A 57,671-nucleotide genomic window follows, 5' to 3' on the forward strand; every position below is an offset into this window, starting at 1 on the left:
TGTGGTTATTAACATCTTACAATAGAGTGCCGTTTATGGGCATTTTTTTTATGAAATTTTAAGAGTGTTGCACTTAATATTACAATCCGTCTTATGTAAAAAACTAATTCACTGTAAATTTTACCCTTATTTATCTGAAATTTTTCAAAATGCAAGTAAACCATAAAAAAGAAAACACTCCCTGGAATGCTTTCTACTTATTAAAGGTAAATTAAATTTCTAAACGTATTGCAATGTTCAATAATCGCCTTCTGTTTTTTTGTACCATTAAATAATTTATTACGCATTTGCCAATTCATGGAAATACTTCCACGTTTATGTTTTGATTAATCAGTTTAATTTAAACTAATATTATCGACTTAGATTCTCCTAATTTATATAATATATTTATGATTGATGATAAAAAGTCTATTAAAGTGAAAAATCATATTTATTTTTAGTGCTTGAAGTATTGCTTTATAGCCATATATTAGATATAATAATTCTTGTGTTGAAAAAATGTCCTGGTAGCTCAGCTGGATAGAGCAATGGCCTTCTAAGCCATCGGTCGGGGGTTCGAATCCCTCCCAGGACGCTAAGCGCGTATAATTACATATTATACTCAAAGAATCTCATATAAATGAGGTTCTTTTTTTATGTTATTTCACAATATGCCGTATATTTAAATAGATTTCCTGATTTCACATGTAAAATAAAGTTATCATGTCAATTCTTACTAACTAGTTCAATATTTTTCTTTGATAGTCACTTTTTTAACCTATTAATATAAAAAGCCTGCTTAAAATTATATGAGTAATTTTAAGTAGGCTTTTGTCATAACTTATGTAATTAAATACATTATTTTAATTAACTTCGTTCATCATATTTTCCCAATGTTTTCAAAATCTATAACCCAAATTTTTCACTATCTATAATATGATGATCGCGACTATAGAAATTCAATACTACTTGTTTAGTAGTTTCATCAACTATTAGCTCGGCATATGTTTCTTCAATATTACTTCTAGATTGTGAAATGCTTCCTGGATTAATCACGTGCACGCCATTGATTTCTTCGTGTTTCGCAACATGCGTATGCCCATAAAATGCAAATTGGCACCCTGACTCGATTGCTTGTTCAGCAAGATGCATGCGCGTACGATTCACATTATATAAATGGCCATGCGTATAGAATGCTTTTACACCATTAGCTTCTATCACTGCTTCATTTGGAAACTCCGGATAAAAATCTGTATTTCCTTTTACTCTATGATAATGGCTTAGTTCACTATCATCATATGCGAATTCAGAATCACCTAAATGAATTGCAACGTCGATATCTTCATGATGGTTAATAACATCAAATAACACACCTTGTTCTGTATGATTGTCGCTTACTATAATCCATTTCGTCATTATTTATTCACCCTCTAGATATTGTTGTAATTTTTCAATCGCTTTACCTCTATGGCTAATTTCACTTTTTTCTTCTGCTGTTAATTGCGCCATTGTTTTATTTTTATCATCTAAGTAAAATACTGGATCATAACCAAATCCGTGTTCTCCGATTTTGCTTAATGTAATTTCACCTTGGACAGTACCTTTAAATTGTACTGTTTCTTCACCTGGTGCACTCATACTAATGACACAGACAAATTGTGCACTTCTATCTGTCTCGGCACCTAAGTTTTCTAATAGCTTTTCAATATTCGCATCATCATCTTTGTCTAGTCCTGCGTAACGTGCAGAATAAATACCAGGCTCTCCATTTAATGCAAAGACTTCGAGACCACTATCGTCAGCAATAACACGTTTATTTAATGCTTGTGCTGCAGCTTCTGATTTTAATTTCGCATTGGCTTCAAATGTATCTCCCGTTTCTTCCACATCAAAACCTTCAATAATTTCTGAAATACCGATAACATTAAAATCTGGAAAAATCACTTTAAAATCATTTATTTTGCCTTTATTGTTCGACGCAATAACGATATCTTCCATTTATTATATCTCCTATTCTGATAAGTCTATTTTTTCAACTGTAGCTTTCATATTAAGCCATTCTGCTATAATCCGTTCGATATATTCCGTTTTGCCTGTTACAAAAAAGCGATGCTCTGGTTGACGTTTATATCCTGCGTGTTCGTGGCTAAATGTCAGTAATGCACTAACTTCACGCGCTGTTTCCAAACCAGATGAAATGACTATTTTCTCTCCACCAAAATAATCATTAATCGGTTGATACAATAATGGATAATGTGTACAACCTAGAATCACAGTATCTGCTGTACTATTACGCCAATGCTTTAATGTTTGATGTATGATAATACTCGTAATTGTAGGGTCTTTATATCTCATTTGCTCAACTTTTGGCGCAAAGCTTGGACAGGCAATCCCCGTAACTTCAACATTCGGGTTAATCATTTTGATATGTTTTCTATATGCTTCTGATTTTATAGTACCTTCTGTACCTAAAATTAAAACATCGTTATTTTTGGTAGTCATAATTGCTGTTCTTGCACCTGGTTCAATCACACCAATGACAGGAATAGGCAGTAAATCTTGTAAATGCTTTAAAGCGACTGCCGTTGCTGTATTACAAGCAATAACTAACATTTTAATATCAAATTCCATCAATTTAAGCGCAAGTTCAGTCGTGAACGCTTTAACTTCTGATCCTTCACGTGGACCATATGGGCATCTTTCAATATCGCCTAAATAATATATTGTTTCGTTAGGGAGTTGGCGCATAATTTCTTTGGCAACAGTTAGTCCACCAACACCTGAGTCAATCACACCAATTGGTTTATCCATGTTCGATTTCATCCTTACTTATTTTCATATACTTTATTTTAGCATAAAAAGGATTTCAAATTCATTGCACAACCTTGTAAAAACGTATTGAACGAAAAACAGAGTTCAAGACAATACATGTCTCGAACTCTGTTTGTTATTCACTATAAACGCTTTTATTGAACTTGGTGATCTGAACCAAAGAATGATTTAAACATATGGAATGATGTTTCTCTATTCAATGCAGCAATTGATGTTGTTAAAGGAATACCTTTAGGACAAGCGTTTACACAGTTTTGTGAGTTACCACATGCTTGTAAACCACCTGCACCCATCAATGCTTCAAGTCGCTCATCTTTAGTCATAGAACCTGTTGGGTGTAAGTTAAATAATCTAACTTGAGAAATTGCTTGTGCACCAACGAAATCATTTTTCTTGGTTACATTAGGACAAACTTCTAAACAAACACCACAAGTCATACATTTAGATAATTCGTATGCTGTTTGACGTTTTTTCTCTGGCATACGTGGTCCAGGACCTAAATCGTAAGTACCATCAATTGGCACCCATGCTTTCATACGTTTCAAGTTATCAAACATTCTTGTACGATCAACTTGTAAGTCACGAATAACTGGGAATGTACTCATTGGTTCCAATTTAATTGGTTGCTCTAACTGATCCACGATTGCTGAACATGATTGTCTCGCTTGTCCATTAATCACCATAGAACAAGCACCACAAACTTCTTCTAAACAGTTCATATCCCAAATAACAGGTGTTGTTTTTTCACCTTTACTATTCACTGGGTTACGTCTAATCTCCATTAAACATGCAATTACGTTTAAGTTCTCTCTATATGGAATTTCAAATTCTTCCATATAAGGTGTTGATTTATCATTATCTTGACGTTTAATGATTAATTTAATAGTTTTTTGGCTTGGTTGTTGACCTTGTTCGTTTTGTGCAGGAGTATCATGTACTTCTTTAGTTTCTACCATAATTATTTACCTCCTTTTTTCGAAGTTGAGTAATCACGTTTACGTGGCGGAATCAAGCTAATATCAACTGGCTCATAAGTAAACTTAGGCGCTTCAGTCTTACCTTGATAAGTCGCTAATGTTGTTTTCAACCATTCCTCATCGTTTCTTTCTGGGAATTCTGGTTTATAATGTGCACCACGAGATTCATTTCTGTTATATGCTCCAATTGTAATTACACGCGCAAGTACAAGCATATTCCATAATTGACGAGTAAAGAATACCGCTTGGTTACTCCAAGTTTGAGTATCTTCAATATCAATATTTTGATAACGTTCCATCAATTCGACAATTTTCTTGTCTGTCTCTAATAATGATTTATTTTCACGTACAACCGTAACATTTGCTGTCATAATTTCTCCAAGTTCTCTGTGGAGTTTATAAGCATTTTCTGATCCCTTCATATTAAGTAAGTGATCAAATTTTTCTTGTTCTTCTTGTACACGTTTTTCATATAAACTTGGATCTAAATCAGTATATGAATCTTCAATATTCGCAACATAGTCAACAGCATTTGGTCCAGCTACAGTACCACCATAAATTGCTGATAATAATGAGTTAGCACCTAAACGGTTACCACCATGTTGTGAATAGTCACATTCACCTGCTGCAAATAATCCTTTAACATTCGTCATTTGATCATAATCTACGTATAATCCACCCATTGAGTAATGGACGGCTGGGAAGATTTTCATCGGTACTTTACGTGGATCATCACCTGTAAATTTCTCATAAATTTCGATGATACCGCCTAATTTAATATCTAATTCATGTGGATCTTTATGAGATAAGTCAAGGTAAACCATGTTTTCACCATTGATACCTAATTTTTGATTCACACAAACATCAAAGATTTCACGTGTTGCAATATCACGAGGTACAAGGTTACCGTAGTCAGGATATTTCTCTTCTAAGAAATACCAAGGTTTACCATCTTTATATGTCCAGATACGACCACCTTCACCACGCGCTGACTCACTCATTAATCTTAACTTGTCATCTCCAGGAATTGCTGTTGGGTGTATTTGGATAAATTCACCATTCGCATACATTGCACCTTGTTGATAAACGATAGATGCAGCTGAACCTGTATTAATCATTGAGTTGGTAGTCTTACCAAAGATAATACCTGGGCCACCAGTTGCCATGATAACTGCGTCTGAACCGAACGATTCAATTTCAGAAGTTGTCATATTTTGAGCGACAATACCTCTAGCCATATTGTCATCATCTTTAACTATACCTAGGAATTCCCAACCTTCATATTTCGTTACTAAACCATCGACTTCATAGCTACGTACTTGCTCATCTAAGGCATATAGTAATTGTTGTCCAGTTGTTGCACCTGCATAAGCTGTTCTATGATACATTGTTCCACCAAAACGTCGGAAGTCTAATAAACCTTCTTTAGTTCTATTAAACATAACGCCCATACGGTCAAGTAAATGTATGATCTTAGGCGCAGCTTCTGTCATTGCTTGAACAGGTGGTTGATTTGCTAAGAAGTCCCCACCGTAAACAGTGTCATCTAAATGAACTGCTGGTGAATCTCCTTCACCTTTCGTATTCACAGCTCCGTTAATGCCACCTTGTGCACAAACAGAGTGTGATCTTTTAACAGGAACAAGTGAGAACAAGTCTACGTGTGCACCTTGTTCAGCCGCTTTAATTGTTGACATCAGACCGGCAAGTCCTCCACCGACAACAATAATTTTCTTCTCTGCCATATATTGTCACTCCCTCAAATATATCTGAAACTTAATTTTTAAATTTTATAAGAACGCTAAGATTGCACTAATACCGATATAAGAAACAACTAGGAATACAATGAGTGAAACCCATGTGAAAATTTGTTGAGATCTTTTAGATTGTAGAACACCCCATGTTACTAAGAATGACCAAAGACCATTCGCAAAGTGGAATGTTACAGCTAATAAACAGACAATGTAAAAAATAAGCCAAAATGGGTTAGTTACAATGTCATGAACCATGTCAAAATTCACTTCATGTCCTAGTGCACGTTGAATACGTGTCTGCCATAAATGTATTGCTACAAAGATAAACGTTAATACGCCAGTAACACGTTGTAACAAGAACATCCAGTTTCTAAATGCAGAATAGTGACCGACATTTTCCTTTGCTGTAAAAGCAATATGTACACCATAAACTGCATGGTACAGAATTGGAATATAAATAACGATAAATTCCACTGCAATTAAAAAAGGTATAGATTCCATAAATCCAGCTGCCTTGTTAAACGCGGCCTCGCCTTGCGTTGCTTGATGGTTAACAAGTAAATGAACTAATAAGAATCCACCTATTGGAATTACGCCTAGCAATGAGTGTAAGCGTCTTAAATAAAATTGATTTTTCGAGTATGCCAAAAGGAAGTCCCCCCTGTGAAACAGTTAATTTTTTTAGATTTCTTTTTTGGTACATGTCGTTGCCATTTCCAATCGTACTTTAATCACAAGTTTTGTCGTGGTGTATGTTTAATACAACATAAAAACATTGCAACATTTTTAAACATCGATTTATGCCCATGCTGTTAAATGCATTCAGTTTAAAAAATAGTAGCAATGAGAATGTTCTCATTTAGAAAACGCTTCCACATGTACGTAAAAAAAGAATTCCTGTTATTTGCTATTGTAACACTAATTAAATAAAAATTGGGCATGAGAATGATTCTCATGCCGCAAACTTTTATTACTTTTTACTGTATAAGGCTTGATGTAGATTCTCAGCAACATTTTGTGGTAATCCTGAATTTTTTAATTCTTCCACACTTGCTTCTTTCATACGTTTAATTGAGCCAAATGTCCGTAATAATTTCGTCTTTCGTTTTGAACCAATACCATCCACTGTATCCAATACGGATTGCAATCCTGTTTTTTGTCGAGTTTGTCTGTGGAATGTAATCGCAAACCTATGTACTTCATCTTGAATGCGTTGTAGTAAATAGAAAGGTTGACTATTTTTTTTCATTGGCACAATTTCTGCATTTTCACCATATAAAATCTCTGATGTTTGGTGTTTATCGTTCTTTCTTAATCCCGCAACTGGTATATCGAGGCCGAGTTCATTCTCCAGAACATCAATAACACCGCTCATATGACCTTTACCACCATCCACAATAATCAAGTCTGGTAATGGACTTCCTTCATTCAATACACGTGTATAGCGTCTACGCACCACTTCACGCATTGATTTATAGTCGTCTGGTCCATCAACGGTCTTAATCTTATATTTTCGATAACCTTTTTTATTGGGTTTACCATCGATAAATGAAACCATAGCTGAGACAGGATTGACACCTTGAATATTAGAATTATCAAATGCTTCAATGCGAATCGGAGTTTGGATACCCATTACATCACCAAGCTCTTCAATTGCTTTGACAGTTCGTGATTCGTCCTTAGCAATTAATTCAAATTTATTTTCAAGGGTAACTTCAGCATTGTGATTGGCTAAATCAATCATGTCTTTCTTTTTACCTTTAAGTGGTTGTACGATTTTGGTATCAACCACAGATTGAATGATTGCTTTGTCTAAATGTTTTGGTATATGAACCTCTTTAGGCAAAATATGTTGATTCAAGTCGTAAAACTGACCGATAAAAGTATAGAATTCTTCCTCTTCGGTTTGTTGTAAAGGAATCATCGTAGCGTCTCGTTTAATCATATTACCTTGTCTGATAAAGAATACTTGAATACACATCCAACCTTTAGAAACACTATAGCCAAATACATCTCTAATCGTATTATCTGAAGAGGTAATTTTTTGTTTTTTATTTAGGTTATGGATATGTTGGATTAAATCTCTATATTCTTTCGCACGTTCAAAATCTAAGGTTTCACTCGCTTCTTGCATCTTCTGCTCTAAATTATGCAAAATTGTTTTATCTTCACCATTTAAAAAATCTGTGATTTCTTTGGTCATTTCAGCATATTTATTTAAATCAACAGGATAAACACATGGACCCAAACATTGACCGATGTGATAATAAAGACATAGTTTGTCCGGCATTTTATCGCATTTCCTAAATGGATAAATTCGATCTAGTAATTTCTTAGTTTCTTGTGCAGAATAAGCATTGGGATATGGACCAAAGTATTTGCCACTCCCTTTTTTTACTGTTCGTGTAACTATAAGTCTTGGATATTTCTCTTTTGTAATTTTGATAAACGGGTAGCTTTTGTCATCTTTTAAGAGAATGTTGTATCTTGGTTGATATTGTTTAATTAAATTCAATTCTAGTAATAGAGATTCGGTTTCACTCGATGTCACGATAAACTCAAAATTTCTAATTTCACTTACTAATCGGGTTGTCTTTGCATCATGTGCACCTGTAAAATAAGATCTTAATCTATTTCTTAGTTTTTTAGCTTTTCCTACGTATATAATTTGGTCATTACGATCTTTCATCAAATAACAACCAGGTTCTGTTGGTACCACAGTAAGTTTTTGCTTGATGTGCGTTTGATAATCTTCCATAAAATCCCAACCTCCCTTCTAGATTTTTTACGATTAATGGTTGTAATCATATTTTATTGATGATTTAGGGACACTTTTTGCTATTTAGATACTTTGATATTTTTGATGTGCAAAGTATCTATAGTATCTATTGACCCTTATGTTATAAATAATATTTATTTGACTTAATATTATTATTGTTATTTCTGTGAAAAATTGGCATTTAATCATTTCGTATGTACAATATTTGAGGCTGAGACATACATAGATGTCCCAGCCTCGTCATTTCAAATATATTATAAGTGTTTTTCGATTACTTCAGCTAAGTTTTCTTTAGGTTGGAAACCTACAACTTTGTCGACTGGTTCGCCATCTTTAAATACGATTAAAGTTGGGATACTCATAACTTCAAATTTAGCAGCTGTTGATGGATTTTCATCTACATCAAGTTTTAAAATATTAGCTTTACCTTCAAAATCACCAGCTAATTCTTCTAATACTGGAGCAATCATCTTACATGGGCCACACCAAGTTGCCCAAAAATCTACTAAATTGACCCCTGATTGAATATTTTCATCAAAGTTTGAATCTGTTACTTTTACGATTGCCATAACTGCCAATCCTCCTTAATTTTTCAAATGATGAGGAAATTATAACAGACTTTATATAAATCTGCATACCTCTTGCTCATGTTTATTTTAATTCTACAACGGTAACACCAAATCCACCTTCACTTGGCATTCCGTTTCTATATGATGCCACACTTTTATGTCTTTTCAAATGATTTTGCACACCTTTTTGTAAAGCGCCTGTACCTTTACCATGAATAATATAAACTTGTTCGTAGTTACTGAGCACAGCCTGGTCTAAATATTGATCTACGGCTACCATCGCTTCATCATAGCGATAGCCACGTAAATCTAACTCCATTTTAATGCTCTGACGATTTTCACGTTTAATCATTTTTGTTGGTTCTGATTTAGTCTTTTTAGTTTTCTCTAAATCTTCTAAAGGTAATTTCATCTTAATAATACCCATCTGTACGACTGCTTCATTGTTGTCAATTAATTCTAAAACTTCACCTTTTTGGCCATAAGTAAGCACTTTTACTTCATCGCCTGCTTTGATTTCATCCCACTTTTTCTTTTGAACATTTTGTTTGAGCGACTTCGCTTCATATTGATCGTCCAGTTGTTTTTTCTTATCAATCAATTCATGTTCTTTAACATCTGCACCTTTTTTATCTCTTAATTCTCGCAGCTCTTTTAGGATATCGTCTGCTTCTTTAGTGGCTGATTTCACACGTTGATTTGCTTTTTCTTTAGCCTCATCAAGCAATTGCTTTTCATGATGTTGATATTGTGCGTATTGTTTTGCTAATGCATCATGTGTTTCCTGAGCATCTCTAAGCAAATGATCAAGTTCAATTCGCTGTTCATCCACACGTTTGGAATTAGTTTCTAATGATGCAATCATTTCATTAATTTCTTGTTCATCTTGACCAATCATCGATTTGGCTTTTTGAATAACTTTTAAATTTAAGCCAAGTTTTTTCGAAATATCAAACGCATTGGAACGACCAGGCACACCCATCAGTAATTTGTAAGTAGGACTTAACGTATTAACATCAAATTCAACACTGGTATTCATAACACCCTCGCGATTATAACTATATGCTTTTAATTCTGGATAGTGTGTTGTTGCCATAACTAAAGATCCAATTTCATGAACATGATCTAAAATACTCATAGCTAAGGCTGCACCCTCACTTGGATCTGTACCTGCACCTAGTTCATCAAAGAGTATCAAACTGTTTTTAGTCGTATGATGTAAAATTTCGACAATGTTTTTCATATGTGATGAAAATGTCGATAACGATTGTTCAATAGATTGTTCGTCTCCAATATCACAGTACACATTTTCAAAAACGCTAAGTTTACTACCATCAAGCGTCGGAATCAGAATACCTGACTGTGCCATAACAATAATCAAGCCTAACGTTTTAAGCGTTACAGTTTTACCACCTGTATTTGGCCCAGTGATAATAACTGTTTCAATATCATCTGCAAATTCAATAGTGTTTGCCACAACTGTTTGCTTATCAAGTAACGGGTGAAATGCTTTTGGTAAATATACCGTACGATCAGTAGTAAACTCAGGTTTCGTGCCTTTAATTGTTCGTGCATAGCGTGCCTTTGCCGTTAAAAAGTCTATTTGGCCCATAATCGATTCCGAAAGCAAACAAGATTCCGCTTCTTCGGCTACATATCCAGTTAATTCTGACAAGATACGCTCTCTTTCAATTGCCTCATCATTGCGTAAACGGCTAATTTGGTTACTCATTTCAACTATAGATGAAGGTTCGATATACAATGTTTGACCCGAAGCTGATTGATCATGAACAATCCCATTAAAATCTTGGCGGTATTCTGCTTTAACTGGTATAACATTGCGCTCATTTCGCACAGTGACAATCGCATCAGATAGTTTTTTTTGATTGCCTTGGCTTTTAACAATCTTGTCTAAATTTTGTTTTATTCTTTGATTGGTACTAGAAATTTTACTTCTAATTCCTTGTAACTCATAACTCGCATTGTCATATAAATCATATACATCACACTTTTGATGAATGCTTTGATACAAATCAGTCAATATAGGTAATTGTTCCATTCTATCGTTCAGAATTGGGTAATTAATTGTTTCTTCTTCGTTAATAAGATTATTATAAAAAGTTTTATACTGATTTTGAATTTGAATCAATCGTTTAATGACATTTAATTCATTAACACTTAGTACGCCACCTATCGTTGCTCTATGAATAAACGTCGATATTTTAGCAAGTCCACTTAAACTTGGCAAACGATGCTTGTTATAAATTTGTGAAATTTCATCTGTTTCATTCATTTGAAATTCAACCGTATTCAAATCGGTTGCCGGAGACATTTCTACAACTTTTTCTCTCCCTAAATCACTAATTGTTTCTTGCTCTATTAATGATTTTATTTTATCGAATTCTAAGACATTTAATGATTTCTGTCTCATATAATCCCTCTATTTCTTCAATTTTATATTATTTTCTATGAGCTTTTTGAATTCATCTCGCGACATAGTATTAATGACTCTATCTTTAGAAACAAATCCTTTTTGCGCAGTTGCCACACCATATTTCATAAATGATAAATGATCTACATGATGCGCATCTGTATTGATTGTAAGTTTTACATTTGGATACTTCTTAAGTGTTTCAGCATTCAAATCTAAACGTTTAGGGTTGGCATTTATTTCTAAAATAGTATTCGTTTCTTCTGCAAGCTGGCATAATTTTTCAATATCAGGTTCATATCCAGGGCGTTTACCAATAATTCTGCCTGTAGGATGTGCAATATGTCGAACATAAGGATTACGACATGCATTTTCCAAACGTTGCATAATCGTCTCTTGTGATTGATTAAAACTTTGATGAATTGCAGCAATGACGTAGTCTAATTGTGCTAGAACTTCATCATCATAATCTAATTGACCATCAGGCAATATATCCATTTCTATACCAGAGTATATATCTATTTCATCATATTTTTCATTTAATTTTTTTATTTCTTCATTCTGGCGCAACAGTTGTTCCACAGATAAACCATTTGCTACTTTTAAGCTTTGTGAATGATCCGTTATAACCATAAACTGATGTCCTTTGGCAATATTTGCCTTTACCATGTCTTCTATACTGAAAGCTCCATCACTGTAAGTTGTGTGCATATGAATGTCACCTTGTATATCTTCTAATTGAATGATATTAGATAAATCCTTATCAAATTCAGTGCCATCTTCTCTTAATGGAGGTGCAATCCAATTGACGCCAAAATGTTCATAAATTTCAGTTTCACTTTGATATTGTAATGTCTCACCATTAGGTTGTTCTATACCATATTCACTTACCTTCTCACCATTAGCTTTTGCAAGCTGACGTATTCTAATATTATGATCTTTCGAACCTGTAAAATGCTGTAATGTATGATAAAACGCTGAGGGTTCAATCAATCTAAAATCAACACCAATTGTTTCATCATCATACGTCAACTCGAGCGAAACCTTAGTTTGGCCAACAGCTACTTCTTTGACTTTATGAGGTATATCTAACAATGCTTGTTGTAAAGCATCAGGGTTATCTGTACTAATAATGTAATCCAAATCTTTACTCATTTCTTTAAATCTTCTGAAACTACCTGCAACTTCAAATTTATCAATGCCCTCTATTTTTTCCAAATATGCGTCTATATCTTTGCTCAATCCACGCATTTGGTCAATTGGATACTTTTCTTTTTTAGCGCCTAATGCTTTAACCGCTTCAAGAATATTTTGTTCTGTCTTTTTAGCAAAACCACTTAATTCACTTACTTTTCCTTGCTCACAAGCACTCTGTAATGCTTCTTTACTATCTATATTGAGTTCTTTATATAATTTGGCAATTTTTTTGCTACCTAGTCCTTGAATCTTTAGTAATGGAATTAATCCTTCAGGTACTTCTTGTTGTAATGATTCTAATGCCGATGATTGTCCAGTTTGACGATATTCATCAATAACCTCTCCTACACCCTTACCGATACCTTTTAACTCTGTAACATCTTCTATATCTTCTATAGGTCGTTCATCCGTTTCCAGACTTTGTGCCGCTTTCCTATATGCTGAAACTTTAAATGTGTTTTCCCCTTTTAACTCCATATAAGTCGCTATTTTTTCTAATAATTGAATAATATCTTTTTTAGTCATTGTTTACACTCCATAAAAAGAGGCCAAGACAGATTACTGTTAAAAATATATCAGTAAATAAATGATGTCCTGACCTCCTATATTTTATAAAATCAATATACTCGCTATAACTGTAATATAAATGTTGATACATAAGGCACATGAAGCAGTAACTTTGCTGCTATGTTCCCATTTGCCAATTGCTGTTGTACGATTTCATGTGGGTATAACGCAATTGCATATAATAAAGTGCTACAAATAATTGTCGCTGATACCATACCCATAAGCACACCAACTACACGGCTTATTGTTTTAGGTCCATTAGATTTTATTATATTATCAAAAATTACTATAACACCGTAACAAATAAGCTTAGTAATAATTGCAATAATTAAAAACGCAATAATATGATCAAAACGTTGCTGTATATTATCAAAATGTATTGCATAATTCAAATCGTAGGCATGTGTCTTTGGAAATGGTACAAATAAAACTAAACGCTGTGAAATTTGCAAATATAGTTTAAAAGCTACCCATAAAGAAAAAAGCGTTGAAGATAAATGTAATACACTCAACCATGCGCCTCTTCTAAAGCCAATCATGCCTATGTATAAAAACATGATAACCACTAATAAATCTAGAATCATATATCTTCACTGTTTTTCAATTGTTGTAATTCTAATTTCAAACGATCATTTTCTTCTTCTAATTGGACTTTTTCATGCATGATATTTACAGCCGTTAATATCGCTTTTCTAGTTGTATCTAAACCTGCACTTTTACTCGCTAACATTTTGAGTCTCTCATCTACCAAATGCGCAACATAACGGATATGCTCAGGATTATCCTCTCCAACAATTGTATAATGTTGATCATTGATAGTTACATTGATTCGATTTTTAAATTCACCCATATTCATAACTCCTGACCTTAAATATATTTCCGAACTTATATTCTTATTGTTTCAATTAAATTTGTATTTTAGTTTTTATAATAATTATCACGAACCATTATACACGACATAATATTATTATGTAAGAGGTCAGAAATGTTATGTTAGAAATAATTATGAATTCATATATTTTTATTTATATTCATAAAATTCAGAATGCAATATTTCATCTTAAACATCTAACTTCTAGCACCTTATTTTCCACATGTGATATGATGTTCAATGTCTAAAAATACGTAATCCAAATAAAGTGAGGTCACGCACATGGCAAATGTGGTTCATAAATTAACAAATCACGACATACAACAATTAATGTCAAACATCCCTTTCAGTACATCTGGTTTATCACAAGGTATGAAAGCAAAAACAAAATATAAAGGGACATCTATCTCAATTTATAACTCGAATAAAGTAATGTTCCAGGGCAAAGACGCTGAAAATATCGCTGCACAACTATTACCTAATATAACGCCTCAAACTAAGCCAGCATCAAAGTCAACTTCAACACCTCAGACGATTTTTTATAATCAATTTCAATGTATAGGTAGTGATGAAGCTGGTAGTGGTGATTACTTTGGGCCTTTAACAGTATGTGCCGCTTATGTATCCAAAAAAAATGTTCAAGTGCTAAAGGCACTCGGTGTCGATGATTCCAAAAAATTAACAGATGCAAAAATTATTGAGCTCGCTGAACAGCTTGTCACTTTTATTCCTCACTCATTATTGACTATGGATAATGTGAAATATAATGAAAAACAAAAAGCAGGATGGTCACAAGTCAAAATGAAAGCTGTCTTACATAACGAGGCAATCAAAAATGTCACTCAAAAAATTGATACTGATGAATTAGATTATATCGTCATTGATCAGTTTGCAGTAGCTGGGGTCTATAAACGTTACGCTTTAAGTGAGCTCCCTTTTAGCAACAAAACTAAATTTGAAACAAAAGGTGAATCTAAATCTATCGCTATTGCGGCAGCAAGTATCATTTCCAGATACGCATTTGTAAAACATATGGATCATTTATCTCATTCTGCAAAAATGCAAATTCCTAAAGGCGCAAGTAATAAAGTGGATCTAATAGCAGCTAAAATTATCGAGCGTCATGGTATCGATTATCTTGATTCAATTTCAAAGAAACATTTTGCAAATCGTGCCAAAGCTGAAAAATTAGTAAAGAAAAAATATCAGTAACTATTAAAGACAGCTATGTGACATCAATACGATGCCACATAGCTGTCTTTATTTATTTCATAAACCCAAGATAATATTCAATTCATATTAACATTATTCAATTTAACGAATCGTTGCACCCTCAGCTTGTAACGCTGACAAGATTGACTCATGAACTGTATTAACTTTATCATCCGTCAATGTTTGTTCTGTGTCTAAATAAGCTAATCGTATAGCAATCGATTTTTCATCTTCAGCCATATGTTCACCTTCATATACATCAAACACTTCAGCATCTTGTAAGATATTTCCACCGTGTTGGTGAATGACATCGACTAATTTAGCTGATGGCATATCACGATTAACAACTAACGCAATATCTCTAGAAACACCAGGGAACCTTGGAATTGGTTGATAGTTGATATATCCAACAGATACGGACATTAATTGATCATAATTCAATTCAAATACATAAGTACGTTTCAAGTCGTTATCCTTTTCAATTTGCGGATGTAATTCTCCAACAAATCCAACCACTTCACCATTCAATTTAACAAGTGCCGTTCTACCTGGATGTAATCCGTTAATGTTACCAGCTTCGTATTCAAAATGAATATCTAACTTTTCAGCAATTCTATCTACAATACCTTTTGCAACGAAGAAATCTATTTCTTCTTTTTTACCTTGCCATGTATTCACAGTATAGTCTCCTGTTAAAATACCACTTAAATACTCAACTTCATCTGGCAGTTCACCTTGACCGTTACCAAAGAATACGCGGCCTAATTCGTATAAGCGTACATCATGGTTTCTACGAGCTACATTGTAGGACACAGCATCGATTAAATGAGGTATTAAACTTTGACGTAATGTCGAATATGCTTCACTCATTGGCATTAGTAAATCAATTGTTGAACGGTCTTGTAATGCGAAATCACGCGCACGTGCTTTATCTACGAGCGAATAGTTGCTAGCCTGATTCAGACCTGCACCCTCTAATGTTGCCTTTATAATTCTTGATTTGGATTGTCTATCCGTCAATGCACCATGCGTCACATTATCAAAAACAGGTAATGTAGATGGAATTTCATCATAACCATAAATACGTGCAATTTCTTCAATCAAATCTTCTTTAATTGTTATATCTTTACGACGTGAAGGCACCATAACTGTTAATACATCATCTTGTTTTGTCGTTTCAAAACCTAGTTGTACAAAGATAGCTTCAATTTCAGCTGCTGACAACTCGAACCCTACTGTTTGATTTACTTTTGAAACGGATATATCGATTGGTGTTACAAAATCTCCAAGATGTCCTTGTGAAACACGACCTTGTGATACGGAACCACCTGCATACATTTGTAATAAATAGCAAGCTCTATCTACCGCTTCATCTACAAATTCAGTTGCAATGCCTTTTTCAAATCGACTAGAAGCTTCACTTCTCAAGTTTAAACGACGTGAAGTATGACGGATTGATACAGGATCAAAAATAGCACCTTCAATGACAACGTTCTTCGTAGCTTCAGTTACTTCAGAAAAATCTCCACCCATGACACCTGCAATAGCTATAGGTGCTGTACCATTTGTAATGACAATATCAGAATCGATTAATTTACGCGCTTGATCATCTAATGTCGTTATAACTTCATCTTTCTTAGCTTGTCTAACTTCAATTTGTTTCGAACCAATTTGATCCTGATCAAACATATGCAATGGCTGTCCATATTCAATCAGCACATAGTTAGATATATCTACGACATTATTAATCGGGCGAATTCCTGCTTTAATCAAACGCATTTGCATCCATTCTGGAGATGGAGCAATCTTGACATCTTTCACGATACGCGTACTATAATAAGGTACTTTATCTTCATTTTGAATGTTCACAGTAATTTCTTCACTAGCGTGATTATCAACTTCTTCACTTTGTGTTTCTGGCTTTGTCATAGGTACATTATATAATGCGGCCGTTTCATAGGCTGTACCAATCATGCTTAAAGCATCTGCTCTATTTGGTGTTAAATCAAATTCCATTACTTGGTCGTTCAAATATAATGCACTTAATGCATCCGAACCAGGTGTAATTTCTGTTGAAAATACATAGATACCTTCTTCAAACGCTTTAGGTACTAAAGCACTAGGAATACCGATTTCTTGAAGTGAACAAATCATACCTTCTGAAACTTCTCCACGTAACTTAGCGCGTTTAATTTTCACACCACCAGGCAATCTACCACCAACTGTTGCCACAATCACTGTTTGTCCAGCTTCAACATTCGGTGCACCACAAACGATTTGGACAGGTTCAGCTTCACCAATATCTACTTTACAAATATTAAGTTTATCTGCGTCTGGATGAGACGATTTTGATTCAATATAACCTACCACTAAGTTCTTTATATCCTTTGTATAATCAACGATGTCGTCAACTTCAATACCCGTACGTGTAATACGTTCCGCTAGTACATTTACTGGTTGATTAATTTCTACATATGATTCTAACCATTCTTTAGATATAAACATTACTTTTCACCTCTATCTTCTACAGCTTTAAATTGATTTAAGAAACGCACATCATTTGTATAGAAATGACGGATATCTTCAATACCGTATTTCAGCATTGCAATTCTATCAGGCCCCATACCAAATGCAAAACCAGTGTATTTGTTTGAATCGAAGCCAGCCATTTCTAGTACATTAGGATGCACCATGCCTGCTCCTAAAATCTCAATCCAACCAGTGTGTTTACACACATTACACCCTTCTCCTTTACATTTGAAACATGACACATCTACTTCAACAGACGGTTCTGTAAATTGGAAATAACTTGGACGCAGACGTATTTCTCTTTCTTCGCCAAATAATTGTTTTGCTAATAATTCTAAAGTACCTTTGAGGTCACTCATTTTAATATTTTCATCAACAACTAAGCCTTCTATTTGTGTGAATTGATGACTGTGTGTTGCATCATCAGAATCACGTCGATACACCTTACCTGGACATAAAATTTTGACCGGACCTTCACCGTTACGTTGCTCCATTGTTCTAGCTTGTACAGGTGACGTGTGTGTACGCATTAATATTTCATCTGTGATGTAAAAGCTATCTTGCATATCACGCGCAGGATGTGATTTTGGTAGATTTAATGCTTCAAAGTTATAATAATCTTGTTCAACTTCAAAACCGTCTACAATCTCGTAACCTAAACCTAAAAATAGATCTTCAATTTCTTCTATTGTTCTCGTTAATGGATGTTTCGCACCGATAGCTATTTTACGACTTGGTAATGTAACATCAATTTGTTCTTCTCTCAATTGTTGCTCTAATTGTTCATTTGCTAACAATTCACGACGTGCATCGATTTCTTTTTCAATCGTTTGTCTCACTTCGTTCACTTGTTGACCATAGGCAGGTTTTTCTTCATTCGGTAAATCTTTCATATGTTTCATTAAACCTGTAACTGAACCCTTTTTCCCTAGATATTTAACTTTTACTTCCTGTAATGCTTTTTCATCTTGTGCTTCGTTGATATCGACTAATGCTTGTTGCTTTATCTCTGACATAGCTTCTGTTTGTGCCATTCTTAGCCCTCCTAATAATCATTCACTTATTTTTTAAAACTATTTGGATTAAAATTATTGATAAAACAAAAAAAGACTTTCATCCCTTGAAACTGGGACGAAAGCCTTCCGTGGTACCACCCAAATTTATGCTATTGCATACACTTGTTGTCATTGATAACGGTAATGATTTCCGACTTAAATTGCTTTAAGTAACCAAAAAGGTGAAAAAAACTAAATATAGTGGATTATCTTTCAGTCAAGGACAATCTCCCTTTTACAACTATCGCGCTTTAGTTTACGTCTTTTTATAGGTTAATATTTATCATGTAATTAACTTTATTATATACGATTTTTTACGAAAGGGTCAACCTTTCAAATGATACATTACTATACTACCTGCAATTGCTACATTGAGACTTTCAGCCTTACCATAAATCGGTATAGTCAAATTCTGAGTCGTTTGACTCAATAAGTCTGAATTAACGCCTTCACCTTCGTTGCCCAATAATAATGCAAATGAAGTTTGACTCGGGACTTGATGATATACAACAGCGTTATCTAATGCTGTACCATATACGTTACCTTCAAACGTATTAATAAAATCGCTCAATTCTGTAGTTATAATTGGTATATGGAACACACTTCCCTGGCTTGCACGCATAACTTTGTCTTGATAAGGATCAGCTGTCCCCTTTTCAAGCACGATTAAATCTAGACCAGCTGCATCCGCAGTACGTATTAACGTTCCTAAGTTGCCCGGATCTTGAATTCGATCAATTAATAACACTTGTTGTGCATGCTTTGATTCATAGGTTGGCTTTTCTATAACTGCAAAAAAACCTTGGGGCATTACTGTACCCGACAATACTTCTGCAACTTTCAAATTAATTTCAAATGCTTCTTCTGCATAATCTATTAATGTGGCGTCAATTCTTTCAACATCCACAATATATAATTGTTTAATTTTTAAATTACTTTTAAATGCTTCTTCTATAAGATGATAACCTTCAATTAATGCAAGTCCAGTTTTATCTCTTTCACGTTTTTTCTTTAATTTATTAGCAATTTTAATTTTATTGTTTTGTGCCGAAGTTATTGATTCCATAGCTTAGCCTCTTTATCTGTTTATTCTCACCCTTTAAATAAGTGAGTAAAATCTGAACGCAAACTTTTTATGAAACTAGCGATTGCGTGTTCCTTTATGAAAATTTGATCACCGGTATAATTTACAATATCACCTTTAACTGGTGCAATTTTATTTTGAAACCTAATCTTAAGTGTCTGTGTGGATTGTGAATATTTATCATTCATCACCTGAAAATGTATATGTGGTTCTGGCGTATTACCTGAATTGCCCACATTTGCAATATGTTGACCACGAAACACTGTATCTCCCTGTTCTATTTTAAATGAAGCAGGCTTTATATGTGCAATCATACTATATTCATGACGTCCATGTTTAATTATAATATAATTCCCCTCCGGATGTACTGTATCCTGTTCGCCTGGCACACAATCTGGAATACCATCAACAATTTTCTCAACAACGCCATTAGCTGGTGCCACAATTTCTTTATTATAACTATAATAACTTTCACAATGGTTTGGATCACCTGAGTAAGTACATCCCTCTTTGACTTGTACTAAGTCTATCGCATGACGCTGTTGTTTATAACGATAATGATAATTAATCAGTTCATTATCTCCACCACAATACACGAGACAACTACTTTTAATAGGTATCGTATACGACTGTTTAGAAACTTTGGACTTTTTACTATTTTTAATAGGCAACAATGCCATACCTACAATTTCTTGGTATTTATTTAAAGTTATACTTACACCTGTAGTCTTTTGTCGATCAAACCAAATGTACTCGTCATGGAGGTTAATATGAAGATGTCGATACAAATCATTTATGCCTCGTATCGCATTATAATTCTCTAGCAAGTCCTCAAGCTGCTTAAAAGAAGTTATCTCTTGAAATGCCTCACTAAAGTGTTCATAAATCCATGTTGCATCGCCTTGTTCTATTTTATGAATAATTTTTTGTGCATTTATTGATTCCATTTTTTACACAACCTATCAGTTGGAAGTATATTATCGCTACTTCTAAAATAAAAAATCATTTACAAATTATCAAGTGAATTATTAATGAACGTAATTCTAATGAAATGTTTATTTAGTTAAATTAACACTCATTCTTTCATTTTCACAAATTTTTATCAAAACTATAATTTAGCTATGTATCAGAATTTTAATTATTTCCTAAAAGTTTTGTTGTTAAACCAATAAACTCAAGGTAAAGATGGCACCTATAAAAAGATAGAGGCTGAAACATTGTATATGTCTCAGCCTCTCATTAAATAAATTATTTTGATACTACGTCTTCGCCTTTGTATGAACCACAGTTCTTACATACACGGTGAGATAATTTGTATTCTCCACAGTTTGGGCATTCAGTCATACCAGGTACTGAAATTTTAAAATGCGTACGACGTTTATTTTTTCTTGTTTTAGACGTTCTTCTTTTTGGTACTGCCATGATAATCCTCCTTATATTCAAACACTAAATAGATATTTTCAAATTCAATAATCCATTATACTACAGATTATGTGAATCCGCTATTGCTCTTCGTCATATAATTGTTGTAGTTTTTGAAGCCTTGGATCGATTTGCTCAGATTCAGGTGTTTCCTTCTCTTTAGCAAGCTCAACCGCTTGTTCCTCGTCAATAACTTCCCAACCATTACCTTCTCGTAACATCTGATCGCTTTCATTTGAAAAAACACGCATTGGTTTTTCAATAATAACAAGTTCTTCAGCAATATCCTTAAGATTTATCATACCATCTGTAGCATCATGATAATGCTCATCATCTTCTACTTCATTACTATATTGCTCATATCCCTCTAAATCAAAAATCTCTTGAGACTTGATATCAATAGGGACTTCAACCGGAACCAAAGTACGTGCACACGCCATTGTATACGTTCCAGTCAAATGCATATCTGCAATGACTTCATTTGATCTAACAGTGAGTTCACCGTCGACATCAATATCAGATAGATTTATTAAATCTAATGATTTTACTAAATGATCAAAATTAACCGTTTGATGAAATTCAAATGGTTTATCTTGGAATTTTCTTAATTGTGTTATTGACCATTTCATATGGCTTCACCTCTAACAAGCACAAAATTTATTTTAACTTTATAGACATAAGTTGTCAAGATTTTTTCTTAACACTATTACATCTGTTACAATATCTATAATGAATTCTGAAAGGAAGAATTGCAAATGAAAAGCGTTGCACTAGTCACAGAATATAATCCTTTCCACAATGGTCACTTATACCATGCTCAGCAATCAAAGTCAATAACTGACGCTGAAATTTCCATTGCAATCATGAGTGGTCATTTCGTTATGAGAGGACAACCCGCAATTTATAATAAATTTACACGTACGCACATGGCCTTGAGCGCTGTAGACCTTGTTGTTGAATTACCAGCCTTAGCATCCCTATCTGCTGGACCATATTTTGCTGAAACAGCCGTGAAAGTCGCGAATTATTTAGGTGTATCTCATCTTTGTTTTGGAAGTGAGTCAGGTGAGATAAATGAATTCTTAAATCTTGCAGATAAGCTCCAAAGTTTAGAAAATTCACCTACTTTCCTTGAAAAAAGTAAAGAAGGTAAAAGTTACCCAAGAATTTTAAGTGAGATGATACCTGATAATGATTTATTAGCATCACCCAATAATACACTGGGGTTATCCTACGTACGTGCAATAAAGCAACATGCACCCACCATCCAACCTTGGACAATATCACGTAAAAATAGCAAGCATCACGATGCTAAAATTTCACATGACGCATTTGCAAGTGGTACTTCGATTAGAAAATCATTAGAACATGGAAACAATGCATGGCAAAATGTTGTACCACAGTCCATACTCGAGCATTATGGGCAACCACACATCTCGCTTGAAGATACATTCAATTTTCTCAAGTATGCAATTTTAAGTAATGATGCAAAGTCATTAGCTAATATTTATACAATGAGCGAAGGTTTAGAACATCGTATACTACAAAAAATTGAACAAGCAACTAACTTTAGTCAATTGATGACATTATTGAAAACAAAGCGCTATACCTATACACATATTCAAAGAATATTAATGAACATCTTATTAAATTTTAAACAGCAAGACATTATTAATGACATCCAAGGTGTTCGTATTTTGGGAATGACAAGCAACGGCCAACAATACTTAAAGCAAATTAAAAAAACTTATCCTAATAGATCATATATCACTCAAGTGAATAAACAAAATGCGCACTTATTTAAAGATGAAATTCACGCAACTAAAATTTATAATTTTATTTCTGAACAAACGGCAACAGATTTCAATACTCCCGTCATACGTGTTTAAATAATTATAGGCACACTAAGTCAAAGTCAATAATCACTGCATCCTTAAATAAGATAATGATTGGCTCAAATTTTGTCTAATTGATTAAAATTATCTGCCATCATTTAATTTAGCGACAATGTTACCTACTTTGTTTATTGAAATCTGCTAATAATAAAACGAAGACAGGAGAGAACAAAATTTTGTTCTCTCCTGTCTTCGTTACAAAATAACGCACTTGTGCGACTTAAGTGTTGTTCAAATTACACTTTTGCCACTCACTTTTATCATTTTTTAAATTTTTCATTCAATGCTTTTTCAACATGCACTGGTACAAAATCAGAAACATTTGCTTTGTATGCCGCCACTTCTTTGACAACACTTGAACTTATGAACGAATAATTTGTACTTGTCATCATATACATTGTTTCAACATTACTATTTAACTTTTTGTTCATAGAAGTTAGTCTCAATTCATATTCAAAGTCACTGACCGCACGTAACCCACGAATAATTGTTTCTGCCCCAATTTCATCACAGAAATCTACGAGTAAACCGTTGAAATGATGTACAGTCACATTATTTAAATGTTTCACTGATTCCTCAATTAATGCAATGCGTTCCTCAATTGAAAACGTCCCCGACTTACTACTGTTTCTCAACACGCATATGTGTAGTTCATCAAAACGGTCCGCACTTCTATCAATGATATCGATATGACCATATGTAATTGGATCAAAACTTCCTGGAATGACTGCTTTAGTTGTAGACATGTTAATCTCCCTTTTCTAATAACAAAGTATCTGTTATTCCATAATGATAACGCTTTATCTCATGGAATGGCTCGGTATTGATTTTTTCATGTTGTTTGAACTCACAAACGATAATACCACTTTCTTTTAATAAATTAAACTTTGCAATTCCTTCGAGTGCTTCATCGATTAATCCTTTTTCATATGGTGGATCTAAAAAAATAACGTCAAATTGAATTTCTCGTTTTGACAAAGCTTTTAGGGCACGGCTCGCATTATTTTTATATACTTCTGCTTGTGCTTCAATATCTAAATTTGCCAAATTGGATTTTATGACTTTTACTGCCTTAAAATTCTGATCAACAAAAATCACCTTATCCATCCCACGCGACAATGCTTCGATACCTAAAGCACCACTCCCGGCAAACAAGTCCAAACCGATACCAGAAACTTCATGCAAACTATTAAAGATACCTTCTTTAACTTTATCCATTGTAGGTCTCGTAGTACGTCCATCCATACTTTCAAGCGCTTTACTTTTATGTACTCCAGAAATCACTCTCATCAGATTAACACTTCCATTCTCAAAATAATTTATATATAATGCAAACTGCATGACAAGGAGGCATATTATTTATGAAACAGTCATTTATTAAATTAGGTGAAGGACTCACTGACTTATTCGAATTTAATACACTCATTGAATACAATCGTAAGCGTATTCAACATATTGTATTTTTTCATTCCCCAAAATTTGAAAACCAACGCTCATCAGTAGCAATTATCATGCAACCAACAAGTGAACAACATTTTCAAGCTATGTATATTATGGTCAATGCGATTCAATACCCTTATCCTGCTTCAAATAAAAAATTCGACTTAATTCTTAATCAAGCAACTCAATATCAAGTAGACGTAAAAGAAGTAGATGTTCAACCACCTCATACCTTTCACGATACTGAACTCTACTTCAATTACTTGATTAGCGTCCTAAGATTACAAAGATGGATTCCGCCCTTACAATAATGAAAACAAGCCACCGTAGTCCTATAAATGTACTAATGTGGCTTGTTCATTTTTAAATATGCTTAAAATAAGTTCACTATAATACTTCATGTTGTTCTTTTTCATAAGTTTTCTTTAAGTATTTATATGGAGAACCTTCTACTTGCTTCACATATTTCAATCTCATTAGTTTGTCTACGATTTGATCAGCCTCATCTTCATTGATGTACATAACAACATATCGCTCTTGTCTATTAACACTGACAATATGTCCAAATTTTCTCACTTGTCTTTCATGTTTCATATGTTTCAAATATATAATTAAACTTGTTCTTGCAACAATATTCATTGTATAATCACTCCATTTATTAGCCACTTTATAATATCATGACTCTAACATTTTATAAATAACAATTATTTTGAAGTAACTTAAACTTTTGCTATATTACTTTATATACACCAAATTTGAGGAGGATTGCTCGTGTCAAAATTCAATAAAATAATGAAAACAAGCTTTTTAGGTACTGTTGGTTTGGTGGGGAGCCTGTTTTTTATTACAAAATACAAAACACAAACTCATAATCAAACTATACCACCCTTTTTCGCCAAACCTGCACCATATATATTCGCTCATAGAGGTGGAATGGCAGTTAGACCTGAACAAACAAAATTAGCTTTCGATAATGCTGTTTTACACAACATAGATGGATTCGAAACTGATGTCAGATTATCCAAAGATCATCAGCTCATTGTTTTTCACGATGCAACAGTTGATCGCACTACAAACGGTTCCGGAAAAGTTGCGGAACATACTTTAGCAGAATTGAAAGCTTTAGACGCAGGTTATCGCTTTACAGACATCAATGGTGAAACACCATACAGAGGAAATACAGACGCATGCATCCTAACTTTTGACGATTTATTATCATTATATCCAAATTTACTTATCAATGTGGATTTAAAGGATGACCCAGATACAGAACAAGGGCAATTGGCACCTGAAATCATCTACGAGATTATTGTAAAACACCATGCGCAACATCGTGTCTTAGTCACAAGTTTCCACAGTCAACAAATAGAACGATTCAACAATGTTAGCAATGGTACGGTAGCCATTGGTGCGAGTCAGAAAGAAGTCACAGAAGGTGTAGTGAAGTTCCACACAGGTCTCGGAAATACGTTCCAACCACGTGCACATACCTTCCAAATGCCAGTTTCTTACAAAGGTGTTCGACTAACATCACCTAAATTTATACAATGGCTAATTACACGAAATATTGTTCCAGGTTATTATGGTGTAAACAACCTAGATTTAATGCATGACTTAACATCTCAGGGCGTGCATACATTAGTCACAGATAGACCTGACCTAGCAGAACGTTTTAAAAATACTTATCACAGTGCATCATTATAATAATTATTCATCATCCAATATATTAAAATACCATTAAGAAATTGTATATATTCACGAAAAAGCTCCTTCGAAAGTTAGCATGTTTGTTTGCGTACTTTTAAAGGAGCTTTTTAAATTTATCATAACATTAATTTAGTGAGAGACAGTGCTATAATGAACAACTGCAAGAGCCGCCAGTAGCACAACCTCCTGTATCTTTTTGGAAAAATGGGTTACCCGCTTCAATTTTCACATTTTCAGATACTGAATATGCAATTTTAGCAATTACCTGGTCAATAAGTCCCTGTAGTGCAACTTCTTTTTGTTTAAAGTCCATCACAACTGGTAACATTTCGTATGCACGTTTACGCTTGCGCGTATCTAACATTACTTTTTGATACTCAGGATGGTATTTGCCAAAACGCATTATTTCATCATATTGTGCTTTAGCTTTTAAAAATGCCTGGTACAGTAAGTGCGCTTCGTCATTTTGTTCAAGGGCAAGTTCCGCTTGCTTATAATCATAATATAAACGTGAATTTAAGATTTTCTCACTTAACAGTTCGATATCATCAAGAATGGATAGCGTTTCTTCTGTAATCATTTTGCTTCCTCCTTCTTACTAATTCTCTACAAAAATAAGTGTGTAATAACCATTTGTTACTTCTCCACCCATTTCATCATATTTTGAATTTAACATTCTCGACCTATGAATATCTGAATTTAACCAACTATGTATTAAAGTAGGTACTTCATTAAAATCATAACCCACGTTCTGGCTTGTCGCTACGAATGGTATTTTTTGTTCATTGAGTTGTTGCGTTAATGCATCTTCTGTAAATTCTACACTATCTGTACCTGTTGCCTCATATAAATTAAAGGCTGCAATGTGCGCAACATCATTATTTATTTTTAACGGCTTAGCATCTTTCAATTTCCTCATTTCATTAGTAATTTCATATAAGGTCATCAATTGATTAGCATTTTGTTCATAAGGTACATCATCATATTGGCTCTTCACTTCTTCATCCTTTTCAGAGCTAAGCATTTGATAAGGTTTAAAAGCTGCCAACGCTTCGCTATCTAAATATCTCACTGCTACAATTTTATTGGATTGTTGATCGATATATATTTGTGCATAAATATTTTTGAATTTTATCAGTGTCTGGGTCTTAATATCTGAATCAGATAATTCTAAATCATACTGTTTACCCTTTACTTTAATTGTAGGTTCTGGGTTAATACTGTATTTTTCATAAACTTCAGAGGCATTATCTGAAATTTTGACGGGATTCACATTTGCATCTTTACCTGTCGCATACACTGATTTGATAATATTATGCTTGGTTGTTACTAGATAATATTGATTGCGCGTTTTAAATACATAATTTTTAAAATTGCCTTTATACGCGTACACTCTATCCGCTTGCCCATATGTATCTGTCAGTTTATTGAAATTTTTACCTATCCATGTACCGACACCATCTTTAGGCATGGGATTCTCTACAGACTTATCCGTAGTTTTAAAATCTTTATTTTGCGTTGTTTTAGTTGTATTTTTGTTTGGATTTTCCAATACATCAAATTTCAAACGTGGCGAGTAAAATAAATAAATTAAAAAACAAATCAATAATAACACACCAATAACTTTAATTATTAGTTTCCTCATCGCTCACCCACCTATAGTTCTCTTTCATTTATTGTACATGTTTCAATATATCACAAGCAAGGCATGTCACCTGATATTTCTATATAGTTCAGTCAAATACCTCTTCACATTCATATTTAATTCATCACATATACACGTCATACACCACATGATTTCGGGTATAGTATGAAATAGAGGTGAAATTTTATGTCAATGATACGTATACATGGCGCAAAACAAAACAATTTAAAAAATATTTCAGTTGATATTCCTAAGCATCAAATCACTGTATTCACAGGTCGCTCTGGTTCTGGCAAATCTTCTTTAGTCTTTAATACAATAGCCGCTGAATCAGAACGCCTTTTAAACGAAACCTACTCTACATATATTCAACATCAATTAAGTCAATTCTCCAAACCAAATGTTGATTTAATTGAACATTTACCTGTTGCAATGATAATTAATCAAAAGCGATTAGGTGGTAACTCTCGTTCAACTGTAGGCACAATTTCAGATATTTATGCCTCAGTCAGATTATTATGGTCACGCATAGGTGAACCATTTGTTGGTTATTCAGATATTTTTTCTTTCAACAATCCTAAAGGTATGTGTGAAACATGTTCTGGATTAGGTTACGTTGAGGATATCGACTTAAATGAATTATTAGATTTTGATAAATCTTTAAATGAGGATGCGATTCGCTTCCCTTCGTTTAGACCTGATAGTTGGAGAGGTAAACGGTACCTATATACTGGTTTGTTTGATAACGATAAAAAATTAAAAGATTATACTAAAGAGGAATTAGATACATTTTTATATACGAAACCAACTAAACTAAAAAATCCGCCAGCAAATTGGCCTAGGACTGCAAAATTCGAGGGTCTCATACATAGATTCAGACGATCATTCTTATTAAATGATAATTTCGAAAAGCAAAAATTTAGAAATGATATAGAACGTGTTGTGACATCTAAACAATGTCCCAATTGTAACGGCAAACGTCTAAGTCCCAAAGTCTTAGAATGTAAAATCAATGATTATGATATAGCTGATTTTACAAATTTATCTATTGATGAAGCATTAAAATTTGTTAAAACAATTGATTCAGCTAAGGCAAGTGTCATCATCGAGCCCCTTCAACAACAATTAGAATCTTTAAGTTATATAGGTTTAAACTATCTTACCTTGTCTAGAGAAACCACAACGCTATCTGGTGGTGAATCACAGCGTATTAAATTAATCCGCCACCTTAATAGTGCGTTAAGTGACCTTGTTTATATCATTGATGAGCCAAGTATCGGTTTGCACCCTGAAGACATACAACGTATTAATGAAATCATTCAATCCCTCAAAGAAAAAGGAAACACTGTATTAGTTGTCGAACATGATCCCGATGTCATCAAGATTGCTGATCATATTGTTGATTTAGGGCCACTAGCAGGAAAAAATGGTGGTGAAATTACTTTTACTGGTAGTTATCATGATCTATTACAATCCCATACGCATACTGGTCAAGCATTGCGAAGAGAACATCAACTCAAATCGAAACAACGTGATTACTCTGATTTTATATACTTATCAAACATTTCGCGCAACAATTTAAAAGATGTGTCTGTACAGATACCAAAAGAAGCTATGACTGTCGTGACAGGCGTCGCAGGATCTGGAAAAAGTTCTTTAATACACGCCGGTTTGGAAAATGTGCCTGATACTATTTTCATTGATCAAAAGCCGGCACATGCATCTAATCGTTCTAATTTATTGACTTATCTTAATATTTTTGACGAAGTACGTTCATACTATAGTGAAGAAACCGGTATGAAGAAATCCATGTTCAGCTATAATTCAGAAGGTGCTTGTGTTGAATGTCACGGTAAAGGCATTATTAAAACAGAACTTGCATTTATGCCTGACTTTACTCAAATTTGTGATGTTTGTCATGGCAAGCGTTATAAACCAGAGGTGTTAGATGAGAAAGTACATGGTTATAGCATTGCAGATATTCTAGCCCTCACTGTCGACGAAGCGATTTCATTTTTTAACAAAAAGCCCGAAATTGCCCAACCATTAGCAGCATTAAAATCAACAGGACTAAATTATATGACTTTAGGACAGTCACTTGATACATTATCTGGTGGTGAAATACAGCGTGTTAAATTAAGCAAATATTTAACTAAATCTGTACAACAACATATATTTGTGTTTGATGAACCAACTACTGGATTACATGAAGACGATATCCCTATTCTCTTGGAATGCTTTGAACAATTAATCAAATCTTCAAATACGGTTATTATCATAGAACACAATTTAACTATGATGACGCATGCTGATTGGTTTATCGATATCGGTCCATATGCTGGAGAACAAGGTGGACAATTGCTTTATCAAGGCGATGCACATGGACTCTTAGATATTGAACAATCTGTAACCGCAAAGCATTTAAGAAACTATCTAAATGAATGATTATTTTTACAATGAACGACTATTCGCAAGATTAACTATAAAAAGAGGGATAACCATCGTAATGACGGTCACCCCTCTTTTTAATTACATTGCTTATTATTAATTTATTATGTTGGGGTAAATTATTTTATTAAACTAGTTAACACACGAATTATCCCCTGCATATATGCCATAAAAGCTAACTACTCACATTTATTTAAAGTGTCGTATTATAATCCGAATGTCGCTTTAATAAGTGAAGTCGTCTCTCCACCGGGATAAAGCACATACAGTAACACATAGACAGCTACACCAGTAATTGCGGTAAAGAACCAAATGATTGAAGCGATTGGTCCAACAAATCTGTGTACTTTAAATTTGTTTTTAAAAGCAGTTATTATTTGTAAAATGCCTAAAACGCCACCGATTGTTGCTAAATTAATATGGAATACTAAGAAAATTGTATAATAAATTTTAATTGAGTCTGGACCACCAAAAGCAGTATTACCAATAAAAATCGTTCTTGAAGCATAAATGATAAAGAACGCAAGAGCAAAAAATGCCGCACATAACATTACTTTTTTATGACTTTCTATTTTCTTTTTCCATATTTGGCGCCAACCTATTGCAACTAGAATAGCACTAATAACAATAAAGCTCGTACTAATTGTAGGTAAAATTGGTAAATTCATATAATAACATCCTCATTCTTAATTATTAGAACATTTGAATTAACGAAACGACAACAACGAGTACAAAAAATACTACTAAATAGTTTAATGAATATACAAACATTTTTGTTGCCCATTTTGTTTGGTCTGAATCCTTTTTGAAACTAGTTAAACCTAAATAAATCCATCCTAAATTTAATAATGTAGCTAATACTATAAATGTTGTACCTAAACTACTTAATAAGAATGGTAACGGTAGTAAGAATACTAACCAAATAAACATGCTCACTCTCGTACGACTGAATCCTTTGACTGATGGTAGCATTGGAATATGTGCTAACGCATATTCATCTTTACGTTTGATTGCTAACGCATAGAAATGAACAGGTTGCCAGCAGAATACTACTAAGAATAATGCAACTGCCACTAGACTTAAATTGCCTTCAATTGCTGTCCATCCAATAAGTGGCGGTACTGCTCCTGGAAAGCTTCCAATAACAGTATTCCAAACTGTATGGCGTTTTGACCAAATAGAATAAAACGATACATATCCAACAATACCTAATAAACCAATTACACCTGATGGTATATTCAATGCGAAAAGTAAAGCTTCCCCTATTAGCATCATCCCAAAACTAAGCATTAATAAATTTCTGTTTGAAATTCTGTCATTAACTGTTGGTCTCTGTTGTTTACTTGGCATGATACTGTCAATATCTTGATCATAGTAATTATTTAAAGCACATGCGCCCCCCATAATTAACGTAGAGCCCACCAACATCATTAAGATTTGTGGTATTGACGAGAGGAAGGAATGATTTGCCAACACAATTGCCAGCCACGATCCAGCAAAAGCAGGGATTAAATTGCCTTGTACTAATCCCATTTTAATAATCTGCTGTAACTCTTTAAAAGTTACGCGACTAGAATTATGCGACAAAGTTTGTTCTTTGTTCATAATTTCCCTCCTATTTTTTTCATATAATACAATGATATATTAAATTTGTGTCATTGACTACATTAATGTAGCATTATTTGTGACACTTTAACGACATTCACAAAAAGTCATCGTTGTGACACAATTAATAGTATATTTCTTGTTATAATTGTATTTAAGCTTTATTATCAGAAGAAATATATTAGTGAGATAGATTCGTATAGCAACTGCTGTATATATGACAATTTTGTTTTAATGTCTCAATAGTTTTATTTTTAAATGGGGGGTTAATTCTTGTTTAGCAAAAAGAACCTGAAATGGTTATCCGTATTAGCGACGATAATTATGACATTTGTTCAACTGGGCGGTGCTTTGGTAACAAAGACTGGTTCTGAGGATGGTTGTGGTTCCGATTGGCCACTTTGTCATGGGGCATTCTTACCTCAGAATCTACCGATCCAAACAATTATAGAGCTAAGCCATCGAGCAGTCTCTGGTTTATCATTGATCGTAGTTCTATGGTTGGTCATCGTTGCATGGAAACACATTGGTTATATTAAAGAAGTGAAACCATTATGCTGTATTAGTGTTGGTTTCTTATTAATTCAAGCATTAGTTGGTGCTGCAGCCGTTATGTGGCAACAAAATGCATATGTTTTAGCGTTACATTTTGGTATATCTCTAATTTCATTCTCTTCAGTATTTGTACTTACTTTAATCATTTTTGATGTTGACCGTAAATATGAGGCTGATGAATTGTTTATTAGAAAACCGTTAAGAGTTTATACTTGGATTATGGCTATTGTAGTCTACTTAACAATTTATACAGGCGCTTTAGTAAGACATAAAGAAGCAAGCTTGGCATACGGTCAATGGCCTTTACCATTCCATGACCTCGTTCCTCACAACGTACAAGACTGGGTAAACTTTACACATAGAGGAATGGCTTTTATTGCATTTATTTGGATTATGATAACATTCATCCATGCTATTAATAATTATCAAGATAATCGCACCATTCGTTATGGTTATACCGCAGCATTTATTTTAGTTATATTGCAAGTAACTACTGGGGCATTATCTATTATTACAGAAGTGAATTTATTCATAGCATTATTACATGCCTTATTTATCACATTACTCTTCGGGTTAATCGCCTACTTTATCATCTTGATGTTACGTACAATTCGAAGTGGTGGCTAATTAAATTTCATATTTTACTCATTTAAAAATGTGTTGTCACAACTAAGATGTGAAGCCATTGTGCTTTGTTCATCTTGATTAAAGTCAACGCATTTTTATTTTGAACGTAAAGGGCGCACACAGTTTTTAAACTGCATGCGCCCTTTTTATTTACACTTCAAAAATTAATCTACAGGTTCTTTTTCAATTTCAATCAATAAGTCTCCTGTTTCAATGGCTTCACCATTTTGAACAGTTACTTTCTTAACCACACCATCAAACGGTGCTTGGATTGTCGTTTCCATCTTCATAGCTTCAGTAATCAATAATGCTTGACCACTTACCACTGTCTCACCTTCTGATATTTTCACCTCAGTTACGGAGCCTGGCATCTGCGCACCAATATGATTTGGATTTAACTTATCTGCTTTTGGTTTCACGCTTTCATTCGCCTTAACATTTTCATCTTGAATATAAATACGTCTTGCTTGACCATTCATATCATAGAAAATTGTGCGAACACCTTTTTCATCCGGTTCGGTAACCGTTTTAAGTGTGATAATCAGACGTTTTCCTGTATCAATTTCAATTTCTACAGTTTCATTTGGACGCATACCAAAGAAGAATGTCGGTGTATCTAGCAATGATACATTACCAAATTGTTCTTGTGTGGCAATAAATTGCTCATAAACTTTAGGATATAGTACATAACTAATAATATCCTGTTCTGTGACAACACTTTCTTGTTTTTCTGCTAATTCTTGTCGTACCGCTTCAAAATCAACAGGTTCTAAATGTTCCCCTGGGCGATCTGATATTGCGCTTTGTCCTTTAAGAATTACTTTTTGTAATGCTTTATTAAAACCATTAACTGGTTGTCCAATGTCACCTTTAAAGAACGACACAACTGATTCTGGAAAATCTAATTTATAGCCATCATTCATAACAGTTTCTTCATCCAGGTCATTTTGAACCATATAAAGTGCCATATCTCCAACTACTTTTGAAGACGGCGTTACTTTTACAATATCACCAAACAGGAAATTCACACGTTTATACATTTCTTTCACTTCATTAAATCTATTACCCAATCCTAAACTTTTGGCTTGTTGGCTCAAATTAGAATATTGTCCACCTGGCATTTCATGTTTATATATCTCTGTATTCGGAGACTTAATATCACTTTCAAAATCACTATAATATTGTCGTACTGTCCCCCAATAATGAGATAATTCTTCCATACCATCCACGTCTGCACGCATATTTCTATCAAAACCATTTAAAGTATAGTACAGTGAATTACCACTCGGTTGACTCGTTAACCCACTCATAGAAGCCACAGCCGTATCTATTACATCCACGCCCGCATCTATTGCCTGTTTGTATACAAGCAAACCATTACCACTCGTATCATGTGTGTGTAAATGAATAGGTAAATCTACTGCCGCTTTCAATTCACCAATCAATTCATTAGCAGCTTTCGGTTTTAATAAACCAGCCATATCTTTTATAGCTAGGATATGGAACCCTTCACGTTCTAGTGTTTTAGCCATTTTCACATAATACTCTAATGTATATATATCAGAACGATTTGGGTTTAAAATGTCACCAGTATAACAAATTGTACCTTCAGATATTTTACCAGCTTTTTGTACTGCTTCATTTGCAATTTTCATTTGGTCTACCCAATTTAATGAGTCAAAAATTCTGAACACATCAATTCCAGCATCCGCACTTTCTTGTACAAATTTTTGGATTACATTATCAGGATAATTTCTATAACCTACTGCATTTGACGCACGTAACAACATTTGGAATAAGACATTTGGAATCGCTTTTCTTAGACGTTCTAATCGTTGCCAAGGGTTTTCTTTCAAGAAGTTATATGCAACATCAAATGTTGCGCCACCCCACATTTCGAGTGAGAAACTATCTTTCATCACTTGTGCAGTCTTAGAAGCAATATTCATCATATCCTTCGTTCTTACACGCGTAGCAAGTAAAGATTGATGCGCGTCTCTGAATGTTGTATCAGTTATTAACACGTCATCTTGTTGTTTTAACCACTCAGCAACAGCTTGGGGACCTTTAGCATCTAATAATTGTTTCGTACCTTGTAACTGTGCAATTTCTTTGTTTGAAACTTGTGGTATCGGCGAAGTTTCATAAATTGGTTTAGGGCGCTTCTCTACATTAGGAAAACCATTTATTGTCACGTTCCCAATATATTCTAATGTTTTTGTACCTCTATCTAGAGTTGGTGCAATATCAAATAATTCAGGTGTTTTTTCAATAAATTTAGTTGTGTAATCTCCAGTTTTAAATTGCGGATGTCTCATCACGTTAATTAAGAATGGAATATTGGTTTTAACACCACGGATTCTCATTTCTTGTAATGAGCGGTCCATTTTTTCATTTGCTTGTTTAAATGATAGTGCATGTGTAGATAACTTAACCAATAATGAATCGTAATATGGTGAGATTTCAGCACCTTGGAATCCATCACCAGCATCTAATCTGACACCAAATCCACCACTAGAGCGATAGGCAATAATGCGACCTGTATCAGGCATGAAATCATTCGTTGGATCTTCAGTCGTAATTCTACATTGAATCGCATATCCTAATGTTTGTATATCTTGTTGTTGCGGCATATTTATTTCTTCATCGAATAAACGTTCACCATCAGCAACAAGTATTTGTGTCTTCACTATGTCAACGCCAGTCACCATCTCCGTGATGGTATGTTCTACTTGTACACGAGGATTTACTTCAATGAAGTAAAATTCTTCCCCTGAAACTAAGAATTCAACTGTACCTGCATTTACATATTGAATATTCTCCATCAATTGTATTGCAGCATCACAAATACGCTCTCTTAAGTCATCAGATAATGCAACTGATGGTGCTACTTCTACAACTTTTTGGTGACGTCTTTGTACAGAACAATCACGCTCATATAGATGCACAATATTACCATGCTCATCACCCATTACTTGTACTTCTATATGTTTTGGATTATCAATATATTTTTCAATATAAACTTCACTGTTACCAAATGATTTTTCTGCTTCTGACTTAGCGCGGTGGAAGGCATCTTCTAGTTCTTCTTCTGAGCGTACAATACGCATACCCTTACCTCCGCCACCACTAGTCGCTTTAATCATTAATGGATAGCCAGCTTCATTTGCAAATGCGACTGCATCTTGTTGATTGTCAATCGGACCATCTGTACCAGGAATAACTGTCAAATTGGCATTAATCGCAGTTGCTCTTGCTTTCACTTTATCGCCAAACATATCTAAATGTTCTACACGTGGTCCGATGAATTTTATCCCTTCTTCATGACACCTACGTGCAAATGTTTCATTTTCACTTAAAAATCCATAACCTGGATGTATTGCATCAGCATCCGCACGCTTTGCAACATCAATAATACTTTCAATATCTAAATAGGATTCTGCTGGACCAAGATCCTCTCCTACTAAATAGGATTCGTCTGCTTTATATCTATGTAAAGAGCCTTTATCTTCGTTCGAGTATATAGCAACTGTTTTAACATCTAATTCTGTGGCTGCTCTAAAAATTCTGATTGCAATTTCACCACGATTGGCTACCAAAAGCTTGTTTATTTGTTTCACATCATGGTCCCCCTTGATTTTTGAATTTTCTAAAAATTGGATATGAACTTTATTATAGCAAAATACGAACAATCTATACAGTAATAAATAATTATGATGAAAGTTAAATGTTTATTCAAATTCATATACAATTTAATTTACATCTACTTTCAATTTATTATATAAAGCTAATAAAACCCTTTTATAACCGGGTTAGAATGAAATTATATCATGTTTTAACCATAATAAAAAGTTATTATTTGTGATAATATTTTATTATCAATATATCGAATTATTAAAACTTTTTCAAAATCAAAAGCGTGTCAAATAAAAATAAGCAAACGTTTTCAACACATTAATGTTAAAACGTTTGCTTTTACGTATATCATAGAATTACTACTATCGTTTGGCAATTCTAACTTTTGAATTTTGTTTTTCTGCTTGTTTTTTTCTATAAGCTTCAATTCTAATTTGCTTACCAGTTATCAATAATAAGCCTAATGCAATACTTAAACTTATCATCGAAGAACCACCAAAACTAATAAATGGTAACGGTACACCGGTTAATGGAATTGTACCTGAAATACCACCTAAGTTTACGAAAGTTTGGCTTCCAATATAACTTGCTACACCAACACAAACTAATTTATAGAAATATGAATTTGTTTTATTAGCTAATTCAAATGCTCTAAAGACAATGAAGAAGAGCAAGCAAATGACCACAAGTCCACCGAGTAATCCGAGTTCTTCACAGATAATTGAAAAGATAAAATCTGTATGTGGCTCAGGTAAGTAACCTAATTTCATAATACTGTTACCTAGCCCTCTACCAAATAATCCACCATTACCTATAGCAATTAATGAATTCGAAATATGGTAACCTGTACCTGATTCTTGACTGAAGGGATTTGTCAAAGTGCTAAATCTAGCCGTTAAATAATCCGGTACTAAACCTAAAAGTAAAAATAATGAACCTATGATGACCACTGCAACAACCATGATTGCTCCAAATTTAATTGACTTTTCCACACCTATTCCTGCATAGAAAATAATTGAAAAGAAAATAATCATGATCAATAGCGTTTGTCCTACATCTCGTTGTAGTAATACAAGTCCAATACAAAATCCAGCCAATATAATTGGCGAGGTTAATAACTTAGGTTGTTTAAATACTTTGGGTCTTTTCTTCTCTATCATATAAGGTAGATATAAGATAATCCCAATTTTCAATAATTCTGATGCTTGTAGATTCATAAATCCTAAGTTAATCCAACTCTTAGACCCGTTAATATTACTACCGATTGCTAACGTCGCTAACAGTAGTATGACAATCCCCATCATCATCCATTTTTGAAAACGCGTTGTTTCTAAAAACTTGACATTCATGAAAAACGCCATAAAAAAGACTATACATAAACTCATTATGACGTACATTAATTGTCTCGTATAAAAATATGTACCAGCAACTGATATGCCACCTGTCAATGTACCCTTTGTAGCAGCAACCATACTCGCACTATATACCATTACCAATCCAATTAGACATAATAATAAATATGTAACTACTAACGGATAATCGATATATTTAGCATTTTTGCTTATATATCGAAAAAATTGTTTTATGTTATTCATTTGACATATCATCCAATTCTAATTTTTAATATTCTATTTACTATTTATAAATTTGTTCATTATTTTGATCCTCGATTTTTAATCATATCGGAATAACACATTGATTTATAAAATGATTTGCGCTTTAAACATTATATCAAACATTGTAACAATTTCTCGAGCAAATATAACACTAAAATTTATTATTTTAATTTCTTCTGTTTTTGATGCTAGATGGCACAACAAAAGCGGCTAAGATTCAATCCATAATCGATTGACTTCTTAGCCACTTTTTAAAATACTTATGTAGTTTGATTACCACCATATAAGTTGTATCTATTATTAATATTGGCATCCGACATTTAAGCAGTAAAAACGAATTTATTTAAACCAATTAAACATTTACAAATGCTTCATGTAATTTAGAAAGTTCTTTTTCTAAGCGTAACATTAAATCTTTGCCCACTTCACTCTCAACTAAACCTAGTTGAACTGCAAAGTCTACTTCTTTTTGTAATCCAAACATTTGTGTATCAAGAACTTCTTCATACAATGGGCATTGAGGTAATGTAAGATTATCCATTTGTACTTTAATAAGTTGGAGAATCCTATCAGCATCTTTATTCAACTGGTCATATGCCGCATTATTAATATTCTGAGATTTTACCAAGACATACTCCCCCTATCAATTGTAACTTTATATCAAAAGTGTATCTTACTAAATCGCAAAAAGCAAGCGAATTCAAGAATATACGTGCTGCCTTAATTTGTGATAAAATTGTAATAACGATAATTTATATTACTTCGATTTATAATAAAAACTTACTAATCAAGCCATTGTATGAACACTTTTACTGTTTTATATCGCTTTTTATACATAGCACTTTATTACATGGTATAAATATAGATGTATTTTGTTCACAAAAAAGTCATTTTTAACTTTTGAAATGGCACTGATTAATAGTAATTATAAATCTAAGGAAGAAATCAATAGGAGTGGGAATATGATTCAAATTAAGGGCGCAGTTAAATTTCCAATAACATTAGACAGTACAACTTGGATTTTTGATGATAGAAAAGTTCAAATTGAAGATTTAGAACAAGGAGTTTTTGACGGTACAAAACCAATCAATTTTGATGATAACCGTGAATGGAATAGAGCTATACTTGAAGGGCAAACAAATCCCCCTACTTTAAATTCAGAAATTAAATATAAAAAAAGAGCAGTCTTAGAACAATCATTTGTGATTAATGTATCACCATTTTTCAAAAATGCAGAACCACACGATGATGCAACTGCAATTCGATTATTTAACGATAAAGCATCTATAGAAATTCCAATCGATTTACTACCTTACCTCTTTTTCCAATTTGCAAGAGATGGCAAAAAACTTTATGACGACTATGCTGTTGATAGTTTCGTTTATATTCCAGAAGAAGGTTATTCATATCAATTTGAATACATCACTGGTATAGAGGTGATTTAATATGAAAAAAGTGCAATGTATCATTTGTGATACGGAAGTATTTATTGATGAAAATACATTAGAAGCAAAAAGGTTAAGAAATGATCCTATGCATACGTTTATGTGTGATGAATGTAAGAGCAGATTAGATACGCCAAAACAGCGTAAGCAAGATACTACATATAATCACCGTTGATTTGAAATCACTCACAATTTAATTTAATCGCATAGTACAATAATCATAAAAAAGCGCTCATCCATTATATTGTGGATGAGCGCTTTTACTTGATACAATTTTTTATTCATCTTCTTGCATAAGTTGTTTAATACGTTTTGCTTCTTTTTCACGTGCATTTTTCTCTAATACTGTTTTTCTAATACGTATACTTTCAGGCGTAACCTCTACTAATTCATCATCATTGATAAATTGTAACGCTTCTTCTAAAGTCATTTTTCTAGGGCGTTTCATCGTTACTGTCTGGTCTTTAGTAGCAGAACGTACGTTAGTTTGGTGTTTTTCTTTCGTAACGTTGACAGTTAAGTCATTTTCACGGTTATGCTCACCAACAACCATACCTTCATATACTTCTGTACCAGGTTCCATGAAGTTTGTACCACGGTCCTCTAAGCCCATGATTGCGTATGAACTTGCTTTACCTTGGTCTAATGATACTAATGCACCATTTCTTCTACCGCCGATACGACCTTTCACACGAGGTCTAAATTCTTCGAATGTATGGTTGATAATACCGTATCCACGTGTTTGTGACATAAATTCAGTAGTGTAACCAATTAAACCACGCGCTGGCACCATAAAGATAATACGTGTTAAACCATTATCTGTAGTAACCATATCAACCATTTCACCTTTACGTTGACCTAAAGATTCAATTACAGAACCCGTATACTCTTGAGGCACCTCACATTGTACACGTTCAAATGGTTCACATTGCACGCCGTCAATTTCTCTTAAGATAACTTGTGGTTTAGAAACTTGTAATTCGAAGCCTTCACGTCTCATGTTTTCAATTAAAATTGATAAGTGTAGTTCTCCACGACCAGCAACAATCCATTTATCTGGAGATTCAGTTTGTGTAACTTTTAATGACACATCTGTTTCTAATTGTTGATCAAGACGTTCTTGAATTTGACGAGATGTCACATAATCACCTTCACGACCTGCAAATGGTGAATTATTAACTCGGAAAGTCATTTCTAAAGTTGGTTCATCTATTCTTAATACTGGTAACGCTTCTTGATTGTCTGTAGGTGTTACTGTTTCACCAACGTTAATATCTTCCATTCCTGAAACGGCAATTAAATCACCAGCATATGCTTCGTTAACTTCTTCACGTTTCAAACCAAAGAAACCAAAGATTTTAGTTACGCGGAAGTTTTTAATAGTACCATCTAATTTAATGAGAGATACGTTATCACCTACACGCATTGTTCCTCTAAACACACGACCCACACCAATACGACCAACATAATCATTATAGTCTAATAATGCTGTTTGGAATTGTAATGGCTCGTCTCTGTTATCAACAGGCGCTGGTACATAATCAATAATTGTTTCATATAATGATTGCATATTCTCATCTTGTTTTTCGGAATCTAAACTTGCTGTTCCGTTTACTGCAGATGCATATACAACTGGGAAATCAAGTTGTTCATCATTAGCTTCTAATTCGATGAATAAATCTAATACTTCATCAACTACACCTTCTGGTCTCGCTTCAGGTTTATCAATTTTATTAACAACAACGACTGGTTTTAAGTTTTGTTCTAAGGCTTTTTTCAACACAAAACGTGTTTGAGGCATTGTACCTTCATAAGCATCTACAACTAAGACTACACCATCAACCATTTTCATGATACGTTCAACTTCTCCACCAAAGTCGGCGTGTCCTGGTGTATCTAGAATATTAATTCTATTTCCTTTGTAGTCAACTGCTGTATTTTTCGCAAGAATTGTAATACCACGTTCTCTTTCTAAATCATTTGAGTCCATAGCTCTTTCATCAACATGCTCATTCTCACGGAAAATTCCTGATTGTTTCAATAGCTCATCTACAAGTGTCGTTTTACCATGGTCAACGTGAGCGATGATAGCTATATTACGAACATCTTCTCTTATTTTAGTCATTTTTATACAATTTCCTTTCTCGAGTAAATTCCCACTTTTCTTTGCAACTTTTTTATTATATCATATAATTGGTTAAAAAAACTATAAAGGTGTGGTAGGCATGCAACAAAAAAAATCAAAAGCAATATTCTGGGTACTCGCTGTTGTTGCTATAGTATTTTTACTATTATTTAGCTTCAGTTTAGCTGCTACAAATGTTCCATTCATGATTTTAACATTTATATTATTCATTGCAACTTTTGGTTGCGGTTTCACGTTAAAAAAGAAATATCGTGAAAATGACTGGCTATAATAGCTAAACTTTTTAACATAAAACTAATGAAGCGTTATTATCCTAAAAATAGGATAATGACGCTTTTTTTAGTGAACTGTTGTTCTTATTTGTATTATTGTTATTTTTTCAACCGTTGCTGTAGCAATTGAATCGTTTCAAGATTTTTTTGAAAATGGTTGTCTATTAATTCAGCATGCAATTTCTGATTTGCCATTACAATGGGACTAGGTTCATAAATGGACAACGTCTCTCCTAGTAAGTTTGTGCCTACACCACCAACTTCATTCAAAATGATCAGGCCTCCAGCAAAATCCCACGGTTGCAATCTCGGCGTGATATAAGCTCCGAGTTTCCCCGTCGCAACATGTACAATTTCTAACGCAGCTGAACCATAAGCACGTGCACTTCTCGCTTCATCAACAATTGGTTTAAACATGTCACCTAATCGTGGTTTTGTTAACCAGTTTGGATTAATGCCAATAATGCTTGTTTTTAAAGGTGTATCTTTAATTTCTGGTAACCGCATACCATTTTCAAATGCGCCTTCACCTGCTTTAGCGTGATACAATACATCGTTCATTACATCAAATACAAAGCCTGCATAAGGTTCACCATTATGGTAAATGCCAATAGAAATCGCAAAATTCTCTTGTTGGTGCACAAAGTTCAATGTACCATCAATAGGATCAATGACCCACACAACGCCCATTTCATCTTTAAGCTCATGACCATGTCCTTCTTCACCTATTACAGAATGATTAGGATATGTTTGTTTAATATTATCAAATAAATATTTTTCTGTAGCTTTATCAACATTTGTTACTAAATCATTAGGGTTAGATTTTGTTTCAATTTCTATGTCTTGTTTCATTATTTTTTTAACATTAATTCCCGCTTCTAATATAAGACCTTTGGCAAATTCGTAAACAGTCATTGTATTCAGCTCCTTATTCAATGTTCATTATACATGAATTCATACCCAAAAAGATATTCGTCAACATTTATTTACCACAACATTTATTAAATTTTTCAAATTGATTAACACCTGTGCCTACTTTATATTCATTCTATTTCATATCAATAACATTACCAACTAATACTTTCATCACATTGTTTAAATTGGCAAACAAAGCAAATGTTTAACACTTTAGATTATGCTACAATATGAAAAAAGAACTGAACTAGGAGGATACAATGACAAAATACACATTCAAACCTAAAGATTTTAAAGCATTCACTGTTGATGGTCTAGATGCCAGAATGGAAGCACTGAATGAGCGTGTGCGACCACAACTCAATGTTTTAGGCGATTATTTTGCACAATACTTAGAAACTGCTACAGGCGAGGTATTCTATCCTCACGTTGCAAAACACGCACGTAGAAGCGTGAACCCACCAAAAGATACTTGGGTAGCATTTGCGACCAATAACCGTGGCTACAAAATGCAGCCACATTTTCAAATCGGATTGTTTGAAGATCAACTATTCGTCATGTATGGCGTAATGCACGAAGATAAAAACAAAGCACAACAAGTAAAGGTATTTGAAGATAACGTTAAAACATTAAAGCAATTACCGAATGATTTTAGTATTAGTCTTGATCACATGAGCCAATCGAAAACATATATTCATGAGATGACAGACGATGATTTAGCAAAAGCATTTAAACGTGTGAAAGAAGTCAAAAAAGGAGAATTTTTTGTCGCACGCACGTTAACGCCTGGTGCTGATCAACTAAAAACAGATAAAGCATTTTTAAATTATTTAGAAGAGACATTTGAGTATCTCATACAATTCTATAAATAATCATTAAAACTATGGACAGCAAACTACATTTCAAAAGTTTGTTGTCCTTTTTTATAATTAAATCCTCTTAACTTATTAAACCTGCACATAAATCCTATTTCCCCTATTTCATAATAGCTAGAATATCATATTCCAAAAAAATATTTATCAATGACAAATACATTTTCTACAAAAAATAAATCTCCCATACTTAATTTTTAGGTTGACCTAACAAATAAATTGGAGTACTCTATAAAATGTTAATAAATGAATATGGAGGTGGGGTTATTGTCTAAACAAATTCAAACCCATAATAAAAGTTTAGATGAAATCAATAATACGGTTTCAATCAATACACAAGGCAAATTTAGCCAAAAACTTTTTTCCTATTTAGGTCCTGGTTTATTAGTTGCAGTTGGATATATGGACCCAGGAAACTGGATAACTTCAATGCAAGGTGGTGCCCAATTTGGATACATTTTGCTATTCGTGATTTTACTTTCAAGTCTGTCAGCAATGTTACTACAAAGTATGACAGTGAGGTTAGGAATAGCAACAGGTATGGACTTAGCACAGGCAACAAGACATTATTTAAGCAAACCTATAGCATTTATATTTTGGATAATTGCCGAACTTGCAATTATTGCGACAGATATTGCGGAAGTCATCGGTAGTGCAATTGCACTGGACTTATTATTTGGAATTCCATTATTAGTAGGTGCACTTATTACTGTATTTGATGTCTTCCTACTTTTATTTATTATGCGTTTTGGTTTCAGAAAAATTGAAGCTATAGTCGGTACATTGATTTTTACAGTACTTGTTATTTTCATATTTGAAGTATTTATTGCTTCACCACACGTTACAGATGTATTAAATGGATTCATACCAAGTCAGACAATTATTACGGATAATGCTGCTCTATTTATAGCATTAGGTATCATTGGTGCGACGATTATGCCACATAACTTGTACTTACATTCATCTATTGTTCAATCACGTATGTATGATCGCAATAGCACTGCATCTAAAGCTCAAGCAATCAAATATGCAACGATGGATTCTAATATTCAATTGTCAATTGCATTTGTCGTAAACTGCTTATTACTAGTCTTAGGTGCTGCACTTTTCTATGGCGTCAATACAGAGCAACTTGGTGGTTTCTATGATTTATATCAAGCCTTAAAATCACAACCATTACTTGGCGCTACTATGGGCGCTATTATGAGTACCTTGTTTGCGATTGCTTTGCTTGCATCAGGTCAGAACTCAACCATAACAGGCACGATGGCTGGACAAATCGTTATGGAAGGATTTATTAATTTAAAAATACCTAATTGGTTACGTCGATTAATTACACGATTAATAGCAATATTGCCAATCATTATTTGTTTGATTATTTTCAACGGTAATGAAGCAAAAATGGAACAATTATTAGTGTTTTCTCAAGTATTTTTAAGTTTAGCATTACCATTTTCATTGATACCCTTACAATTATCTACTAACGATAAAGGTCTTATGGGACAATTTAAAAATAGAACTTGGGTCAATATCATTTCCTGGTTCCTAATTATTATTTTGAGTATTTTGAACATCTATTTGATTGTACAAACATTCCAAGAATTATAAAATTAAAAACCGATTGTTACACACTTTATTTGGTGTAGCAATCGGTTTTATTCATGTTAAGATTTATCATTATTTTGTTGTTCTATGTCTTCCGTTTGTTCACTATTTTTTGATGTTTGTGTCTCATGCGACGTCATTTTTTTACGTTCTTCAAAATTCTGTCTGCGCTGATTCACTGCACTTGGTTGTTGTTTACGTCTTTCTTTTTCACGTTTTCTACGTTCTTTTTTCTCTTGTTTAATACGCGCCTTTTCTTCAGCTTTGTCCTGTTTCAATCTAGCTGCTTCTTCAGCTTCAGCTTGTTGACGTCGTCTTTTTTCTTCTTTGTCTTCTTGCTGTTGTTTATAATCTGCTTCAGAATAGCCTTGTTCATCATAAACATTGCTCACATTACCAAATTCATCATTATCATTTTGTGATTCATCTTGCTGTTTTTGTTTATAATTATATTTTGCTTGTCTTGAAAGCACTTGTGGCTCTTCTTCTGAAGTATGGTTATCACCATTAACTTTTTCAGCAACCTCTGAAGTATAACCACCTCTTCTCAGTTGGTTGTCATGAGTAGCTTGTTGTTCTTCAGTGCCAGAAGATTGTTCTTTTTCATAATATTGAGGTGATGGTTGAGATGGTTGTTCATAATCAGCATAACGACCTTGATAACCTTCATTATAGTACGCAGGTACCGCTTCAATTTTATCTTTACGTGCAAACATCATGATTGCAACGATGAAAAATAGAATTGGAATGATTAATGGTACAAATAATAGTACCAACGGCAATGTAACGACTGTCGCAATTAAGAAAAGAAAACCTGATAATATTCTAATATTCATTGAAATTAATGCTAAGAATGAAAGCAGTAAACATACGATAAAGTAAACAATCACTGCCCAAACACCATTCTGTAGCCAAATCACGAATTGCGTCGTGTTCAAACTGTTACTTGCTAATATTTGTTGAACGAAATCATTACCGTTCAATGTCGTTTCTAAATTTTGTATTGATGTCTCACTACTAAAAGATACTAGTGCAATAAACATCGTAATAACGGTTAGTAATAATAAGAATACCCAACTTAACCAACCTAATACTTTTTCTGCTAGTCGACTCACTGGACGCCTAACTTGAGTATATTGCTCTCCTGACATGTCTTTACAACTCCTTATATTGCTTGTCAAACTATTATATCGAATTAATATCAAAATAACTACTAACTATGCCTTATTTCAAGGACATTTTAAAGTTTAAAAATCTTTCATTATATTCGCCTAATGTTTCTTTCCCTAAATCTTTATATACTTCTAAGCGTTCTTGTTCTTTCTGCGATGGGTAAAAGCGTTTATCATTTTTAACCTCATCGGGTAATTTTGCACGAGCTGCTTTATTTGGTGTTGCATATCCTACCCATTCAGTATTTTGTTTACTATTTTGTTCATCCAATAAGAAATTAATGAATTTATAGGCACCTGCTTTATTTTGCGCAGTTTTTGGAATGACCATATTGTCAAACCACAGATTGGAACCTTCTTTTGGTACAACATAATCAAAATCTTCATTACCTTGTACGAGTGGTGCTGCAACACCGCTCCAAACAACTGCAATATTTGCTTCATGTTGTTCTAACATCATAGTAATTTCATCCCCAACAACACCTTTAACATTTGGACCTAAATGGTTCAAGTCTTTTTCTGCTTTCTCTAAGTGTTGTGTGTTGGTATCATTTAAACTGTAACCTAATTTATTCAATGCTAAACCTATAATTTCTCTTGCACCATCTACCAGTAATACATCATTCTTATACTTTTGATTATAGAGTTGTTTCCAAGAATTAAAATTATCGTTAGGATATGCATTTTTATTATATAAAATACCTACCGTACCAAAAAAATAAGGCACTGAATACTTGTTATTTCGATCAAAAGACATATTCATATAATCTTGATCTAAATTTTTCATATTTGGAATTTTCTCATGATTCAATGGTAATAACAACTGTTCACGTTTTAATTTTTGTACTGTATATTCACTCGGAAAGGCAACATCGTAGTTGGTACCACCATTACGAATCTTTGCTTCCATCGCCTCGTTTGAATCAAATGTTTCATAAACGACCTCAATACCAGTCTCTTTTTGGAATTTTTTAATGAGACTCGGATCAATGTATTCTCCCCAATTATAAACATATACCTTTTCACCATTTGCAGAATGATCTTTCGACACAAATTTTTGGCTAATTAGTAAACAAATGATACCTACAACAATTGAAATTACTATTAATTGTAAAAATCGTTTCATTATTGTCGCACCCCTCGTCTACTTTGTTTGTTTTGTTTTATTAAGTATTGAATAAAGTAATATCCGAGTATGCCTAGCATAATAACAACAAATAATATTGTGGATATAGCATTGATTTCCATACTTATTCCTTTTCTCGCCATAGCATATACTTCTACAGATAATACACTGAACCCATTACCTGTAACAAAGAAACTCACTGTAAAATCATCCAGTGAATATGTAAGTGCCATGAAAAAGCCGCCAATTACTGCTGGCATTAAATGAGGCAACATGACCTTATTTAAAACTTGTAGTTCTGTTGCACCTAAATCACGTGCAGCATTCAATGTATGATCATTCATTTCATATAATTTAGGTAATACTATGATGACAACAATGGGAATACAGAATGCAATATGTGAAATTAAAACAGTAACGAAGCCTAATCCTAACCCAGTAATATGTCCGATTGCTGTAAACATAATTAAAAATGACGCCCCGATAACAACATCTGACGACACCATTAGCACGTTGTTAAGCGTTAGCAACGAAACCTTTAGTTTTTTATTTCTTAAATGGTACAACCCGATGGCACCCATCGTTCCAATCACTGTCGCAAATGCAGCGGCTAATAGTGCAACAGCTATCGTATTAAAAATAACAGACATCAATCGTTCATTATTGAATAGTGATTGGTAATGTTCGAGCGTGAAACCTTCAAAGTGAACCATATTTCCTGCAGAGTTAAATGAATATACCATTAAAAAGAGAATTGGAATGTATAGAACTGCAATTAATATGCCAATATATAATTTACCGTACCACTTCATTCCAATCACCCTTTTCCATTTGTAGATTTTGTATTAGTAATTATTAAGACAAAAGCCATAAAGACGATTAAACATAACGCTATCGTCGAACCCATGCCATAATTTTGAATAACTAAAAATTGTTCTTCAATAGCAGTCCCAATATTTATCACTTTATTGCCTGCAATCAGTCGCGTAATCATAAATAGTGATAAAGCAGGAATAAATGTCACTTGAATACCTGTTAGCACTCCTTGTTTTGTGAGGGGCAGAATTACTTTTCTAAAAGTTGTAAATGGGCTTGCTCCCAAATCACTAGATGCTTGTAATATATTATTAGGAATATCTTTCATGCTATTGAAAATAGGTAAAATCATAAATGGAATATAAATATAACTCGCTACAAGTAAAAATGCAGGTACTGTAAAAAGTAAATCCATTTTTGGTAAATGTAACAAACTCAATAATTGATTGATAATTCCATCATGACTTAATAACCCAATAAATGCATAGGTCTTCAGTAGTAAATTAATCCAGGTCGGGATTATAAGGATCATTAACAATAATCCTTGATGCTTAGATGAACGAATAAAATAAGCTGCTGGGTAGCTTATAACCAATGTTATGATTGTGATAATTGCTGCAAATAATACAGAGTCCCATATCATAGAAAAATATTTCCATGACAATATTTGCTTATAATTTGCCAAACTAAAATGTCCGTTAATGTCAAAGAAAGAAAAATAGACTAATAACAGTACAGGGACAATAATAAATAGAATCATCCATAATACATAAGGTATAAATAAAAAATTATTAATTTTACGCATTGTCTTGCTCCTCATAGCTTTCAATACGCTTATCAAACTCTGCTTCAGTCTCTCCTGGAACCATAATATGAATCGCTTCAGGATCAAAGTATAAACCTACTTTGCTTCCTACTTCAGCCTTTTTCGTTGAATGAATCATCCATTCATATCCCTTACGGTCAATGCAATTGATTTCATAATGTACACCTCTAAATAGCATCGAATCCACTGTAACTTCAAATAACCCATTCTGCGCATCTATCAATGAAATATCCTCAGGGCGAATAACAATTTCTACTTTTTTCTGTGGTGGAATGCCCATATCCACACATTCAAAATTCTGACCATATATATTAACAACGTAGTCTTCAATCATTTTTCCTTCTACTATGTTCGATTCACCAATAAAGTCAGCAACGAATCGATTTACAGGCTCATCATAGATATCAGTTGGCGTACCAAATTGTTGAATTTTGCCATCTTTCATTACAAAGATATAATCACTCAGTGCGAGTGCTTCTTCTTGATCATGAGTAACAAAAATAAAAGTGATGCCTAAACGTGCTTGAATTTCTCTTAATTCATATTGCATTTCTGTTCTCAGTTTTAAATCTAATGCTGATAACGATTCATCTAATAATAAAATTTCCGGTTCATTTACAATTGCACGTGCAATTGCTATACGTTGCTTTTGTCCACCACTCATGCCTTCTATCGCACGTGTCTCGTAACCATTTAGCTTTACCAATGTTAACGCTTCTTTTACTTTTCTATCAATTTCATTCTTTTTCATCTTTTTAAGTTTTAAACCGAATGCAATATTATCATAGACATTTAAATGTGGAAATAATGCATAATCTTGAAAAACGGTATTAACCTTGCGTTTGTTTGCAGGCATGTGATTGATACTCTTGCCTTGATATATAATTTCTCCTCCATCGACAGCTTCAAATCCTGCAATTAATTTTAAAATCGTAGTCTTACCACACCCTGATGGACCTAGTAATGTATAAAAATGACCTGACTCAATGTCTATATCTATTTGATCTAATATCTGTAGGTCATCATAGTGTTTACTCACAGATTTAAACGATAATAATGGTTTCATGTAAACCCTCCTATAAATATGATGCAGTAGCAACTATCATCACACGTACTTCTTTGTTAGTGCGATTCACTAATCTATGTATTTGATTCGCTTTAAAATACAACGCATCTCCTGTTTCAGCATTAAATGTGTTCTCCCCTAATTCTAATGTTACGTTACCCTTTAAGCAGTAGATAAAAGTATCAGATGCAGAGGGTTCAAAATTTTTATAAGACGCATTAGGTCGTAATGTTAGTAGCAGTGGCTCCATATCAAATTCGTTTGATTGTGTTACCGGCCAATTTAATACATAGCCTTTATCATATTCATCATATTCCACTTGCGAAGATTTCTTATACAAAACGCGTTCTTCATTTGGCGCTTTAAAAAAATCACTCGGTGTAGTACCTAATACTTCTAAAATATTTAAAAAAGTTTCCATGCTTGGCGACGCATGTTGACTCTCAATCTGTGAAATATAACCTTTAGATAAATCTGTGCGCTCAGCTAGTTCTTCCTGTGTTAAGTTTTTAATATTTCTTAAATTTTTTAATTTCTTACCAATCTCCATGTATTCACCTTTTACGAAATTAATTGTATTCATAGTTTGTTTGATAGAGGATAATTATTAATCATGTAATCAAAATTAAATAGCTATACCCTGTTTACAATTATCAAACATTAAGTTTAATGCTTAATAAAAATATCAGAATATAGCTATAAAGACAATAGTTATTTGTTTTTTGCAGAAAAATTTTTTTGATCTGGTGTGGTTTGCACAGCTTTGATTGCATGGTAACTACTATAACCACTACTTTTTTCAAATTCATTGAAGATTTGTTTTTCTTCAGCTTTGCCAGGAACAATTTGTTTAAATTGCTTATAACGCTTTAACAATTGCTCGCCTTCAATGCTTGACTCATAATATGCTTCAACTGCATTAAAAAATGATACTACATGCATCATTTCTTCATTAGACCAGTCCAAATCTATTGGATATTGATATTCCATATATTGCTGCCACCTTTCTAGTTTGTAAAAATAAATTTTCTTCTTATATGAAAATAATCATAATTTTTATCAAAAGCAAAAAAGAAGAGCGGGATAGAAATCAAAACTTCATTTTGATTTCATTTTCCCGCTCTCACTGAGACACTTTATACTAGGACATAAATTCAGACTAAATAAGATGTCTTTTTATGATTTTTACGCTTCTTACTACACGTAACCTAGATTTTATATGCATAAGCTTCTATTACATTGTGTGGATAGGTAATCCTAATGCTTTTTCAGCTGCTTCCATAGACATTTCACCTAATGTTGGGTGAGCATGAATTGTTAACGCTAAGTCTTCAGCATTCATACCTGATTCGATTGCTAAACCTAATTCAGAAATAATATCAGAAGCGCCAGTACCTAAAACTTGTGCACCAACTAACGTATTATCTTCTTTAAGTGTTAACAATTTAACAAAACCAGTTGTATCATCTAATGATAATGCACGACCATTAGCTGCGTATGGGAATTTAGAAGCTGTAACTGCTAAACCTTCTTCTTTAGCTTGTGCTTCTGTATAACCTACTGTAGCTAATTCTGGTTCTGTGAAACATACTGCAGGCATACCAATGTAGTCCACTTCAGATGCTTCTCCAGCAATTGCTTCAGCAGCAACTTTAGCTTCGTAGCTTGCTTTATGTGCAAGTGGTAAACCAGGAACAATATCACCAATTGCATAGATATTGTCAGCAGAAGTACGGCTTTGTTTATCCACTTCTAATAATCCACGATCAGCAAATTTAAGTCCTAATTCTTCTAAGCCTAATTCATCAGTGTTTGGACGACGTCCTACAGTAACTAATACGTAGTCAGCGTCGATTGTTTGTTCTTCGCCTTTTACTTCGTAAGTTACTTTAACACCATTGTCTGTTTCTTCAGCAGATTTTGCCATTGCTTCAGTAACAATTTCAACGCCTTTTTCTTTCATACCTTTTTTAACAGGTTGCGTCATTTGTTTTTCAAAACCGCCTAAGATATCTTTAGCCCCTTCTAAGATAGTAACTTCTGAACCGAAGTTAGCAAAAGCAGTTCCTAATTCAGAACCAATATAACCGCCACCAACAACTACTAATTTACCAGGAACTTCTTGTAAATTTAAAGCACCAGTTGAGTCGATTACACGGTTACCAAATTTGAAGTTAGGGATTTCAATTGGTCTAGAACCAGTTGCAATAATCGCGTGTTTGAAGTTGTAAGTTTGTGCACTTTTCTCGTCCATTACACGTAGGCTATTGTTATCAACAAAGTAAGCTTCACCTTTTACGATTTCAACTTTATTACCTTTTAATAGTCCTTCAACGCCACCAGTTAATTTTTTAACAACTGATTGTTTGAATTCTTGAACTTTATCAAATTTAAGTGAAACACTTTCAGCAATTACACCTAAATTTTCAGAGTTTTTAGTTTCATCATAACGATGCGAAGCGTGTAATAACGCTTTTGAAGGAATACATCCAACGTTCAGACATACGCCACCAAGTTCGCCTTTTTCTACGATTGTTACTTTTTGACCTAATTGTGCTGCACGAATTGCTGCAACGTATCCACCAGGTCCTGCTCCGATTACAATAGTATCTGTTTCAATTGGGAAATCTCCAACTACCATGTTTTACCCCTCCATTAATAATAATTCTGGATTATTTAATAAACGTTTAATATGATTCATAGCATTTTGTCCAGTAGCACCATCAATTTGTCTGTGGTCAAAGCTTAATGATAATGATAAGACTGGCGCAGCTACGATTTCCCCATCTTTAACGATAGGTTTTTGTGCAATACGACCAATACCTAAGATAGCTACTTCTGGGTGATTGATTACTGGTGTAAACCATTGTCCACCAGCTGAACCGATGTTACTAATTGTACAAGTAGCACCTTTCATTTCATCTGCTGCTAATTTACCATCACGTGCTTTAACAGCAAGTTCATTAATTTCATCTGAAATTGCAAACATAGATTTACGATCAGCATTTTTAACAACTGGTACTAATAAACCTCTGTCAGTGTCAGCTGCAATACCAATGTTCCAGTAATGTTTATGCACAATTTCGCCTGCTTCTTCATTAAATGAAGTATTAAGCGCTGGGTATTTCTTAAGTGCAGAAACAAGTGCTTTTACAACGTAAGGTAAGAACGTAAGTTTAGTACCTTGCTCAGCTGCAACTTCTTTGAATTTTTTACGGTGATCCCATAATTCTTGAACATCAATTTCATCCATTAATGTTACGTGAGGTGCAGTGTGTTTTGAGTTAACCATTGCTTTAGCAATTGCTTTACGCATTGCAGGAATTTTTTCAGTTGTTTCTGTGAATTCGCCTTCTGTAGAAACAGCTGCTGGTTGTGCAGATGCTGAAGTTTCTTCGCTAGCTACTGCTGTACTTTCATTTGAAGGTGCTGCTTGTCCACCATTTAAGTATGCATCAACATCTTCTTTTGTAGTACGTCCATTTTTACCTGAACCTGAAACAGCTTTAATGTTAACACCTTTTTCACGTGCATATTTACGCACTGAAGGCATCGCTTTAACACGTTTACTTTCATCTACATCTTCTTCGTTTGATGATTGTGCTGGTGCTGCTTCTTCTTTAGTAGTTTCTTCAGCAGGCGCTTCTGTTGACTCACTTGCAGAGTCATCACTTTCACTACCTTTAAATTGCATATCTTCTGCATCTGGTGCATCGATTTTAACAATAGTGTCACCAACAACTGCAACAGTACCTTCTTCTACTAATACTTCTTCAACAGTACCAGAAACAGGTGATGGAATTTCTACAACAGATTTGTCATTTTGTACTTCAGCTAAAACATCATCTTCTTCAATTGTATCTCCAGCTTTAACAAACCACTTTACAATTTCACCTTCGTGGATACCTTCACCAATATCGGGTAATTTAAATTCAAATGCCACGTTATTATCCTCCTAAAAATTCATATTAAGTCAAAATTAGAAACGAGACAGAGCAAACCTACTCGAGTCTGTATGTTATATATAAACTTGAATGAAGTAGCTATAACGACGAATCGCTTATGCTACCTCATTAAGAAAATATTAGAATTCTAATGTTGCTTTTGCTTTTTCAATAATATCGTTTTTGTTTGGTAACCAAATGTTTTCAGCTTGAGTAAACGGATAAACCGTATCAGCTGCAGCAACTCGCGCGATTGGTGCTTCTAATGAAAGAATTGCACGTTCTGCTAATTCAGATGCAACAGCAGCACCTACACCAGCTTGACGTTGTGCTTCTTGAACTACAACAGCACGGCCAGTTTTTTCTACTGAAGCAACAAGTGTTTCGATGTCGATTGGTTGAACAGTACGTAAGTCAATAACTTCAACTGAATAACCTTCTTTTTCTAACTCTTCTGCTGCTTTCATTGATTCTTGTACCATTGCACCATAAGCAATAAGTGTAATGTCGTTACCTTCTTGTTTTACGTTCGCTTTACCAATTTCGATTGTGTACTCTTCTTCAGGTACTTCATCACGGAATGAACGATATAATTTCATATGTTCTAAATATACAACTGGATCATTGCTTCTGATTGCAGAAATTAATAAACCTTTAGCGTCATATGGATTAGATGGAATTACAACATGTAAACCTGGTGATTGAGCTAAAATACCTTCTAAGTTGTCGGCATGTAATTCTGGTGTATGAACGCCACCACCAAATGGTGCGCGGATTGTAACAGGTGCTTGTTTAGAGTTACCAGAACGGAAACGCGTACGTGCGATTTGTCCTGCTACAGAGTCGAATACTTCAAATACGAACCCTAAGAATTGTATTTCCATTACTGGACGGTATCCTTGTGTAGTTAATCCTAAAGCTAAACCACCAATACCAGATTCAGCTAATGGTGTATCAAATACACGATCTTCTCCGAATTCTTTTTGTAAACCTTCAGTTACACGGAAAACACCACCGTTAACACCGACGTCTTCACCGAAAAGTAAAACATTTTCGTCGTTTTGTAATTCGGTTTTAAGCGCGTTGTTAATCGCTTGTACCATTGTCATTTGTGCCATCGGTTACTTCGACTCCTTCTCTTTATAGATTTCATATTGTTCTGCTAAGTTTTGAGGCATATCTTCGTACATATTATCCATTAAATCAATAACAGTTTGTTTTTCTGTATTGTCTGCTTCTTTGATAGCAGCTTTAATATCAGCTTTTGCACGTTCAATAACTTCATTTTCTTTTTCTTCAGTCCATAATCCTTTAGCTTCAAGGAATTTTCTATAACGTACTAATGGATCCTTTTTCTCCCACTCAGAATCTTCATCAGAAGTTCTGTATTTCGTTGGATCGTCACCAGCCATTGTATGTGGACCATAACGGTAAGTAATAGTTTCAATTAATGTTGGGCCTTCACCATTTACAGCACGATCACGCGCTTCTTTAGTAGCTTGATATACTGCTAATGCATCCATACCGTCTACTTGTAAACCTGGAATACCACAAGCAATCGCTTTTTGAGCTAATGTTGTAGCAGCAGTTTGTTTGCTACGTGGTGTAGAAATTGCATAGTTGTTATTTTGAATTACGAATATTGCTGGCGCTTTGTAAGCTGAAGCAAAGTTAATACCTTCATAGAAATCACCTTGTGACGAACCACCATCACCAGTGTAAGTAATTGCTACAGCTTGCTTGCCACGTTTTTTAATACCAAGTGCAACCCCAGCAGTTTGAACATACTGTGCACCGATAATGATTTGTGGGCTTAATGCGTTAACGCCTTCAGGCATTCTGTTACCTTTGAAGTGTCCTCTTGAGAATAAGAAAGCTTCAGTTAACGGTAAACCTTGCCAGATTAATTGTGGTACATCACGGTAACCTGGTAAGATAAAGTCTTCTTGTTCTAAAGCATATTGTGATGCTAATTGTGAAGCTTCTTGTCCAGCAGTTGGCGCATAGAAACCTAATCTACCTTGTCTATTTAATGAAATAGAACGTTGATCAAGAATACGTGTCCATACCATTCTTTCCATTAATTCAACTAACTGCTCATCTGACAAATCTGGTAATAAATCTTCATTAACAACCTTGCCATCTTCATTCAAAATTTGAATCATTTCAAATTGCGATTCAGTATCTTTCAATACTTTCTCTGCATCGAATTGGGCTTTCAATTTCTGAGCCATTCAATTCACCAAACCTTTCCCGTATAATAGAAATTCATTTTATCCTTTCACATTGTACCACAAAACTGTTACACTGTTAAACAATTTAAAAAAGTTCTGTAATACTTAAAACAAGTACAGTTGGAAGACTGTACTACTGTTTTACTAAATACTGTACTACTCAAAAATTTGCCATTTCTAATAGTCCTTTTCCCTAAAAATGAAAGCGTACTCAACTATCATCGTATATTTAATTTTTATAAAGTTCAATCAGTACGCTTAACGTACTAAGATATGCTGTCCACTTCTTCTTTTTCTTTATTAACTTTGTTCATAGCATCTGAATATTTTTTAAATGCTTTATTCATATCTTTATAGGCTTTTGACACTGCTTCTGATTTCTTATCAATTTGAGTTTGTTCGACTTGATCACCTGAAGTATATTCAAACATTGCTTTTTCTTTATTCATAATATTTTTATAAGCTTTGGCATATGCATCATGTGCTTTATATTTCGCTTTGAGTGCATCATCCAAATCTTTCACTTCTTTTTTCTTTTGTTTATTATTAATATTGTCTAGGTGTTTTCCTGCCTTTTTGAACTGCGTTTCAGATTTATCTAATGCCTTTTCTTCTTTTTTAAATTCTTTTTCTCTTTCTTCAACATTATCGACGACTTTTTCTGATGTTTCTTTTACTTTTTGCTGATCTTTACCATTTATTTTTTTTACTAGTTTTTGCTTATCTTGTTCTAGTTTATTCAATTTCTTTCCTACGGATGATACTGTTTTTTCTTCATCAAATGCTTTTTGAACTTGTTC

53 protein-coding genes and 1 tRNA gene (1 of these 54 running past the window's edge) are annotated in these 57,671 nt (G+C 33.7%); 12 read left to right on the plus strand and 42 right to left on the minus strand.

The genetic code is table 11. The features are described from left to right. Positions 1–500: 500 nt before the first annotated feature. Positions 501–574 (plus strand) — tRNA-Arg (locus ACSULM_RS05745). A 311-nt stretch (positions 575–885) separates the two neighbouring features. Here ACSULM_RS05745 and ACSULM_RS05750 read toward each other — a convergent pair. The 12 genes from ACSULM_RS05750 to zapA all read right to left on the minus strand — a co-directional run bounded on the left by ACSULM_RS05750 (position 886) and on the right by zapA (position 13,935). After that, positions 886–1,395: a YfcE family phosphodiesterase gene (locus ACSULM_RS05750; RefSeq protein WP_436861268.1), complete on the minus strand. Its 510-nt coding sequence runs from the start codon at positions 1,393–1,395 to the stop codon at positions 886–888. A gap of 3 nt (positions 1,396–1,398) precedes the next feature. Continuing rightward, a complete protein-coding gene (locus ACSULM_RS05755; RefSeq protein WP_436861270.1) occupies positions 1,399–1,977 on the minus strand; it encodes an XTP/dITP diphosphatase in 579 nt (192 codons plus the stop codon). Positions 1,978–1,989: 12 nt separating this feature from the next. After that, a complete protein-coding gene (gene racE, locus ACSULM_RS05760; protein WP_436861272.1) occupies positions 1,990–2,790 on the minus strand; it encodes a glutamate racemase in 801 nt (266 codons plus the stop codon). A 155-nt stretch (positions 2,791–2,945) separates the two neighbouring features. After that, positions 2,946–3,767, minus strand: a complete 822-nt coding sequence (gene sdhB, locus ACSULM_RS05765) for a succinate dehydrogenase iron-sulfur subunit (protein ID WP_069994709.1) — start codon at positions 3,765–3,767, stop codon at positions 2,946–2,948. A gap of 2 nt (positions 3,768–3,769) precedes the next feature. Next, positions 3,770–5,533, minus strand: coding sequence for a succinate dehydrogenase flavoprotein subunit (sdhA, locus tag ACSULM_RS05770; RefSeq protein WP_436853619.1), 1,764 nt, complete (start codon positions 5,531–5,533; stop codon positions 3,770–3,772). 45 nt (positions 5,534–5,578) lie between these two features. Beyond that, positions 5,579–6,190: a succinate dehydrogenase cytochrome b558 subunit gene (locus ACSULM_RS05775; RefSeq protein ID WP_436861274.1), complete on the minus strand. Its 612-nt coding sequence runs from the start codon at positions 6,188–6,190 to the stop codon at positions 5,579–5,581. A gap of 322 nt (positions 6,191–6,512) precedes the next feature. Further along, positions 6,513–8,300: an excinuclease ABC subunit UvrC gene (gene uvrC, locus ACSULM_RS05780; protein WP_436861275.1), complete on the minus strand. Its 1,788-nt coding sequence runs from the start codon at positions 8,298–8,300 to the stop codon at positions 6,513–6,515. 275 nt (positions 8,301–8,575) lie between these two features. After that, positions 8,576–8,890, minus strand: a complete 315-nt coding sequence (trxA, locus tag ACSULM_RS05785; RefSeq protein ID WP_069994715.1) for a thioredoxin — start codon at positions 8,888–8,890, stop codon at positions 8,576–8,578. Positions 8,891–8,972: 82 nt separating this feature from the next. Further along, positions 8,973–11,321, minus strand: a complete 2,349-nt coding sequence (locus tag ACSULM_RS05790; protein WP_436861277.1) for an endonuclease MutS2 — start codon at positions 11,319–11,321, stop codon at positions 8,973–8,975. A 9-nt stretch (positions 11,322–11,330) separates the two neighbouring features. Then, a complete protein-coding gene (gene polX, locus ACSULM_RS05795; protein WP_436861279.1) occupies positions 11,331–13,043 on the minus strand; it encodes a DNA polymerase/3'-5' exonuclease PolX in 1,713 nt (570 codons plus the stop codon). Positions 13,044–13,147: 104 nt separating this feature from the next. Next, positions 13,148–13,669: a CvpA family protein gene (locus ACSULM_RS05800; RefSeq protein ID WP_436861282.1), complete on the minus strand. Its 522-nt coding sequence runs from the start codon at positions 13,667–13,669 to the stop codon at positions 13,148–13,150. Beyond that, positions 13,666–13,935, minus strand: a complete 270-nt coding sequence (gene zapA, locus ACSULM_RS05805; RefSeq protein ID WP_436853613.1) for a cell division protein ZapA — start codon at positions 13,933–13,935, stop codon at positions 13,666–13,668. Before zapA ends, ACSULM_RS05800 begins: the two co-directional genes overlap by 4 nt. Before the next feature lie 303 nt (positions 13,936–14,238). Here zapA and rnhC point away from each other — a divergent pair, with 303 nt between their 5' ends. Next, positions 14,239–15,168, plus strand: coding sequence for a ribonuclease HIII (gene rnhC, locus ACSULM_RS05810; RefSeq protein WP_436861284.1), 930 nt, complete (start codon positions 14,239–14,241; stop codon positions 15,166–15,168). A 102-nt stretch (positions 15,169–15,270) separates the two neighbouring features. On the opposite strand, the gene pheT is transcribed toward rnhC, so the two are convergent. The 6 genes from pheT to ACSULM_RS05840 form a co-directional block, all read right to left on the minus strand. Next, entirely contained in the window at positions 15,271–17,673 is a 2,403-nt protein-coding gene (pheT, locus tag ACSULM_RS05815; RefSeq protein WP_436861286.1) for a phenylalanine--tRNA ligase subunit beta, read from the minus strand. Then, entirely contained in the window at positions 17,673–18,731 is a 1,059-nt protein-coding gene (gene pheS / locus ACSULM_RS05820; RefSeq protein ID WP_436861289.1) for a phenylalanine--tRNA ligase subunit alpha, read from the minus strand. Before pheS ends, pheT begins: the two co-directional genes overlap by 1 nt. 346 nt (positions 18,732–19,077) lie before the next feature. Then, a complete protein-coding gene (locus tag ACSULM_RS05825) occupies positions 19,078–19,818 on the minus strand; it encodes a TrmH family RNA methyltransferase (RefSeq protein WP_436861291.1) in 741 nt (246 codons plus the stop codon). Between the two features lie 26 nt (positions 19,819–19,844). Continuing rightward, positions 19,845–20,783, minus strand: a complete 939-nt coding sequence (locus ACSULM_RS05830) for a M23 family metallopeptidase (RefSeq protein WP_436861294.1) — start codon at positions 20,781–20,783, stop codon at positions 19,845–19,847. 301 nt (positions 20,784–21,084) lie between these two features. Continuing rightward, entirely contained in the window at positions 21,085–21,258 is a 174-nt protein-coding gene (gene rpmF / locus ACSULM_RS05835; RefSeq protein ID WP_011303391.1) for a 50S ribosomal protein L32, read from the minus strand. A gap of 80 nt (positions 21,259–21,338) precedes the next feature. After that, on the minus strand, positions 21,339–21,887 hold the full coding sequence (locus tag ACSULM_RS05840; RefSeq protein ID WP_436853607.1) for a YceD family protein: 549 nt from the start codon (positions 21,885–21,887) through the stop codon (positions 21,339–21,341). Between the two features lie 126 nt (positions 21,888–22,013). On the opposite strand from ACSULM_RS05840, the gene ACSULM_RS05845 reads away from it, so the two are divergent. Next, positions 22,014–23,147: a nucleotidyltransferase gene (locus ACSULM_RS05845; protein WP_436861296.1), complete on the plus strand. Its 1,134-nt coding sequence runs from the start codon at positions 22,014–22,016 to the stop codon at positions 23,145–23,147. Between the two features lie 266 nt (positions 23,148–23,413). Here the strand turns inward: ACSULM_RS05845 and coaD are convergent, their stop codons facing one another. Both coaD and rsmD read right to left on the minus strand, forming a co-directional pair. After that, positions 23,414–23,899 (minus strand): pantetheine-phosphate adenylyltransferase, encoded by a 486-nt coding sequence (gene coaD / locus ACSULM_RS05850; RefSeq protein ID WP_069994737.1) that lies wholly within the window; start codon positions 23,897–23,899, stop codon positions 23,414–23,416. Between the two features lies 1 nt (position 23,900). After that, on the minus strand, positions 23,901–24,443 hold the full coding sequence (gene rsmD / locus ACSULM_RS05855) for a 16S rRNA (guanine(966)-N(2))-methyltransferase RsmD (RefSeq protein ID WP_436853605.1): 543 nt from the start codon (positions 24,441–24,443) through the stop codon (positions 23,901–23,903). Between the two features lie 71 nt (positions 24,444–24,514). Between rsmD and ACSULM_RS05860 the strand changes: the two genes are divergently transcribed. Further along, positions 24,515–24,904: a DUF7147 family protein gene (locus ACSULM_RS05860; RefSeq protein WP_436861298.1), complete on the plus strand. Its 390-nt coding sequence runs from the start codon at positions 24,515–24,517 to the stop codon at positions 24,902–24,904. A gap of 76 nt (positions 24,905–24,980) precedes the next feature. Here the strand turns inward: ACSULM_RS05860 and ACSULM_RS05865 are convergent, their stop codons facing one another. Beyond that, entirely contained in the window at positions 24,981–25,232 is a 252-nt protein-coding gene (locus ACSULM_RS05865) for a YlbG family protein (protein ID WP_436853603.1), read from the minus strand. A 153-nt stretch (positions 25,233–25,385) separates the two neighbouring features. Here ACSULM_RS05865 and ACSULM_RS05870 point away from each other — a divergent pair, with 153 nt between their 5' ends. Beyond that, the gene (locus ACSULM_RS05870; protein ID WP_436861392.1) at positions 25,386–26,297 is read left to right on the plus strand and encodes a glycerophosphodiester phosphodiesterase; all 912 of its coding nucleotides are present in this window, start codon (positions 25,386–25,388) and stop codon (positions 26,295–26,297) included. 148 nt (positions 26,298–26,445) lie between these two features. Here the strand turns inward: ACSULM_RS05870 and ACSULM_RS05875 are convergent, their stop codons facing one another. Together ACSULM_RS05875 and ACSULM_RS05880 are read right to left on the minus strand one after the other, a co-directional pair. Next, positions 26,446–26,880, minus strand: a complete 435-nt coding sequence (locus tag ACSULM_RS05875; protein WP_436853601.1) for a YlbF family regulator — start codon at positions 26,878–26,880, stop codon at positions 26,446–26,448. A gap of 18 nt (positions 26,881–26,898) precedes the next feature. Then, positions 26,899–27,945: a CAP-associated domain-containing protein gene (locus ACSULM_RS05880; RefSeq protein WP_436861300.1), complete on the minus strand. Its 1,047-nt coding sequence runs from the start codon at positions 27,943–27,945 to the stop codon at positions 26,899–26,901. A gap of 186 nt (positions 27,946–28,131) precedes the next feature. Between ACSULM_RS05880 and ACSULM_RS05885 the strand changes: the two genes are divergently transcribed. Beyond that, a complete protein-coding gene (locus tag ACSULM_RS05885; RefSeq protein ID WP_436861302.1) occupies positions 28,132–30,390 on the plus strand; it encodes an ATP-binding cassette domain-containing protein in 2,259 nt (752 codons plus the stop codon). A gap of 209 nt (positions 30,391–30,599) precedes the next feature. On the opposite strand, the gene ACSULM_RS05890 is transcribed toward ACSULM_RS05885, so the two are convergent. Together ACSULM_RS05890 and cyoE are read right to left on the minus strand one after the other, a co-directional pair. Beyond that, on the minus strand, positions 30,600–31,061 hold the full coding sequence (locus ACSULM_RS05890) for a DUF420 domain-containing protein (RefSeq protein WP_436861304.1): 462 nt from the start codon (positions 31,059–31,061) through the stop codon (positions 30,600–30,602). A 25-nt stretch (positions 31,062–31,086) separates the two neighbouring features. Next, positions 31,087–31,998: a heme o synthase gene (gene cyoE, locus ACSULM_RS05895; RefSeq protein WP_436861307.1), complete on the minus strand. Its 912-nt coding sequence runs from the start codon at positions 31,996–31,998 to the stop codon at positions 31,087–31,089. Positions 31,999–32,271: 273 nt separating this feature from the next. Here cyoE and ACSULM_RS05900 point away from each other — a divergent pair, with 273 nt between their 5' ends. Further along, complete coding sequence (locus ACSULM_RS05900; protein ID WP_436853596.1) at positions 32,272–33,180, plus strand: COX15/CtaA family protein; 909 nt, start codon at positions 32,272–32,274, stop codon at positions 33,178–33,180. Between the two features lie 164 nt (positions 33,181–33,344). On the opposite strand, the gene ACSULM_RS05905 is transcribed toward ACSULM_RS05900, so the two are convergent. The 3 genes from ACSULM_RS05905 to ACSULM_RS05915 all read right to left on the minus strand — a co-directional run bounded on the left by ACSULM_RS05905 (position 33,345) and on the right by ACSULM_RS05915 (position 39,060). Further along, positions 33,345–36,800, minus strand: a complete 3,456-nt coding sequence (locus tag ACSULM_RS05905; RefSeq protein WP_436861309.1) for a pyruvate carboxylase — start codon at positions 36,798–36,800, stop codon at positions 33,345–33,347. Between the two features lie 378 nt (positions 36,801–37,178). Beyond that, complete coding sequence (gene ftsW / locus ACSULM_RS05910; protein ID WP_436861312.1) at positions 37,179–38,411, minus strand: cell division peptidoglycan polymerase FtsW; 1,233 nt, start codon at positions 38,409–38,411, stop codon at positions 37,179–37,181. 373 nt (positions 38,412–38,784) lie between these two features. Beyond that, positions 38,785–39,060, minus strand: coding sequence for a YlaN family protein (locus tag ACSULM_RS05915; protein ID WP_069994767.1), 276 nt, complete (start codon positions 39,058–39,060; stop codon positions 38,785–38,787). A gap of 334 nt (positions 39,061–39,394) precedes the next feature. On the opposite strand from ACSULM_RS05915, the gene ACSULM_RS05920 reads away from it, so the two are divergent. Then, positions 39,395–39,877, plus strand: a complete 483-nt coding sequence (locus ACSULM_RS05920) for a hypothetical protein (protein WP_436861315.1) — start codon at positions 39,395–39,397, stop codon at positions 39,875–39,877. Between the two features lies 1 nt (position 39,878). Continuing rightward, entirely contained in the window at positions 39,879–40,052 is a 174-nt protein-coding gene (locus ACSULM_RS05925) for a DUF2197 domain-containing protein (RefSeq protein WP_436861317.1), read from the plus strand. A gap of 102 nt (positions 40,053–40,154) precedes the next feature. On the opposite strand, the gene typA is transcribed toward ACSULM_RS05925, so the two are convergent. Then, the gene (gene typA / locus ACSULM_RS05930; protein WP_436861319.1) at positions 40,155–42,002 is read right to left on the minus strand and encodes a translational GTPase TypA; all 1,848 of its coding nucleotides are present in this window, start codon (positions 42,000–42,002) and stop codon (positions 40,155–40,157) included. 100 nt (positions 42,003–42,102) lie between these two features. On the opposite strand from typA, the gene ACSULM_RS05935 reads away from it, so the two are divergent. Beyond that, a complete protein-coding gene (locus ACSULM_RS05935) occupies positions 42,103–42,294 on the plus strand; it encodes a DUF5325 family protein (RefSeq protein ID WP_069994774.1) in 192 nt (63 codons plus the stop codon). 100 nt (positions 42,295–42,394) lie between these two features. Here the strand turns inward: ACSULM_RS05935 and ACSULM_RS05940 are convergent, their stop codons facing one another. Next, complete coding sequence (locus tag ACSULM_RS05940; protein ID WP_436861321.1) at positions 42,395–43,210, minus strand: inositol monophosphatase family protein; 816 nt, start codon at positions 43,208–43,210, stop codon at positions 42,395–42,397. A gap of 260 nt (positions 43,211–43,470) precedes the next feature. Here ACSULM_RS05940 and ACSULM_RS05945 point away from each other — a divergent pair, with 260 nt between their 5' ends. After that, entirely contained in the window at positions 43,471–44,082 is a 612-nt protein-coding gene (locus tag ACSULM_RS05945) for a YktB family protein (protein ID WP_436861323.1), read from the plus strand. 252 nt (positions 44,083–44,334) lie between these two features. Next, positions 44,335–45,690, plus strand: coding sequence for an Nramp family divalent metal transporter (locus tag ACSULM_RS05950; RefSeq protein WP_436861394.1), 1,356 nt, complete (start codon positions 44,335–44,337; stop codon positions 45,688–45,690). A gap of 56 nt (positions 45,691–45,746) precedes the next feature. On the opposite strand, the gene auxB is transcribed toward ACSULM_RS05950, so the two are convergent. From auxB to ACSULM_RS06010, 12 genes are all read right to left on the minus strand, one after another. Continuing rightward, a complete protein-coding gene (auxB, locus tag ACSULM_RS05955; protein WP_436861324.1) occupies positions 45,747–46,838 on the minus strand; it encodes a lipoteichoic acid stability factor AuxB in 1,092 nt (363 codons plus the stop codon). Positions 46,839–46,911: 73 nt separating this feature from the next. Beyond that, a complete protein-coding gene (locus ACSULM_RS05960) occupies positions 46,912–47,985 on the minus strand; it encodes an ABC transporter substrate-binding protein (protein ID WP_436861326.1) in 1,074 nt (357 codons plus the stop codon). Beyond that, positions 47,985–48,797: an ABC transporter permease gene (locus ACSULM_RS05965; RefSeq protein ID WP_436861329.1), complete on the minus strand. Its 813-nt coding sequence runs from the start codon at positions 48,795–48,797 to the stop codon at positions 47,985–47,987. The genes ACSULM_RS05960 and ACSULM_RS05965 overlap by 1 nt, the downstream gene beginning before the upstream one ends. 5 nt (positions 48,798–48,802) lie before the next feature. After that, on the minus strand, positions 48,803–49,606 hold the full coding sequence (locus ACSULM_RS05970; RefSeq protein ID WP_436861331.1) for an ABC transporter permease: 804 nt from the start codon (positions 49,604–49,606) through the stop codon (positions 48,803–48,805). Then, entirely contained in the window at positions 49,599–50,693 is a 1,095-nt protein-coding gene (locus tag ACSULM_RS05975; protein WP_436853584.1) for an ABC transporter ATP-binding protein, read from the minus strand. The genes ACSULM_RS05970 and ACSULM_RS05975 overlap by 8 nt, the downstream gene beginning before the upstream one ends. Positions 50,694–50,703: 10 nt before the next feature. Beyond that, positions 50,704–51,243: a helix-turn-helix domain-containing protein gene (locus ACSULM_RS05980; protein WP_436861332.1), complete on the minus strand. Its 540-nt coding sequence runs from the start codon at positions 51,241–51,243 to the stop codon at positions 50,704–50,706. Positions 51,244–51,404: 161 nt separating this feature from the next. Further along, complete coding sequence (locus ACSULM_RS05985; RefSeq protein ID WP_436861334.1) at positions 51,405–51,683, minus strand: UPF0223 family protein; 279 nt, start codon at positions 51,681–51,683, stop codon at positions 51,405–51,407. A 244-nt stretch (positions 51,684–51,927) separates the two neighbouring features. After that, positions 51,928–53,334: a dihydrolipoyl dehydrogenase gene (gene lpdA, locus ACSULM_RS05990; RefSeq protein ID WP_436861336.1), complete on the minus strand. Its 1,407-nt coding sequence runs from the start codon at positions 53,332–53,334 to the stop codon at positions 51,928–51,930. 3 nt (positions 53,335–53,337) lie between these two features. Then, the gene (locus tag ACSULM_RS05995; RefSeq protein ID WP_436861338.1) at positions 53,338–54,636 is read right to left on the minus strand and encodes a dihydrolipoamide acetyltransferase family protein; all 1,299 of its coding nucleotides are present in this window, start codon (positions 54,634–54,636) and stop codon (positions 53,338–53,340) included. Positions 54,637–54,777: 141 nt separating this feature from the next. Continuing rightward, complete coding sequence (locus tag ACSULM_RS06000; RefSeq protein ID WP_069994812.1) at positions 54,778–55,755, minus strand: alpha-ketoacid dehydrogenase subunit beta; 978 nt, start codon at positions 55,753–55,755, stop codon at positions 54,778–54,780. Positions 55,756–55,758: 3 nt separating this feature from the next. Continuing rightward, positions 55,759–56,871 carry a pyruvate dehydrogenase (acetyl-transferring) E1 component subunit alpha gene (gene pdhA, locus ACSULM_RS06005; RefSeq protein ID WP_436853581.1) on the minus strand — a complete coding sequence of 371 codons (1,113 nt, stop codon included), beginning with the start codon at positions 56,869–56,871 and terminating at the stop codon, positions 55,759–55,761. Positions 56,872–57,137: 266 nt separating this feature from the next. Then, positions 57,138–57,671: the 3' portion of a YkyA family protein gene (locus ACSULM_RS06010; RefSeq protein ID WP_436861340.1), read on the minus strand. 93 nt of this gene lie beyond the right edge of the window; the window shows 534 of its 627 coding nt (coding positions 94–627); its start codon lies off the right edge, out of view — the gene reads right to left on this strand; it ends in the stop codon at positions 57,138–57,140.

Origin of the sequence: Staphylococcus caeli, from assembly GCF_051413795.1 — a bacterium.
In the GTDB taxonomy this organism is placed as follows: Bacteria; Bacillota; Bacilli; order Staphylococcales; family Staphylococcaceae; genus Staphylococcus; species Staphylococcus caeli_A.

Coding starts and splice junctions, on each gene's coding strand:
- ACSULM_RS05750 (WP_436861268.1), bottom strand. CDS start 1,395: ATGACGAAATGGATTATAGTAAGCGACAATCATACAGAACAAGGTGTG.
- ACSULM_RS05755 (WP_436861270.1), bottom strand. CDS start 1,977: ATGGAAGATATCGTTATTGCGTCGAACAATAAAGGCAAAATAAATGAT.
- racE (WP_436861272.1), bottom strand. CDS start 2,790: ATGGATAAACCAATTGGTGTGATTGACTCAGGTGTTGGTGGACTAACT.
- sdhB (WP_069994709.1), bottom strand. CDS start 3,767: ATGGTAGAAACTAAAGAAGTACATGATACTCCTGCACAAAACGAACAA.
- sdhA (WP_436853619.1), bottom strand. CDS start 5,533: ATGGCAGAGAAGAAAATTATTGTTGTCGGTGGAGGACTTGCCGGTCTG.
- uvrC (WP_436861275.1), bottom strand. CDS start 8,300: ATGGAAGATTATCAAACGCACATCAAGCAAAAACTTACTGTGGTACCA.
- trxA (WP_069994715.1), bottom strand. CDS start 8,890: ATGGCAATCGTAAAAGTAACAGATTCAAACTTTGATGAAAATATTCAA.
- ACSULM_RS05790 (WP_436861277.1), bottom strand. CDS start 11,321: ATGAGACAGAAATCATTAAATGTCTTAGAATTCGATAAAATAAAATCA.
- polX (WP_436861279.1), bottom strand. CDS start 13,043: ATGACTAAAAAAGATATTATTCAATTATTAGAAAAAATAGCGACTTAT.
- ACSULM_RS05800 (WP_436861282.1), bottom strand. CDS start 13,669: ATGATTCTAGATTTATTAGTGGTTATCATGTTTTTATACATAGGCATG.
- zapA (WP_436853613.1), bottom strand. CDS start 13,935: ATGGGTGAATTTAAAAATCGAATCAATGTAACTATCAATGATCAACAT.
- rnhC (WP_436861284.1), top strand. CDS start 14,239: ATGGCAAATGTGGTTCATAAATTAACAAATCACGACATACAACAATTA.
- pheT (WP_436861286.1), bottom strand. CDS start 17,673: ATGTTTATATCTAAAGAATGGTTAGAATCATATGTAGAAATTAATCAA.
- pheS (WP_436861289.1), bottom strand. CDS start 18,731: ATGGCACAAACAGAAGCTATGTCAGAGATAAAGCAACAAGCATTAGTC.
- ACSULM_RS05825 (WP_436861291.1), bottom strand. CDS start 19,818: ATGGAATCAATAACTTCGGCACAAAACAATAAAATTAAAATTGCTAAT.
- ACSULM_RS05830 (WP_436861294.1), bottom strand. CDS start 20,783: ATGGAATCAATAAATGCACAAAAAATTATTCATAAAATAGAACAAGGC.
- rpmF (WP_011303391.1), bottom strand. CDS start 21,258: ATGGCAGTACCAAAAAGAAGAACGTCTAAAACAAGAAAAAATAAACGT.
- ACSULM_RS05840 (WP_436853607.1), bottom strand. CDS start 21,887: ATGAAATGGTCAATAACACAATTAAGAAAATTCCAAGATAAACCATTT.
- ACSULM_RS05845 (WP_436861296.1), top strand. CDS start 22,014: ATGAAAAGCGTTGCACTAGTCACAGAATATAATCCTTTCCACAATGGT.
- coaD (WP_069994737.1), bottom strand. CDS start 23,899: ATGTCTACAACTAAAGCAGTCATTCCAGGAAGTTTTGATCCAATTACA.
- rsmD (WP_436853605.1), bottom strand. CDS start 24,443: ATGAGAGTGATTTCTGGAGTACATAAAAGTAAAGCGCTTGAAAGTATG.
- ACSULM_RS05860 (WP_436861298.1), top strand. CDS start 24,515: ATGAAACAGTCATTTATTAAATTAGGTGAAGGACTCACTGACTTATTC.
- ACSULM_RS05865 (WP_436853603.1), bottom strand. CDS start 25,232: ATGAATATTGTTGCAAGAACAAGTTTAATTATATATTTGAAACATATG.
- ACSULM_RS05870 (WP_436861392.1), top strand. CDS start 25,386: ATGAAAACAAGCTTTTTAGGTACTGTTGGTTTGGTGGGGAGCCTGTTT.
- ACSULM_RS05875 (WP_436853601.1), bottom strand. CDS start 26,880: ATGATTACAGAAGAAACGCTATCCATTCTTGATGATATCGAACTGTTA.
- ACSULM_RS05880 (WP_436861300.1), bottom strand. CDS start 27,945: ATGAGGAAACTAATAATTAAAGTTATTGGTGTGTTATTATTGATTTGT.
- ACSULM_RS05885 (WP_436861302.1), top strand. CDS start 28,132: ATGTCAATGATACGTATACATGGCGCAAAACAAAACAATTTAAAAAAT.
- ACSULM_RS05890 (WP_436861304.1), bottom strand. CDS start 31,061: ATGAATTTACCAATTTTACCTACAATTAGTACGAGCTTTATTGTTATT.
- cyoE (WP_436861307.1), bottom strand. CDS start 31,998: ATGAACAAAGAACAAACTTTGTCGCATAATTCTAGTCGCGTAACTTTT.
- ftsW (WP_436861312.1), bottom strand. CDS start 38,411: ATGAATAACATAAAACAATTTTTTCGATATATAAGCAAAAATGCTAAA.
- ACSULM_RS05920 (WP_436861315.1), top strand. CDS start 39,395: ATGATTCAAATTAAGGGCGCAGTTAAATTTCCAATAACATTAGACAGT.
- ACSULM_RS05925 (WP_436861317.1), top strand. CDS start 39,879: ATGAAAAAAGTGCAATGTATCATTTGTGATACGGAAGTATTTATTGAT.
- typA (WP_436861319.1), bottom strand. CDS start 42,002: ATGACTAAAATAAGAGAAGATGTTCGTAATATAGCTATCATCGCTCAC.
- ACSULM_RS05935 (WP_069994774.1), top strand. CDS start 42,103: ATGCAACAAAAAAAATCAAAAGCAATATTCTGGGTACTCGCTGTTGTT.
- ACSULM_RS05940 (WP_436861321.1), bottom strand. CDS start 43,210: ATGACTGTTTACGAATTTGCCAAAGGTCTTATATTAGAAGCGGGAATT.
- ACSULM_RS05945 (WP_436861323.1), top strand. CDS start 43,471: ATGACAAAATACACATTCAAACCTAAAGATTTTAAAGCATTCACTGTT.
- ACSULM_RS05950 (WP_436861394.1), top strand. CDS start 44,335: ATGGAGGTGGGGTTATTGTCTAAACAAATTCAAACCCATAATAAAAGT.
- auxB (WP_436861324.1), bottom strand. CDS start 46,838: ATGTCAGGAGAGCAATATACTCAAGTTAGGCGTCCAGTGAGTCGACTA.
- ACSULM_RS05960 (WP_436861326.1), bottom strand. CDS start 47,985: ATGAAACGATTTTTACAATTAATAGTAATTTCAATTGTTGTAGGTATC.
- ACSULM_RS05965 (WP_436861329.1), bottom strand. CDS start 48,797: ATGAAGTGGTACGGTAAATTATATATTGGCATATTAATTGCAGTTCTA.
- ACSULM_RS05970 (WP_436861331.1), bottom strand. CDS start 49,606: ATGCGTAAAATTAATAATTTTTTATTTATACCTTATGTATTATGGATG.
- ACSULM_RS05975 (WP_436853584.1), bottom strand. CDS start 50,693: ATGAAACCATTATTATCGTTTAAATCTGTGAGTAAACACTATGATGAC.
- ACSULM_RS05980 (WP_436861332.1), bottom strand. CDS start 51,243: ATGGAGATTGGTAAGAAATTAAAAAATTTAAGAAATATTAAAAACTTA.
- ACSULM_RS05985 (WP_436861334.1), bottom strand. CDS start 51,683: ATGGAATATCAATATCCAATAGATTTGGACTGGTCTAATGAAGAAATG.
- lpdA (WP_436861336.1), bottom strand. CDS start 53,334: ATGGTAGTTGGAGATTTCCCAATTGAAACAGATACTATTGTAATCGGA.
- ACSULM_RS06000 (WP_069994812.1), bottom strand. CDS start 55,755: ATGGCACAAATGACAATGGTACAAGCGATTAACAACGCGCTTAAAACC.
- pdhA (WP_436853581.1), bottom strand. CDS start 56,871: ATGGCTCAGAAATTGAAAGCCCAATTCGATGCAGAGAAAGTATTGAAA.